61 protein-coding genes (1 of these 61 cut by a window edge) are annotated in these 53,508 nt (G+C 63.3%); 26 read left to right on the top strand and 35 right to left on the bottom strand.

Annotation, left to right across the window (positions count from 1 at the left end; all coding sequences use genetic code 11):
* From BGI01S_RS14510 to BGI01S_RS14485, 6 genes are all read left to right on the top strand, one after another.
* Window positions 1–1,204, top strand: partial view of a putative bifunctional diguanylate cyclase/phosphodiesterase gene (locus BGI01S_RS14510; RefSeq protein WP_042326454.1) — the 3' portion only. 725 nt of this gene lie to the left of the window's left edge; only the last 1,204 of its 1,929 coding nucleotides appear in the window; its start codon lies beyond the left edge, outside the window; its stop codon occupies window positions 1,202–1,204.
* 35 nt (window positions 1,205–1,239) lie between these two features.
* On the top strand, window positions 1,240–1,659 hold the full coding sequence (locus BGI01S_RS14505; protein ID WP_042326453.1) for a hypothetical protein: 420 nt from the start codon (window positions 1,240–1,242) through the stop codon (window positions 1,657–1,659).
* A gap of 115 nt (window positions 1,660–1,774) precedes the next feature.
* A complete protein-coding gene (locus BGI01S_RS14500; RefSeq protein WP_042326452.1) occupies window positions 1,775–1,999 on the top strand; it encodes a hypothetical protein in 225 nt (74 codons plus the stop codon).
* 384 nt (window positions 2,000–2,383) lie between these two features.
* Window positions 2,384–4,081, top strand: coding sequence for a purple acid phosphatase family protein (locus tag BGI01S_RS14495; protein WP_042326451.1), 1,698 nt, complete (start codon window positions 2,384–2,386; stop codon window positions 4,079–4,081).
* A gap of 296 nt (window positions 4,082–4,377) precedes the next feature.
* Window positions 4,378–4,818, top strand: coding sequence for a hypothetical protein (locus tag BGI01S_RS14490; RefSeq protein WP_042326450.1), 441 nt, complete (start codon window positions 4,378–4,380; stop codon window positions 4,816–4,818).
* A 147-nt stretch (window positions 4,819–4,965) separates the two neighbouring features.
* Complete coding sequence (locus BGI01S_RS14485) at window positions 4,966–6,462, top strand: argininosuccinate lyase (RefSeq protein WP_042326449.1); 1,497 nt, start codon at window positions 4,966–4,968, stop codon at window positions 6,460–6,462.
* An 88-nt stretch (window positions 6,463–6,550) separates the two neighbouring features.
* On the opposite strand, the gene BGI01S_RS14480 is transcribed toward BGI01S_RS14485, so the two are convergent.
* The 9 genes from BGI01S_RS14480 to BGI01S_RS14445 all read right to left on the bottom strand — a co-directional run bounded on the left by BGI01S_RS14480 (window position 6,551) and on the right by BGI01S_RS14445 (window position 15,218).
* Complete coding sequence (locus BGI01S_RS14480) at window positions 6,551–7,867, bottom strand: MFS transporter (RefSeq protein ID WP_042326448.1); 1,317 nt, start codon at window positions 7,865–7,867, stop codon at window positions 6,551–6,553.
* 26 nt (window positions 7,868–7,893) lie between these two features.
* Entirely contained in the window at window positions 7,894–8,655 is a 762-nt protein-coding gene (locus BGI01S_RS14475; protein WP_042326447.1) for an enoyl-CoA hydratase, read from the bottom strand.
* Complete coding sequence (locus tag BGI01S_RS14470; protein ID WP_042326446.1) at window positions 8,652–9,818, bottom strand: CaiB/BaiF CoA transferase family protein; 1,167 nt, start codon at window positions 9,816–9,818, stop codon at window positions 8,652–8,654. Before BGI01S_RS14470 ends, BGI01S_RS14475 begins: the two co-directional genes overlap by 4 nt.
* 377 nt (window positions 9,819–10,195) lie before the next feature.
* Window positions 10,196–11,086 (bottom strand): LysR family transcriptional regulator, encoded by an 891-nt coding sequence (locus BGI01S_RS14465; protein WP_042326445.1) that lies wholly within the window; start codon window positions 11,084–11,086, stop codon window positions 10,196–10,198.
* 53 nt (window positions 11,087–11,139) lie between these two features.
* Window positions 11,140–12,288, bottom strand: coding sequence for a peptidyl-alpha-hydroxyglycine alpha-amidating lyase family protein (locus BGI01S_RS14460; protein WP_042326444.1), 1,149 nt, complete (start codon window positions 12,286–12,288; stop codon window positions 11,140–11,142).
* Window positions 12,289–12,525: 237 nt separating this feature from the next.
* Window positions 12,526–13,314, bottom strand: coding sequence for an alpha/beta hydrolase (locus tag BGI01S_RS14455; protein WP_042326826.1), 789 nt, complete (start codon window positions 13,312–13,314; stop codon window positions 12,526–12,528).
* A gap of 91 nt (window positions 13,315–13,405) precedes the next feature.
* Window positions 13,406–13,756 carry a DUF4148 domain-containing protein gene (locus BGI01S_RS14450; protein WP_042326443.1) on the bottom strand — a complete coding sequence of 117 codons (351 nt, stop codon included), beginning with the start codon at window positions 13,754–13,756 and terminating at the stop codon, window positions 13,406–13,408.
* 66 nt (window positions 13,757–13,822) lie between these two features.
* A complete protein-coding gene (locus tag BGI01S_RS30190) occupies window positions 13,823–13,972 on the bottom strand; it encodes a hypothetical protein (RefSeq protein WP_157004175.1) in 150 nt (49 codons plus the stop codon).
* 349 nt (window positions 13,973–14,321) lie between these two features.
* A complete protein-coding gene (locus BGI01S_RS14445; RefSeq protein ID WP_042326442.1) occupies window positions 14,322–15,218 on the bottom strand; it encodes a LysR family transcriptional regulator in 897 nt (298 codons plus the stop codon).
* A 113-nt stretch (window positions 15,219–15,331) separates the two neighbouring features.
* On the opposite strand from BGI01S_RS14445, the gene BGI01S_RS14440 reads away from it, so the two are divergent.
* Together BGI01S_RS14440 and BGI01S_RS14435 are read left to right on the top strand one after the other, a co-directional pair.
* Complete coding sequence (locus BGI01S_RS14440; RefSeq protein WP_042326441.1) at window positions 15,332–16,378, top strand: nitrilase-related carbon-nitrogen hydrolase; 1,047 nt, start codon at window positions 15,332–15,334, stop codon at window positions 16,376–16,378.
* Between the two features lie 114 nt (window positions 16,379–16,492).
* A complete protein-coding gene (locus tag BGI01S_RS14435) occupies window positions 16,493–16,786 on the top strand; it encodes a DUF1330 domain-containing protein (protein WP_042326440.1) in 294 nt (97 codons plus the stop codon).
* A gap of 71 nt (window positions 16,787–16,857) precedes the next feature.
* Here BGI01S_RS14435 and BGI01S_RS14430 read toward each other — a convergent pair whose 3' ends face one another.
* The 3 genes from BGI01S_RS14430 to BGI01S_RS14420 form a co-directional block, all read right to left on the bottom strand.
* Entirely contained in the window at window positions 16,858–17,709 is an 852-nt protein-coding gene (locus tag BGI01S_RS14430) for a carbohydrate ABC transporter permease (protein WP_042326439.1), read from the bottom strand.
* Window positions 17,706–18,596: a carbohydrate ABC transporter permease gene (locus BGI01S_RS14425; protein WP_042326438.1), complete on the bottom strand. Its 891-nt coding sequence runs from the start codon at window positions 18,594–18,596 to the stop codon at window positions 17,706–17,708. Before BGI01S_RS14425 ends, BGI01S_RS14430 begins: the two co-directional genes overlap by 4 nt.
* Before the next feature lie 166 nt (window positions 18,597–18,762).
* The gene (locus BGI01S_RS14420; protein WP_042326437.1) at window positions 18,763–19,995 is read right to left on the bottom strand and encodes an ABC transporter substrate-binding protein; all 1,233 of its coding nucleotides are present in this window, start codon (window positions 19,993–19,995) and stop codon (window positions 18,763–18,765) included.
* Window positions 19,996–20,273: 278 nt separating this feature from the next.
* Here BGI01S_RS14420 and BGI01S_RS14415 point away from each other — a divergent pair, with 278 nt between their 5' ends.
* The 3 genes from BGI01S_RS14415 (at window position 20,274) to BGI01S_RS14405 (ending at window position 23,148) form a co-directional block, all read left to right on the top strand.
* Window positions 20,274–21,047: an SDR family oxidoreductase gene (locus BGI01S_RS14415; protein ID WP_042326436.1), complete on the top strand. Its 774-nt coding sequence runs from the start codon at window positions 20,274–20,276 to the stop codon at window positions 21,045–21,047.
* A gap of 63 nt (window positions 21,048–21,110) precedes the next feature.
* A complete protein-coding gene (locus BGI01S_RS14410; RefSeq protein ID WP_042326435.1) occupies window positions 21,111–22,193 on the top strand; it encodes an ABC transporter ATP-binding protein in 1,083 nt (360 codons plus the stop codon).
* Between the two features lie 91 nt (window positions 22,194–22,284).
* On the top strand, window positions 22,285–23,148 hold the full coding sequence (locus BGI01S_RS14405; RefSeq protein ID WP_042326434.1) for a MurR/RpiR family transcriptional regulator: 864 nt from the start codon (window positions 22,285–22,287) through the stop codon (window positions 23,146–23,148).
* Window positions 23,149–23,171: 23 nt separating this feature from the next.
* Here the strand turns inward: BGI01S_RS14405 and BGI01S_RS14400 are convergent, their stop codons facing one another.
* On the bottom strand, window positions 23,172–24,071 hold the full coding sequence (locus BGI01S_RS14400; RefSeq protein ID WP_042326433.1) for an IclR family transcriptional regulator: 900 nt from the start codon (window positions 24,069–24,071) through the stop codon (window positions 23,172–23,174).
* Entirely contained in the window at window positions 24,068–24,925 is an 858-nt protein-coding gene (locus BGI01S_RS14395; protein WP_084585371.1) for an IclR family transcriptional regulator, read from the bottom strand. The genes BGI01S_RS14400 and BGI01S_RS14395 overlap by 4 nt, the downstream gene beginning before the upstream one ends.
* 284 nt (window positions 24,926–25,209) lie before the next feature.
* Here BGI01S_RS14395 and BGI01S_RS14390 point away from each other — a divergent pair, with 284 nt between their 5' ends.
* The 3 genes from BGI01S_RS14390 (at window position 25,210) to BGI01S_RS14380 (ending at window position 28,235) form a co-directional block, all read left to right on the top strand.
* Window positions 25,210–26,169 (top strand): MBL fold metallo-hydrolase, encoded by a 960-nt coding sequence (locus BGI01S_RS14390; RefSeq protein WP_042326431.1) that lies wholly within the window; start codon window positions 25,210–25,212, stop codon window positions 26,167–26,169.
* Between the two features lie 46 nt (window positions 26,170–26,215).
* Window positions 26,216–27,934 (top strand): FAD-dependent oxidoreductase, encoded by a 1,719-nt coding sequence (locus BGI01S_RS14385; RefSeq protein ID WP_042326430.1) that lies wholly within the window; start codon window positions 26,216–26,218, stop codon window positions 27,932–27,934.
* A 64-nt stretch (window positions 27,935–27,998) separates the two neighbouring features.
* The gene (locus BGI01S_RS14380; RefSeq protein WP_042326429.1) at window positions 27,999–28,235 is read left to right on the top strand and encodes a DUF2783 domain-containing protein; all 237 of its coding nucleotides are present in this window, start codon (window positions 27,999–28,001) and stop codon (window positions 28,233–28,235) included.
* A 24-nt stretch (window positions 28,236–28,259) separates the two neighbouring features.
* Here BGI01S_RS14380 and BGI01S_RS14375 read toward each other — a convergent pair whose 3' ends face one another.
* From BGI01S_RS14375 to BGI01S_RS14365, 3 genes are all read right to left on the bottom strand, one after another.
* On the bottom strand, window positions 28,260–29,099 hold the full coding sequence (locus BGI01S_RS14375; RefSeq protein WP_042326428.1) for a 4'-phosphopantetheinyl transferase family protein: 840 nt from the start codon (window positions 29,097–29,099) through the stop codon (window positions 28,260–28,262).
* A gap of 12 nt (window positions 29,100–29,111) precedes the next feature.
* On the bottom strand, window positions 29,112–29,591 hold the full coding sequence (locus tag BGI01S_RS14370; protein ID WP_042326427.1) for a hypothetical protein: 480 nt from the start codon (window positions 29,589–29,591) through the stop codon (window positions 29,112–29,114).
* 189 nt (window positions 29,592–29,780) lie between these two features.
* Window positions 29,781–30,440 carry a nitroreductase family protein gene (locus BGI01S_RS14365; RefSeq protein WP_084585383.1) on the bottom strand — a complete coding sequence of 220 codons (660 nt, stop codon included), beginning with the start codon at window positions 30,438–30,440 and terminating at the stop codon, window positions 29,781–29,783.
* A gap of 318 nt (window positions 30,441–30,758) precedes the next feature.
* Here BGI01S_RS14365 and BGI01S_RS14360 point away from each other — a divergent pair, with 318 nt between their 5' ends.
* Window positions 30,759–31,994, top strand: a complete 1,236-nt coding sequence (locus BGI01S_RS14360; RefSeq protein WP_042326426.1) for a YbfB/YjiJ family MFS transporter — start codon at window positions 30,759–30,761, stop codon at window positions 31,992–31,994.
* A gap of 61 nt (window positions 31,995–32,055) precedes the next feature.
* On the opposite strand, the gene BGI01S_RS29580 is transcribed toward BGI01S_RS14360, so the two are convergent.
* Complete coding sequence (locus tag BGI01S_RS29580) at window positions 32,056–32,310, bottom strand: hypothetical protein (RefSeq protein ID WP_232624424.1); 255 nt, start codon at window positions 32,308–32,310, stop codon at window positions 32,056–32,058.
* Window positions 32,311–32,578: 268 nt separating this feature from the next.
* On the opposite strand from BGI01S_RS29580, the gene BGI01S_RS14355 reads away from it, so the two are divergent.
* From BGI01S_RS14355 to BGI01S_RS14345, 3 genes are all read left to right on the top strand, one after another.
* Window positions 32,579–32,893 carry a DUF4148 domain-containing protein gene (locus BGI01S_RS14355; protein WP_042326823.1) on the top strand — a complete coding sequence of 105 codons (315 nt, stop codon included), beginning with the start codon at window positions 32,579–32,581 and terminating at the stop codon, window positions 32,891–32,893.
* A 160-nt stretch (window positions 32,894–33,053) separates the two neighbouring features.
* Window positions 33,054–34,097 carry an alpha/beta fold hydrolase gene (locus tag BGI01S_RS14350; RefSeq protein WP_042326425.1) on the top strand — a complete coding sequence of 348 codons (1,044 nt, stop codon included), beginning with the start codon at window positions 33,054–33,056 and terminating at the stop codon, window positions 34,095–34,097.
* 59 nt (window positions 34,098–34,156) lie between these two features.
* The gene (locus tag BGI01S_RS14345) at window positions 34,157–34,666 is read left to right on the top strand and encodes a cytochrome P460 family protein (RefSeq protein WP_042326424.1); all 510 of its coding nucleotides are present in this window, start codon (window positions 34,157–34,159) and stop codon (window positions 34,664–34,666) included.
* Window positions 34,667–34,746: 80 nt separating this feature from the next.
* Here BGI01S_RS14345 and BGI01S_RS14340 read toward each other — a convergent pair whose 3' ends face one another.
* From BGI01S_RS14340 to BGI01S_RS14310, 7 genes are all read right to left on the bottom strand, one after another.
* Window positions 34,747–35,196 (bottom strand): MEKHLA domain-containing protein, encoded by a 450-nt coding sequence (locus BGI01S_RS14340; protein WP_042326423.1) that lies wholly within the window; start codon window positions 35,194–35,196, stop codon window positions 34,747–34,749.
* Between the two features lie 270 nt (window positions 35,197–35,466).
* A complete protein-coding gene (locus BGI01S_RS14335) occupies window positions 35,467–35,883 on the bottom strand; it encodes an organic hydroperoxide resistance protein (protein ID WP_042326422.1) in 417 nt (138 codons plus the stop codon).
* Between the two features lie 25 nt (window positions 35,884–35,908).
* Window positions 35,909–36,196 (bottom strand): hypothetical protein, encoded by a 288-nt coding sequence (locus tag BGI01S_RS14330; protein ID WP_042326421.1) that lies wholly within the window; start codon window positions 36,194–36,196, stop codon window positions 35,909–35,911.
* A gap of 51 nt (window positions 36,197–36,247) precedes the next feature.
* The gene (locus BGI01S_RS14325) at window positions 36,248–36,484 is read right to left on the bottom strand and encodes a DUF4148 domain-containing protein (RefSeq protein WP_042326420.1); all 237 of its coding nucleotides are present in this window, start codon (window positions 36,482–36,484) and stop codon (window positions 36,248–36,250) included.
* Window positions 36,485–36,832: 348 nt separating this feature from the next.
* Window positions 36,833–37,366 carry a thioredoxin family protein gene (locus tag BGI01S_RS14320; protein ID WP_042326419.1) on the bottom strand — a complete coding sequence of 178 codons (534 nt, stop codon included), beginning with the start codon at window positions 37,364–37,366 and terminating at the stop codon, window positions 36,833–36,835.
* A gap of 1 nt (window position 37,367) precedes the next feature.
* The gene (locus BGI01S_RS14315; protein WP_042326418.1) at window positions 37,368–38,084 is read right to left on the bottom strand and encodes a cytochrome c biogenesis CcdA family protein; all 717 of its coding nucleotides are present in this window, start codon (window positions 38,082–38,084) and stop codon (window positions 37,368–37,370) included.
* 143 nt (window positions 38,085–38,227) lie between these two features.
* Entirely contained in the window at window positions 38,228–38,575 is a 348-nt protein-coding gene (locus BGI01S_RS14310; protein WP_167335649.1) for a hypothetical protein, read from the bottom strand.
* A 343-nt stretch (window positions 38,576–38,918) separates the two neighbouring features.
* Here BGI01S_RS14310 and BGI01S_RS14305 point away from each other — a divergent pair, with 343 nt between their 5' ends.
* Together BGI01S_RS14305 and BGI01S_RS14300 are read left to right on the top strand one after the other, a co-directional pair.
* The gene (locus BGI01S_RS14305; RefSeq protein WP_042326416.1) at window positions 38,919–39,257 is read left to right on the top strand and encodes a DUF4148 domain-containing protein; all 339 of its coding nucleotides are present in this window, start codon (window positions 38,919–38,921) and stop codon (window positions 39,255–39,257) included.
* A 91-nt stretch (window positions 39,258–39,348) separates the two neighbouring features.
* Window positions 39,349–40,128, top strand: coding sequence for an alpha/beta fold hydrolase (locus BGI01S_RS14300; protein WP_042326415.1), 780 nt, complete (start codon window positions 39,349–39,351; stop codon window positions 40,126–40,128).
* A gap of 62 nt (window positions 40,129–40,190) precedes the next feature.
* On the opposite strand, the gene BGI01S_RS14295 is transcribed toward BGI01S_RS14300, so the two are convergent.
* Window positions 40,191–40,664, bottom strand: coding sequence for an Lrp/AsnC family transcriptional regulator (locus tag BGI01S_RS14295; RefSeq protein ID WP_042326414.1), 474 nt, complete (start codon window positions 40,662–40,664; stop codon window positions 40,191–40,193).
* Window positions 40,665–40,956: 292 nt separating this feature from the next.
* Complete coding sequence (locus BGI01S_RS31065) at window positions 40,957–41,082, bottom strand: hypothetical protein (protein ID WP_255219745.1); 126 nt, start codon at window positions 41,080–41,082, stop codon at window positions 40,957–40,959.
* Between BGI01S_RS31065 and BGI01S_RS14290 the strand changes: the two genes are divergently transcribed.
* Window positions 41,058–41,678: a LysE family translocator gene (locus BGI01S_RS14290; protein WP_042326413.1), complete on the top strand. Its 621-nt coding sequence runs from the start codon at window positions 41,058–41,060 to the stop codon at window positions 41,676–41,678. The genes BGI01S_RS31065 and BGI01S_RS14290 overlap by 25 nt on opposite strands.
* A gap of 48 nt (window positions 41,679–41,726) precedes the next feature.
* On the opposite strand, the gene BGI01S_RS14285 is transcribed toward BGI01S_RS14290, so the two are convergent.
* From BGI01S_RS14285 to BGI01S_RS14280, 3 genes are all read right to left on the bottom strand, one after another.
* On the bottom strand, window positions 41,727–42,110 hold the full coding sequence (locus BGI01S_RS14285) for a hypothetical protein (RefSeq protein ID WP_042326412.1): 384 nt from the start codon (window positions 42,108–42,110) through the stop codon (window positions 41,727–41,729).
* Window positions 42,111–42,365: 255 nt separating this feature from the next.
* The gene (locus BGI01S_RS30185) at window positions 42,366–42,623 is read right to left on the bottom strand and encodes a hypothetical protein (RefSeq protein ID WP_198488136.1); all 258 of its coding nucleotides are present in this window, start codon (window positions 42,621–42,623) and stop codon (window positions 42,366–42,368) included.
* A 133-nt stretch (window positions 42,624–42,756) separates the two neighbouring features.
* Window positions 42,757–43,812 (bottom strand): LacI family DNA-binding transcriptional regulator, encoded by a 1,056-nt coding sequence (locus BGI01S_RS14280; RefSeq protein WP_042326411.1) that lies wholly within the window; start codon window positions 43,810–43,812, stop codon window positions 42,757–42,759.
* 197 nt (window positions 43,813–44,009) lie between these two features.
* Here BGI01S_RS14280 and BGI01S_RS14275 point away from each other — a divergent pair, with 197 nt between their 5' ends.
* The 5 genes from BGI01S_RS14275 (at window position 44,010) to BGI01S_RS14255 (ending at window position 50,400) form a co-directional block, all read left to right on the top strand.
* Window positions 44,010–45,035, top strand: a complete 1,026-nt coding sequence (locus BGI01S_RS14275) for a TRAP transporter substrate-binding protein (RefSeq protein ID WP_042326409.1) — start codon at window positions 44,010–44,012, stop codon at window positions 45,033–45,035.
* 62 nt (window positions 45,036–45,097) lie between these two features.
* Entirely contained in the window at window positions 45,098–46,987 is a 1,890-nt protein-coding gene (locus tag BGI01S_RS14270) for a TRAP transporter large permease (RefSeq protein WP_042326408.1), read from the top strand.
* Window positions 46,988–47,078: 91 nt separating this feature from the next.
* Window positions 47,079–47,618, top strand: coding sequence for a VOC family protein (locus BGI01S_RS14265; RefSeq protein WP_042326407.1), 540 nt, complete (start codon window positions 47,079–47,081; stop codon window positions 47,616–47,618).
* On the top strand, window positions 47,615–48,913 hold the full coding sequence (locus BGI01S_RS14260; protein ID WP_042326406.1) for a ribulose-bisphosphate carboxylase large subunit family protein: 1,299 nt from the start codon (window positions 47,615–47,617) through the stop codon (window positions 48,911–48,913). The genes BGI01S_RS14265 and BGI01S_RS14260 overlap by 4 nt, the downstream gene beginning before the upstream one ends.
* A gap of 23 nt (window positions 48,914–48,936) precedes the next feature.
* A complete protein-coding gene (locus tag BGI01S_RS14255; protein ID WP_042326405.1) occupies window positions 48,937–50,400 on the top strand; it encodes a four-carbon acid sugar kinase family protein in 1,464 nt (487 codons plus the stop codon).
* A 233-nt stretch (window positions 50,401–50,633) separates the two neighbouring features.
* On the opposite strand, the gene BGI01S_RS14250 is transcribed toward BGI01S_RS14255, so the two are convergent.
* From BGI01S_RS14250 to BGI01S_RS14230, 5 genes are all read right to left on the bottom strand, one after another.
* Window positions 50,634–50,789, bottom strand: coding sequence for a DUF3309 family protein (locus tag BGI01S_RS14250; protein ID WP_042326821.1), 156 nt, complete (start codon window positions 50,787–50,789; stop codon window positions 50,634–50,636).
* 382 nt (window positions 50,790–51,171) lie between these two features.
* Window positions 51,172–51,456, bottom strand: coding sequence for a DUF3303 domain-containing protein (locus tag BGI01S_RS14245; RefSeq protein WP_042326404.1), 285 nt, complete (start codon window positions 51,454–51,456; stop codon window positions 51,172–51,174).
* Window positions 51,457–52,325: 869 nt separating this feature from the next.
* The gene (locus BGI01S_RS14240) at window positions 52,326–52,544 is read right to left on the bottom strand and encodes a hypothetical protein (protein ID WP_042326403.1); all 219 of its coding nucleotides are present in this window, start codon (window positions 52,542–52,544) and stop codon (window positions 52,326–52,328) included.
* A gap of 180 nt (window positions 52,545–52,724) precedes the next feature.
* Window positions 52,725–53,018, bottom strand: coding sequence for a hypothetical protein (locus BGI01S_RS14235; protein ID WP_042326402.1), 294 nt, complete (start codon window positions 53,016–53,018; stop codon window positions 52,725–52,727).
* 88 nt (window positions 53,019–53,106) lie between these two features.
* Window positions 53,107–53,379: a hypothetical protein gene (locus tag BGI01S_RS14230; RefSeq protein WP_042326401.1), complete on the bottom strand. Its 273-nt coding sequence runs from the start codon at window positions 53,377–53,379 to the stop codon at window positions 53,107–53,109.
* Window positions 53,380–53,508 lie beyond the last annotated feature (129 nt).

The following is a 53,508-nucleotide window of genomic DNA, read 5'->3' as shown; positions in this document are numbered from 1 at the left end:
GAATCCATCGTTCGCCGTTCTGTTGATCGATCTCGACGGTTTCAAGGCGATCAACGACAGCCTCGGCCATGCCGCCGGCGATCAGATTCTTCAGGAAGCGGCGATCCGTTTGCGTGAAATCCTGCCGGGCGGCGGTCTGGTCGGGCGCCTCGCGGGCGACGAGTTCGTCGCCATCTCCGACGGCACGGTGCAGGTCCGCGATGTTCGCGTGCTGGCCGACCGCATCGTCAAAACGCTCGCGCGGCCGTTCGTGTTGACCGAGGCGCTGGTGCATATCGGCGCGAGTGTGGGCGTGTCGCTTTATCCGGAGCACGCGAAGACGGGGCCGCAATTGCTGATTTGCGCGGACCGCGCGTTGTATGCGGTTAAACGCAGCGGTAAAAGCGCGTTTGCAATCTTCGATACCGACAAGCACGTTTCCGACGAAAGCCTGAGCCTGCTTCGCAGCGACCTCGAAGGGGCGCTGCAGTCGTTCGACGGATTGCGCATGGAGTATCAGCCGATCGTCGATCTGAGCGACGGCGCGATTTCCGGCCGCGAAGCGCTGATGCGCTGGACGCATCCGACTCGGGGCGAACTCTCGCCGTCCGCGTTTATTCCGACCGCCGAACGCACCGGCCTGATCCTCGCGCTGGGCGAATGGGCGCTGCTGCAGTCGTGCACCGAAGCCGCGACGTGGCGCGACCCGGTGGCTGTCGCAGTCAACGTATCGCCGGTGCAATTGCGTGAGGAATCATTTGCTTCGACGGTCGCGGCGATTCTGCGTAAAACACGGCTGCCGCCCGCTCGCCTGAATATCGAGGTTACGGAAACGGTGCTGTTGAACGACGATGCGGTCACGCAGCGCAACGTGGCGCGGTTACGCGCGTTGGGTATCGGACTCGCGCTCGACGATTTCGGCACCGGCTTCTCGACCATGTCGACGCTCGTGCGTTTCTCGTTCGACAAGCTGAAGATCGACAGTTCGTTCGTCAAGGAGTCCGTGCACGGGCGCGAATCCGCCGCGGTGGTGCGGGGCATCGTCGCGCTGGCTCGCGAAATCGGCATGCCGACCACGGCGGAAGGGATCGAAACGCAGGAGCAACTGGATTTCGTGCGCGTGTGCGGATGCACGCACGCTCAAGGCTTTCTGTTGGGCAGGCCGCTGCGGAGCAGTGAAATCGCGCAGATCGATGGGCAACTCGCCGCGACCGCGCGTTCCTGAAAGTCCGGCATTGGCTCTCCGGTATCGAGGTGGAGATGAATTCGACATTGCAATTCCAGCTCAGGATTACGGTCTCGCCCGAGTTGGCGGATGCGTTGCGCACCGACGCGTCCTATGCGGCGCATCCCGCGTTGCGTGACATTCTGCACGCGCACCACGCGACGTTGAAGTGCCAGTTCGATGCGTTCGCCGATTACGTCAGCGAGGCGGAAAGACTCGGGACGGAGAACTTTCCACTCTATCAATGGACGCGCGACACCATAGAGAACCCGGAGAAGAAAGCGAAGTATCTGCGGTCATTCACGATCTATGTGAACGGCGATGCCGTCTATGGCAGGGACATCACTGACGCTATGGAAACCCAATTACTGAATCTGGTCGACGCGAATGGAATTAGCCGCGTTTCACGGTTCGATACCAATCCGGCGAATAATCCGCAGCCGCCCGCGCGTTAAGAATCTTTCAGTTTCATTCAACGCGACAGCTAATTGTTATTGCCGTTTGACATTGAACGACACGCCATCGAGTTCGTGAGACGATGCAACCTCACTTTTTTTCGCGGAGCGCGATATGGGACTGTTGGACGAACTTGGGAAGGTTGCGGGGGCGGTTGCCGCCGTTGAAGCAGCAGAAAAAGTGGACCCGGAAGCCGGTCTACTGACGAAAGGTATCGCCGCGATCGCCGGTTTTGAAGGTGCCGGCAAACTGGAATCGATGATGGAAAAGAAGGACGACGACCAGCAGGCCGACACCGACAACACGCAAGGCACCGACGATACAAGCTCGCAGACTTGAGCGAACGCGAGGTTGCCGGCCGCAAGCGCGAGATGTTGGACACGCGATGCGCCGGCAACTTTGCAGCCGCTAGTCGCTGATCTATCCGCCGCCGTTCGACGCGGCCATCCCTTCACTGACCTTTACGCACTGGCGTTCCTAAGACACTCCTCCGCCACGCGCCCCACGCGCTGCATTTTCCCCGCGTCATCCCTTCCTGAGTCCAGCCGGCCGCCGTTCGCCGTCGTGCTCATCCAATCCTTTCATCCGGTTGTCACAGCTTCGCGCCTAGCATCACTGGTCGCATCGTCATGCACGTCTGCGGCAGCGCACACTTCAGCGTAGGCAGCATCGTGTTCCGCATAAGCGCTGACATTCTTCCATCCCCATAGAACACCACCGGACATGTCGAACAGAAAAATCGTCAAGGCCCCACCGCCCGATGATCAGGGCGCTTCCATCGTCTCACGTCGTGGTTTTCTGAAGTTTGCCGGCGCGTCGAGCCTCGCGAGCGCGGCGGGCACGCTGGCATCGGCGGCGCGGGCCGCCAATGGCGCTGCGCCGGACGGCACGCCGGAACAGATCCACCTGACCTGGGGCAACGATCCGACGGACGAGGTCACGGTGTCGTGGGCGTCGCTCGCGCCGGCGGTGAATCCGCAGGTGCGCTTCAGCGGCGCGGACTCGAAGCGGCACACGGTTCACGCGGTGCAAAGCACGTACACCGACGGCATCAACGGCGAGGTCGTGTTCACCTATCACGCGCGTCTGCGCGATCTGAAGGCCGACACGAATTACCAGTACGAGGTGACGGCCGAGAACGACAGCAATGCGGCTCAACCCTTCAGCGCGAGTTTTCGCACGGCGCCGCATGGCCGCGCGCCGTTTCGCTGGACGAGCTACGGCGATCTCGCGACGCCGAACACCGGCTGGGTGCTGTCGTCGCCGCAGAGCCGCTTCGCGGTGCAGGGAGTCGAGCGTTTCCAGCCGCTGTTTCACCTGCTCAACGGCGATCTTTGCTACGCCAATCTGAACCCGACGCAACAGCCGGCGGTATGGCGCGACTTCGGCAATAACGCGCAGACGTCGGCATCGAACCGGCCGTGGATGCCCTGTCCCGGCAATCACGAACTCGAATTTCACAACGGCGAGCAGGGGCTCGCGTCATATCTCGCGCGTTATACGCTGCCGGATAATCATTCGCGCTTCCAGGGCCGCTGGTATAGCTTCCGCGTGAGTTCGGTGCTGTTCATCTCGCTCGATGCGGACGACGTCGTCTATCAGGACGCGGCCGCATTCGTGGCCGGTCCGGCGCCGCTGGTGCCGGTCGCCAGCACCGGCAATCCGCCGGTTCAAGCGGGCACCTCGCTATACGTGCGCGGATATAGCAACGGCGAGCAGACGCGCTGGCTCGAGAAAGTCTTGCACCACGCGTCGCAGGACGACGACGTGGACTGGATCGTCGTCCAGATGCATCAGGACGCGCTGAGTTCGTCGCAGACCGGCAACGGTTCGGACAAGGGCATCCGTGAAACGTGGCTGCCGCTGTTCGACCGCTACGGTGTCGACCTGGTGCTGTGCGGCCACGATCACGACTACGAGCGCAGTTATCCCGTGCGCGGCTGCAATCATCACAAGGGCACCGACATCGCGACGGGCCGCCCGGTCGATACGTTGCAGCCGAAGCCGGTGATGTCCGCGGTGTCGTCGGGTGCGTCGACGTTCGACACGAGTCATGGCACGATCCACCTGATTCTCGGCGGCGGCGGCACGAGCGCGCCGCTCGATGTGTATGGCGTGGATATCGGCACGGGGTTGCCGCAGGCGCGCATTTTCACGCGACCGAACCGGCCGGTGGCGGCCGCCACGACGGGTACGTTCACGCGGGCCGGCGCGGATGCGGTCGAAGACGCGATCTGGTCCGCGCAACGCGATACGGGCACGGGCTACGGCATTGCGGTGTTCGATCATGATCCGGGACATCGCGGCGGCGAAACGACGATCACGATGAACTACTATCACGCGCCCGGCGCGGATCAGACGCCGACGCCGAACTACGAGTTGTTCGAGACGATCGAGTTGAGGAAGAAGCGCCGAGGATGAGTGTGGAATGATGACGGATCGGCGAGGCGTCGTCGCATTGCGATGGCTCTCCGGTCCGCTGCTGGTTTGGAAAGTAATTGTTCAGTAATCCGGATCACTTGCATGGATCGCACGCGGCGTAGCGTTGCCGCACGCACCGCCGAGATCGATCTCCCTCTTTATCCCCGCCAGAATCGGCCCAAACCTCCGTCGATCATTTTGTTACACGTCTTACTGAGGCTCATCAGAGCGGTTACAGAAGGCTTTCGAAAGGCCGGTTATACTCGGCGCCGTCTCAAGAAAACAAAAGACCTGTTATGTCGAAGAAATTCATCCGGATGGTTGCCGTTGCTGCATTGACCGCTGCGGCCTCGTTGTCGGCAGTGGCCGGCGATATGAACAACATGCTGGGCGGCGCGCTCGGCGGTGTGGCCGGCGCGGCGCTGGGTGGCGCGGTGGGCGGCAGCACGGGCGCCGTCATCGGCGGCGCGGTTGGTGGCGGCGCCGGCGGCGCGGTCACGTCGAATCGCCGCGAGCGTACGGGCGCGATCATCGGCGGCGCGTTGGGCGGCGGTGCGGGCACCGCGGCCGGCAATGCAATGGGCGGCCGCAGCGGCGGCCTCGTCGGCGCGGCGCTGGGCGGCGGCGCGGGTTCGGCGCTCGGCGGCAACGTCTCGCGCTCGAACTCCTACGCGGACGACTACTCGCGCGGCTACCGTTCCGGCAAGCGCCATTACAAGCATCGTCATTACGATTGAGCGCTCCGCGCTCGCGCCCGTATGCAAGCGGGCGTGAGCATGAACGTTATCGCGTGCAAAGGCGTTCGTCGGAAGCGGCTCTGACGACGAACGTCGAACCAACGGCGAACATATAATCAGGCGCATTCGAACTCACGCGCGCCCGACATGAGATTACTCGCCTGGACTTTCCCCGCAGTCGTTCTCCTCTCCGCTTCTCCCTCCTTTGCCCAGCAAACGCCGCCTCGCGACGAATTCTTCTGGCTCGGCGAAATCAACAAGGCCACGGTGGTCATCAACACCGACGAAGGCCTGCTCGACAGGACGATGGCCCCGCGCCTCGCCGCGGGCGTCGCGAAGGTGATCGCCGACGGCAATCAGCCCGGCGCGAAACGTCCGGCCACGGTCATCACGTTCGAACCGCTGCTGATCAAGGCGGCGGGCGAGGACGTCACGCTGCTGCACGCTGGGCGCTCCAGCCAGGACATGCACGCCACGTATCGCTCGGCGATTCTGCGTGACGACCTGCTGAACCTCGCCGATCAACTGAACCGCACGACCGCGACGCTAGTGCGTCTCGCGGGTCAATACGCGGCAACTGTCGTCCCGAACTACACGAACGGCGTGGCGGCGCAGCCGAACAGCTACGGTCATTACTTGCTGGGCTTCGCCGCGGGACTGGATCGCGACGCGCAGCGCATTCGTGAAGCGTATAAGCGTGTCGATCGGTCGTCGATGGGCACGACAGTGCTCAACGGCACGAGCTGGCCGTTGAATCGCGAACGCATGGCGCACTATCTCGGCTTCAATGCGATCGTCGACAACGCGTACGACGCATCGCAAATCTCGTCGGTCGACGAACCGGTCGAAGCCGGTGCAATCGTCACGAGCGTGGCGCTGCATACCGGCAGCTTCATTCAGGACGTGATGACGCAATATGCCGAGTCGCGTCCCTGGATTCTGTTGCAGGAAGGCGGCGTCAATACATATGTGTCGAGCGCGATGCCGCAAAAGCGCAACCCCGGGCTGCTGATCCGCACGCGCACGGACGCGTCCACCGCGTTGGCGCAGGCCGAGGGCGTCGTCATGGAGGCGCACAATCTGCCGCCCGGCATGAGCGATCCGAAGGACGTGAAGGCCAACAGCGAGATGATCGACAGCGGCATCGCTGCGCTCAAAGGCTGGCAAACGGTGATGAACGCGCTTGTGATCAACCCTGAACGTGCGCTCGAAGAACTGAATAGCGATTGGACCGCGTCGCAGGAAATCGCGGACGTCCTGATGCGCAAATACAAGCTGCCGTTCCGGGTCGGCCATCATTTCGCGTCGAATGTAGTCGAGTATGCGCGGCAGAAGGACATCAAGCCGCTCGACTTTCCGTACGCCGACGCGCAACGCATCTATCGGGAGACGGTAGCCGGCACGCAGTATGCCGGCGATCTGCCGATGAGCGAAGCCGAGTTCCGCGCGACGCTGAATCCGGTGGCGATCGTGAACAATCGCGCGACGACGGGCGGTCCGCAACCCGCCGAAATGGCACGCATGCTGAAAGAGGCGAACGCGCGCGTCGCGCAGCAGGATCAGTGGATCAAGGACAACCGCGCGCATATCGCGGGTTCGCTGGCGAAGCTGGATACCGACTTCGACAAGGTACTCGGCCGCTAGCGCGCTGATGCAGTGAACCGTTCCACACAGTCGCTTCGCGAGCACGGCGTCGAATCGGCCGCGCTCGCGAAGTTCTCGTCGCGCGCTTTCAACGCTTGTCGGCGAGCGGAAAAGCAGCCTCGCGACCCGCACGCGGCGCAGGCGTCGCGGGCTTCGGACCGGCGACGAACGGCGCATCCGGCTTCATGACGAAAGTCAGCAGCACCCCGCAAGCCATCACGCCGATCGACAAGAGGAAGGTGACGTTCCAGTTGCCGAGTCGATCGATCAGATAGCCGGCCACCACCGGACTGACGATCGCCGCCGTGAAGCCCGTGCCGCTCATGATGCCGCTTGCGGTGCCCGAGCGGTCGTACGCGATGTCCATTGGAATGGCCCACATCGGGCCGATGTTCATTTCGTTGAAGAACATCGCGGCGGCGAGGAAGATCAGCGAATACATCGGATCGTGGATCAGCACGACGGGGATCAGCGAGAGGCCGGTCATCGTCATGCAGAACGCGACCAGAAGACTGCGCGCGAGTTTCAGATTGCCGGTACGGCGCAACAGGCGGTCGCTGATCAGTCCGCCGACCAGATCGCCGAACACGCCCGCAATGAACACGCCCGACGTGAAGATGACCGCCTTCTTGATGTTCAGATGGAAGCTGTGCATGAAGTAGAGCGGCATCCAGTCGAGCATCAGCCACAGAATCCAGTTGTAGCAGAAGTACACGGCCGAGACCGGCAGAAGACGCCGATAAAGCCGCGCCCATGTGCCCGGCGCTTCGACCGGCCGCACTCGCGGCGGCGGCAGACTGTGAATTTCCTCGGCCGTGATGCGTGGATGATCCGCGGGCTTCTCGGTGTACGTGATGTACCACAGCACGAGCCAGCCGAAACTCAGCGCGCCTAGCAGGTAGAACGCAAAGCGCCAGTCGAACGCGGTCATCAACGCGAGCACGAGCATCGGCGCGACGGCGTTGCCGAGCCGCGCCGACGAATGCGTGATGCCTTGCGCGAGGCCACGCCGGTCTTTCTTCACCCATGACGCCATCGCGCTGGTCGACGCGGGGAAGGTCGCGCCCTCGCCGAGCCCGAGCAGCAAACGCGCCGCGACGAGCGTCGCGAAGCCGCCCGCTAGTCCCGTCAGCGTGGTCGCCACCGCCCAGATGAACGCGCAGGCGATCAGCGTGCGCTTCGCGCCGAAGCGGTCGCTGACCCAGCCGCCGATGAACTGGAACACCACGTACGGATACGCGAACGCCGAGAAAATGAAGCCGAGCTGGGTGTTGCTCAGTCCGAGTTCGGTTTTGAATTGGCCGGCCGCGGTGCTGATGTTCACGCGATCGACGTAAGTGATGAAGTACATCAGGCACAACATCAGCAGGACGGTGGTGGTCGCCTTGAGCTGCAATCGTTTCATGTCTCACTCCACGTTGTGCATTCTTGTTATTTCGACGAACCCGAGGTGAAGGCGAGCACGGCGTCCCTGAAGCGGGGACTGCCGTACACCTCTTCGATCAGATCATCGTCGTCGAGCCGCTGTTCGACGACGATGCGGCGCAGGCTCTCCTTCACCGCCTTCTGCGTGACCGGCGACAGCGCGATCAACCGTTGCGCGAGCGCATGAGCGGCGTCCTGCAATGCGTCCGGCGAGCAAACGTGGTGGACGTACCCGCATTCCAGCATTTCAGCGGCGCTCAGATACTCCGCGAGCAGCAGCATCTTCTTCACACGCGGCACGCCGAGCGCCGCGTGAAGCCGCGCGAGATTGCGCGACGACAGCGTGTTCGACAGCGTCTTCGCGATCGGTGCGCCGAAGCGCGATGCGTCGCTGCACAGCCTGAAGTCGCAAGCCGTCGCGAGCGCGAGACCGCCGCCCACGGCCCAGCCGTCGATGACGGCGACGGTGGGCAGCGCAATGCGTTCGACCGTATCGATCACGCGTTCGACGAAGGCTTCATACGCGACGCCGTCGCTTCCCGCGCGGAAGTCCTTGAAGTATGCGATGTCGGTGCCGGCAATGAACGACTTGCCACCCGCGCCGCGAAACAGGATGCAGCGAACGTCGGCGTTGCGTTCACACTGGGCGATCAGCGCGAGCAACGACTCGTACATGGCGAGCGTCATCGCGTTGTGCCGCTCGGGGCGATCGATCACGATCTCCGCCGCGCTCGAAGCATGAAGCGTGAGTGTGATGGGCTCGCTCATGATGCGGTCCCGTTGATTTCGGCGAAGATTTCGTCGTTATGCTCGCCGAGCAGCGGCGGATGGCGCCTCACCGTCTGCGGCGTGCCGAGCATCTTGACCGGAAAGCCGATGTTCTTCACCTTGCCTTCGTGCGGATGGTCGATCTCCATGCACATGCGGCGATGCGTTGCATGTTCGCTTTCGAATGCCTCCGGATAGCTCAGGATCGGGCCGGCGGGAATGCCGGCGGCGAGCATGGCGTCGACCCATTCAGCGCTGTCGCGCTTCGCGAATTCTTGTTCCAGGACTTCGATCATCGCCTCGCGATTTTTCAGGCGCAGCGACACGCTGGCATAGTCGGCGTGCTCGACGAGGTCGGGCCGTTGCAGCAATTCGCACAGCCGGGCCCACAGCTTCTGGTTCGTCGCGCCCATCACGAAGTAGCCGTCGCGCGCTTTCACTGCCTGATAAGGCGCGCTCATCTTGTTGCTGGTGCCGAGCGGGGTCGGCGGCACACCCGTGCCCCAGTACTCCGACATGTCCCAGATCGAAAACGCCATTACCGAATCGAATAGCGAGGCATCGATGTGCTGACCCTCGCCGGTCTTCTGCGCGCCGATGTAGGCGGACAGCAGGCCGTACACCGCGAACAACGCGCAACCGATGTCGGCCACCGGTACGCCCGCCTTCACGGGCTTGCCGCCCTTGTACCCGGTCACGCTCATCACGCCGGACATCGCCTGCGCCATCAGATCGAAGCCCGGCCGGGAGGCCCACGGTCCGCTCTGCCCGAAGCCGGAGATGCTCACGTAGACGATCTTCGGATTGATCTTCCTGATCGACTCGTAGTCGATGGCCAGACGCTGCACGACACCGGGCCGGTAGTTTTCGACGATCACGTCGGCGGTCTCCGCCAGCTTGTAGAAGAACTCGCGTCCTTCGTCGCTCTTGAGATCGAGTGTCAGCGAGCGCTTGTTGCGGTTCATGTTCAGGAAGCCCATGCTGTCGGGGCCTTTCATCTTGAAGCCCATCGCACCGCGAGTCTGGTCGCCTTCCGGCGGCTCGACCTTGATGACGTCCGCGCCCAGGTCGGCCAGCAGCATGCAGGCGAACGGGCCCGCCATCACCTGGCTCACGTCCAGCACGCGGATGCCTTGCAGCGGCAGATGTTTCGATTCGGTCATATCGAGGTTCCTTTTGGGGAGGGACTGGGTCAACCGTCCGCGTGCGTCGTCGAGGAGCGGGCGGTTGGCGTGTCGAGGCATGCGGAGATTGCGGCCGGGCTTGACGAGCGTGACGTAGCGTCAAGCAACAGGACGTGCAAGCGCTGCCCGGGCCATGCAACGGTCTATGAGAGTGATCTGGAAGGTCGCGACGCAGCGCGGGGCGCTCAGGGCGGCCGGGACAGGACCGAAGTCGCGGCGGGCGCGTCAAGGTCGTGGGGCATGGTTCGTCTCCGGCTAATCGTTATGCCCCACTGTCGCCGACTCGACAGGCCGCCGCAAGAATGGTCCGGTCATGTCTGGTTTCGCGAGCCGCGAAACCGGACCGCGCCGCCCGATTAACCCGTGGCGCCGAGCAACTCGGCCACCACGTTGCGCAGCGTCTGTTCTTGCGCATGTCCTTCGACGCACGACAGCACGTAGCTGCGCTGATGCCAGTCACCTTGCAACTCGGCCGACGCGAGCGCTTTCTCGGGATGAAAACTGAGCAGCACGTCGGGCGGCATCAGGCCGACCCCGAGGCCGTGGCGCACCATGGTGAGCATCGTGTCGAAACCGCTGGCGGTGAAGTTATTGGCAAACAGCCGTCCCCGGCTGCGATACGCGCGCTGCACTGCCGACAATACCGCCGAGCCCTTGCCGAGACTCACGATCGGCAGATCGAGAATGTCGTCGATGCCGAGCGGCCCGTCGCGAAACTGGAAATGCGCGCGGCTATAGACGAGCACGAGCCGGTCGTCCCGATACGGCGACTTCGCGAGATCGAGAAAGCCGCTTTTCTTCTCGTAGATGCCCACGTCGATCACTTTGTCGCGCAGCAGTTGCTGCACGATCTTGCTGTTCTCCTCGACGATCTTCAGCGTAATGCCGGGATACTTGCGCTGGATTACGGAGATCTCGCGAGCAAGGAACTGGATCACGACGGCCTTCGGCGCGCCGATGATAATGCGGCCGTCGAGACCGTGATTGAGTGCCTGCGCGTCGCCTTCGAGCCGGTCGATCAGGTTGTCGATCTGCCGTACATACTCCAGCAGCTTGACCCCCGATTCGGTGATCTCGACGCCGTGCGGCACGCGTTTGAACAGCTTCGCGCCGAGTTGCTCTTCGAAATCCGACACGCGCCGTGACGCGGCGGCCACGGCGAGACTGAGCTTGTCGGCGGCGCGCGAGATGCTGCCTTCCTCGACGATCGCGAGGACCAGCCGAACAGTTGTCGTGTCGAATTTCAAAGGGACTTCAGCCTTTATCGATTGATGAGTGATGGGGCAGGCGAGTGCCGCGCTCACGCATGCAGAATCAGCTTCTGCACGCGCCAGTTCAGCAGTTCCGCGACGAACAGCACGTTCTCCGACGGGCAGGCCATTTGATGAATCCAGCCGAACTGTTTCGGCTGCTTGCCTGCTTTGCCGAGCACGCCCAGTACTTTACCGTCGAGCGTCATCTTGTAGATGCGCCCCGGAAACGCGTCGGCGCTATAAAGCACCTGATTCGGTCCCGGCGAAATGCAGATCGCCCACGGCGAGCCGGGCGCGAACGTGCCGGCTGCGATCGCCGCTTCGTCCGGCATGTTGCCGATAGCCGGGCGCGCATCGGGCGGCACGGGAACGTCGATGGTGAATTGGCGCAGAAACGTGCCTTCGGTGTCGAACACCTGAATGCGCCGGTTGCTGCGGTCCGCGACGTAGACGTTGTCGTGCGCATCGACGGCGATGCTGTGCGGCGTATGAAACTGACCCGGGCCCGTGCCACGGTCGCCCCATGATTTCAGCCAGTTGCCGTCGCGATCGACTTTCGCGACGCGCGAGTTGATATAGCCGTCGCTGATGTACGTGTTGCCAGCGGCGTCCCACGCGACGTCGGTCACCTGACGGAAGCGGCCGGGCTCGGAGGGTAGTGGCGGATTGGGATGCTTGAGCGGGCCGGTTTCCTCGTCGGCGGCTTCCTGCTTGCGGCCGAACACCATAGCGACGCGGCCGTCCGGCGTGAACTTGATGACCATGTCGGAGCCCTTGTCGGTCACCCAGACGTTGTCCTGGCGGTCCACCTTGACCGTATGGGCGAACGACCACGCGTACAGATTGTGGCCTATTTCACGGACGAAACGTCCATCGGGCGCGAACTCCAGGAGTTGCGCGGCGGCCGCCCCATAGGCGGGTCCGTTGGTGTTGCCGCGCGACAGAACGAAGATGTGTCCGCGCGAGTTGAGGGCCACGCCGGAGCATTCGCCGAAGTAGGTATCTTTGGGCAAATGAACGGGATCGGCAACCGAATCGTAAGCAATCGACGGTACCGCTTGTGTGTCTGCAAAAGCCGCGGGCATTGCGAGTCCGGCGGCAGTGCCGGCGATAAGACTCATGAAAGTTCGACGACTCATTGCACGATGCTCCGCGCTGCCGCAGCACGGACAAAACAACCCATAGTGCTCGCTCATTCGATTATCTCCTTTGTGATTCGCTTGGGCGTCACGTAGTCAAGCTCGAAACGTGCAAAGGCAATCGTAGTGCACAAAGCGCTTAATAGCTAAGGCGTCTTGATGGGCGAGGAAAGAGGTGCGGTATTGGGATTGGGGTTGCGGGTCGGGGGACGGGCGTTTCATGTCGTCACTGGCAATTGAGGCGGCGTGCTGTATCCGCACGCATCGCCCGTTCTCGCATTCGATACCGGCATGTCACTGTTCGGCATGCTTCGCCGCGTCCTCGATCACCGCGACGACTTCCTTCGGCCGCGATTCATAGACCGAATGGCTCGCGCCGGCTAACTCGATTGTGTGGCTATGCGCCCGTGCGTAGTACCAACGTTCGAGGTCCGGACTGATGATCTTGTCGTCCGCCGCGACGATGCCCCAGCTCGGCTTGCTGGTCCACGCAGCGGCCGTGAGCGGCGTCGAGAAGACCTTTGCCGCCGTCAGAATCTGCGCGTGCGATTCGAACTTAGCCTGCTTGAGCGGCAAGTCGGCCGCAAAATCTTTCGGGAAGTCCGCGGGATTCAAAGAGGTATAGCCGTCGGCGGTCTTCATGATCGCGCCCTGCTGCTTCGACGTATAACTCGGCATGCCTTTGCCGAGATCGCTTTCGTCTTCGCCGACTGCCGGCGCGTGCGCGGCCACATACACGAGGCCCACAACATCCGGGTGCACACCGGCCTCGCTAATGACGGACCCGCCGTAACTGTGCGCGACGAGGATCGTTGGTCCGCTTTGCTGATCGAGAACGCGCCGGGTCGCGGCGACGTCGTCTTCGAGAGAGCTCAACGGCTCCTGCACGATGGTGACGTGGTAGCCGTCGTGGGTCAGCCGGTTATAGACCGGCTGCCAGCCCGATCCATCCACCCATGCGCCATGAACGAGGACGATGTTGCGGACCGGCGTGTTGTGCGACGGGGCGTCTTGCGCCATCACGGCAGTCGACGCAAAAAGAACCGCCGACAATGACAAGGCGACGAGAGGCAAAAGCTTCATGACAAACTCCGATAGGCGGTTAGGAAATACTTTGAACAGATCTGGCTGGTCGACCATGAACGGAATGGGCGGCATTCCGCTCGTGCACGGCCTAGCTGCCGAAGAAAGGATTGCAGAAGCTGACCGGACCGACGCAGTCGGAGCTCGTCGACTTGCGTGCGTGCGAGCCGGATGCGCTACTGCCGTTTTGCGGCATGCCGCCATACGCCGATTGCGTCGATTGCGGAGCGGCTTGTGCGGCGACTTTCGCTTCGGCAGCCTGGATGTCGGCGGGATAGGTGGCGTTGTCGCCGAGCCCGACGGTGTAGCCCGCTTGTTCGACGCGCACCAGGTCTGCACGTACTTCGGCGCGAGTCAACGGATCATTCGATTGAGCGAAGCTAAGGGCAGGAGCGGCCAATGTGCCGATAGCGAGAACGAAACCAACAAGAGCGTTTTTCATGATGAAATTCCTTTTGATAAGCGTGATGAACCAGGAGGTCGACGTTGCGATTGAGGCCGCGCTTCCTTAACTGCCGAAGTACGGCGTGCAGTAGCCGGCGGGACCGACACACTGCTGGGTTTTCGTGTGCATGCTTTCTTTGGCGGAGGCCTGGGTAACGGCGCCCGCCGACGCAAGAACGATGAGCGAAAGCGCGATCAGGAGTTTCGATTTCATTTGGATGCCTAAATAGTTGGTGAGTAAAGGTGTCCGACTCAAGATGATGAAAGATACGTCGATGTCCACCTGCCGCGACTTACCGTTTGCAATTGCGACGGCACATGCGTACTTGTTTTGGCATCCGCGGTGCAGGTGTCCGCGGCCGTTTATGTAGAGGCGAACACGTCGAGCTTCCGCTTATTCCAACTTTTTTTACGGTCGATGCAGTGGCGGTGAGTCTTACATTCCACTGAAATGAGGGACACGCGAGAGGATGACGCTCAGGATGGCGCGGGCCATAGCGGCCGGCGTTGAAGTCCGAGTAATGGATGTGAAAGAAATAGAAAAAGCTCTCTCGCCAACCCGGTCACTTTCCCGCAGCCGTGCGTCCCGTCGACCGCACCGCCTCTCGCACGAATTCAACGAAGCGCGCAGTCACCGGATCATCGCGCGTGGATTGCCATGCAAGACCAACTCGCCACCGGGCGGCCGCATCGCGCAATGGCATCACTCTCGCATCGCGCAGCAGGTACTGCACACGCGACGGCAGGAAGGCCGCGCCAACGCCGGCGGCGACCGCCGCGAGGACCGACTGGATGTCGTCGGTGTGCTGTATCACGCGCGGCACGAAGCCATGCGCGCCGCACCAGCGATCGATTTGCGCGGCCAGCCCCGGGCCGCGCCCGCGCGCAAGCGCAATGAAGCCCGGCTCGTTGAGGTCATCCAGCCTGGCAGGGATGCGCTTCCAGCGCGACTGTTGGGGCACCGCCAGCGCGAGTTGCTCGTCGAGCACGGCCAACGTGGACAGTCCGGGGTCGGCAAGCAGGCGCAGAAAGCCGACGTCGAGCTTGCCGGCAAGCAAGCGCCGGGTTTGCTCGGCGGAAGACAGATCGTTGAGCGTGACGCTGACGTTTGGATAGAGCTTGCGGAATTCGGCGATCAGCGGCGGCGCGAAGTTTAGGGTGGAGAGTCCGAGCCCGACGCGCAGATAGCCGCGCTTTCCACCGCTTGCCTCGCGTGCGCGCGCGAGGATTTCATCCGCATCCCGGACGAGGGCCGTCGCGTCGGCGAGAAATGCCTCGCCGAAGGTCGTGAGTTCGGCGCCATGTCGGCCGCGCTCGAACAGGCGTGCGCCGAGGCTCGATTCCAGCGCCACGATCTGCTTGCTGAGTGCGGGTTGGCTGACGCACAGGTCATCGGCAGCGCGGCCGAAGTGACGCAGTTCGGCGACGCTCAGGAAGGCGCGTAGCAGTTTCAGTTCCATTCCGTCAGCCTATCGAACGCATCGAAACATTCATTTTACGTATTGAACCGCAAGGGGTCCAATGGAGCCGTTCCAACGATTTACGCCATGAGGGTTTCATCGTGTCCGCTCCAATGCTGCGTGTTGCAACTATCCCGCTGGTTTCGCTGCGTGACGAGATATCGCGTAACGTCACGCTTGTGACGGACTGGCTCGCGCTTGCCGCTCGCGAGCAGATCGGTCTCGCGGTTTTTCCTGAATGCTGTCTAGTCGGAGGGGCGGACCTTGCGACGCTCACTCGTCGCGAGCTTGAAGCGCTCGCCGAACAGCGCGATGGGCCAGCAATCAGCGCGGTCGCCGATGCGGTCGCACGCACCGGAGTGGCTGCGGGTGTCGGTTTGATCGAGCGGGCGCAGGATGGGCGGCTCTTCAACAGTTACGTGATTTGCATGCCCGACGGGCAGCGTCATTGCCATCGCAAGCTGTATGCGTTCGAGCATCCGCGTATCGGATGCGGAGATCGGTTCACCGTGTTCGATACGGCGTGGGGCGTTCGTATCGGCATCCTGATCGGCGCCGATAACTATCTGATCGAGAATGTCCGCATGATCGCGCTGATGGGCGCCACGCTGCTCGTCGCGCCGCATCGACGATATGGTATGAGCCGCGCGAACAATGGCCGGCTTCAGGCGGTTTCGACGAAGCGCGGACTTCGAGGTGACCCAGCGCGCCGTGCTGCGAGCGCAAATAGAAGCGCAACCACAAGCGCACCCACAAGCGCAGGCGTCGGCGGACAATGCGACTCTGCGGGCTGGCTGCGTCGATGGCTACCGGCTCGCGCCGGAGATAACGGAATGTTCGTCGCGTTCAGCGACGGCGTCGAGTTCGACAACGATCTGGAACATCCTGCCGAGACCGCGATGATCCTGGACCCGTCTGGACGCATCCTGGCTCGAAACATCGCTGGATCAAGCGCGATCGTTTCAGCAGAGGTGGATGCCGCACTCACCGACCAAAGCATCGGACGGCAATGGTTAAGAGGCCGCCGCCCGGACCTTTACGGGCCGACGACCCAAGCGTCCAATCAGGCATCGAAAATCGCCGGAACCCCGAGCGTGGTACGCGCAGGCTCGGTTGCGCTCAGTTTCGCGGTGGTCGGACGCGAGCGACTGATGCGTTAGCGGCAATCGCGAAACGCTAACAGTCAGCTGCGCGACGCACACCAACGTTCCAGTCTCTCTTTGCTACTATGTAAGCCCTCGAGCGCTTTTGAACCGTAGAACAAGGAGATGAAAATGAGCAAAGGATATTGGGTAAGCAGCTACCGCAAGACGAACGACGCGTCGAAGCTGGCCGCTTACGCGCAACTCGCCGCGCCGGCGGTTGCCGCTGCCGGCGGCAAGTTCATCGTGCGTGGCGTGGCCGACGAGGTTCGCGAGCAGGGCTTGAAGGAACGCACGGTCGTCATCGAGTTTGCGAGCTACGAACAGGCGGTCGCCGCTTACGAAAGCGAGGCCTACAAGAAAGCGCTCGAAGCGCTGGGCGACGGCGTCGAACGCGATTTGCGCATTGTTCGCGGCACCGAGTAATGCTTTAGATGCGGCAGGCCGTCAATATCGGGTTGAATTGACGGCTCGCCGTATGCACACATTGCTCCCACTCACTTCACCGCCCCCAACGCCAGTCCCTTCACCAGATACCGCTGCAACCACGCGAACACGATCGAAACCGGCAGCGTCGCACAGAGCGTGGCGGCCATCACCAGGTGCCATTGCACGACGTACTTCCCGGCGACCATATCCGTCACCTGGACGGTGAGCGTCTTGTTCTCCGGCGAGCGAATCAACGTATAGACGACAGCGAACTCGTTCCACGCATTGATGAACGTGAAAATCGCGGTCACGACGATCGCCGGCACCGCGAGCGGCAGGAACACCTTGAACACCGCCTTGGTGCGTCCACATCCCTCCAGCCATGCCGACTCTTCCAGATCGCGCGGCACCGTCTGAAAGTACGACGACAGCATCCACACCGCAAACGCGATATTGAACGCCGCGTACGAAACGATCACGCCAATCTTCGAGTCGACCAGGTTGCCATCGCCGAAAGGGATCATCGCGGCCAGCCGGAACAGGCCGACCACCAGCAGAATCGGCGACAGCATCTGCGTGACGAGCAGAAACTGTCGATATAAGCCGCGTCCGCGAAACGGAAAACGGGCCAGCGCATACGCGGCCGGCAAGCTCACCGCGAGCGCGAGCATCGTCGAGAGCAAACTGATGATCGTGCTATTGCGCAATGCCACGCCGAAATTGGCCGCTTCCCACATGTCGATGAAATTGCGCCACTGCCATTGCACCGGCAGCCAGCGCGCCGGATAAACGAAGATCTCGGAAGCCGGCTTCAACGCGGTGAACAGCATCACCGCGAACGGAAACAGCACGACCACCACCAGCGGCGACAGCGCGAGCCAGCACCACAGCGAGCGCTTCATCTTCGCGTCGAGACTCATGACGGATCTCCTTCTTTCGCGGGCTGCAGGCGCAGATAGGCGATCGAGAAAACGAACAGCATGACGAGCATGATCAGCGAGACGGCAGCGGCCTCGCCGGGACGGCCGAGACGGAAGCCCAACTCGTAGAGATAGGTCACGAGAATGTGCGTGCTGTTGTCGGGGCCGCCCTGCGTCATCACCCAGATGATCGGAAACGAGTTGAACACGTAGATCACGTTCAACAGAATCGTCATGTTGATGAACGGACGCAGCAGCGGCATCGTCAGCTTGCGAAACTGCTGCCACGCGCTCGCGCCGTCGATGCGCGCGGCTTCGTAGATGTCGCCCGGCACCGACGACAAACCGCCGAGCAGGATCGTCACGGTGAAAGGAATGGACACCAGAATGCCGACCGCGATCTCGACGGGAAACGCGAGCTCCGGTGTCGCGAGCCAATGGATCGGACCGCCGATCAGGCCGAGCCGCTGCAGCGTGACGTTGACCATGCCGTAGTCGTCGTTGAAGGCCCAGCGCCAGACGACGGCGGTCATCGTCAGCGAGACGGACCACGGCAGCATCACGATGGTGCGCGCGACGCCGCGTCCATGGAAGTCCTGGTTCAGCACCAGCGCGACGGGCACCGAAATCAGCACCGTGCCGCCGACCACGCAGACGGTCCAGACGATCGTACGCCGGGCCGATGCAATGAACACCGGGTCGTTGAAGATCGTGTAGAAATTCTGCAGGCCGGTGAAGTCGCGAATCGCGCCGAAACGCGACACTTCATGCAGCGACTGCCACACGATGTTGAAAATTGGATAGCTGATGATGAAGAGCGCCAGGACTAAACTCGGCGCAATCAGCAACCAGGGCGCTTGCAAGCGCGAAGAAGCGGAACGGCTCATGCGTGCTCGATCGTAAGACGCGCCCACGAAATTCGGCGGGCGCGACGGGATGGGCCGGATAGTGCAGCAGGTACAACCAGGTGCATGACAACCGCAACGCGCGCCGCCCTGGGCAACGGCGGCGCGCGTTCCGTGTTCAGCAAATCACCACGGGACTACAACGCGATCAATGACCGAGCGACTTGTTCGCTTGCGCGGCCGCCGCATTCAACGCCGCGGCCGGCTGTGCCTTGCCGAGGTAGATCGATTGCATCGAGTCGGTCACGGCCTTCGCGGTGTCTTCCCAACCGGTCACGGTCGGCGCGAAGTGTGCGGTCGGCAGCAACGCAACGAATGCTTTGGTGTCCGGATCGTTGAACGCCGGATCGGTCGCCTCGGCCTTGGTGGTCGGCAGGAAGCCTTCGGTCGTGGTGAACTCGACGCGCGGTTCCTTCGTGAACAGATAGTCGAGGAACTTCCACGCCGACTTCTTCACCTTCGAGTTCTTGAACATCACGATCGAGTCCGTGACCGCATACGTGGCGTGCGTCGTGCCCATCGGGATCGGATCGATGCCGTACTTCAGATTCGGCGCTTCCTTCTTGATCTGCTTCGCGAGGAACGGCGCGGAAATCATCATCGCGACGCGGCCCTGCTTGAACAGGTTCTGCACGTCTTCACGGCTGTAGCCGGTCACGCCCGGTTGCGTCAGACCCTGGTCGATCATCGACTTGTACAGCGTGGCCGCCTTGATGCCCGCCGGCGAATTGAACGCCGCCTTGCCGTCCTTGCCGACCACGTCGCCGCCGTTGGTCCACAGCGCGTAGTAATAGTAGACGTCGGTTTCGATTTCCTTGCCTTGCAGGCCGAAGCCGGCAATGCCTTGCGCCTTCAGCTTCTTCGATGCGTCGATCACGTCGTCCCAGGTCTTCGGGCCGTCGGGGTAGCCGACCTTCGCGAGCAGATCCTTGTTGTAGTACAGCGCGCGCGCGGAAGCGGCGATCGGCAGGCCATACGTCTTGCCGTTGATCTGACCCGGCGCCAGGAACGGACCGATGAAGCGGCCCTTGAAGTTCGCATCCATATAGCCGTCGAGCGGCTCGGCTACGTCGTCCTTCACGAAGTCGAGCAGCCAGCGCGTGCCGACGATCGCGAGGTCGGCGTTCGCGTTGCCCGAAATGTCCGTTTGCAGCTTCTGTTGCAGCGTGTCCCAGTTCACGTCTTCGATCTTGATGGTCGTGCCGGGGTTGGCCTTCTCGAAGTTGCGGGCCATTTTTTCGAAGTACGGCGCGGTCGCATCGCTGTAGTGAGCGACGGTGACGCGGACCGTGTCGGCGTGAGCCGCGACGGCGATACCTGCAAACGCGAGCGCCACGGCAACTTTGCCGAGCGCGAGGGAAGCACGGGCATGCAACGACATTTCTCTCTCCTTGGTGGTCTGCTGCCGTCGCCGGCTGCTTGGGGTTGATTGTTTGAAAAAATCCTACATGACGCAAAATTGCTTGTCACGTAGGGTCTGCGATATTTCTTCCCGGCCAATTTTGTGCATAAGATGCTGTAAAACAGGGGTGATCCTTATCCGGTGATGTGACGGATACCCAATCTTCGGGATGGCGTAGAAATCAGCCGCCGTCAGGTTTGTAGGAAATTTACACGGCCGGCGGGGCGTCGGCGGCGAGCTTCAGGAGCGAGGCGGACATGAATCGTGTGGTGTTGGTAACGGGCGCGTGCGGCGGTATCGGCAGTGTGCTGTGCAAGCGCTTCGTGGAGCAGGGCGATACGGTGCTGGCGCTCGACGTCGACGCGGCCGCGCTCAGCGCGTTGACCGCGCAACTCGGCGTGGCGCAGGTTACGCCGATCGCCGTCGATCTCGGCGACGCCGCCGCGGTGCAGCAAGCGGTGGCCGCTGCGGTCGCGACGCGCGGTCCGGTTGACGTGCTGGTCGCGAACGCGGGCGCCGCGTTCGGCGCCACGCTCGCCACCACCGATGCCGCTAGTTGGCAGCGCGACATCCATCTGAATCTGAACGGCACGTATCACACGGTGGAGGCGGTGCGCGCGTCGATGATCGAACGGCAGCGCGGCGCACTGGTGCTGATCGGTTCGGTGAACGGACTCGCCGCGCTCGGTCATCCGGCGTATAGCGCGGCGAAGGCCGGGCTCATCAGCTACACGAAGGCGCTCGCGATCGAGCTGGGTCGTTATGGGATTCGCGCCAACATCGTCTGTCCTGGCACCGTGAAGACGCAGGCATGGCAGGCGCGCGTCGACAAGAACCCGCAGGTCTTCGAGGATCTGAAAAAGTGGTACCCGTTGCGCGACTTCGCGACGCCCGACGATATCGCCGACGCGGTGCTATTTCTCGCATCGCCGATGGCGCGTGTGATTACCGGCGTTGCGTTGCCGGTCGACGGCGGGCTGATGGCCGGCAATCGTCTGATGGCGGAAGAACTGACCCTCGAATCGCTCTGAACCGCTTCACGTAACCACGAGCCACGCACACCCGGCTCAACGCAGCAAGACAAAGAGGACAGCATGGCAGCAGTGCAACTGAGCGGCATCTTCAAGCGCTATGGCGACACGCAAGTCGTGCACGGCATCGATCTCGACATCGACGACGGCGAGTTCGTCGTGCTGGTCGGGCCGTCGGGCTGCGGCAAGAGCACGCTGATGCGGATGGTGGCCGGACTCGAAGAGATCAGCGGCGGCGATCTGATGATCGGCGGCACGCGGGCGAACAGCCTCGCGCCGCAGCAACGCAATATCTCGATGGTGTTCCAGAGCTACGCGCTCTATCCGCATCTGTCCGTGTACGAGAACATTGCGTTCGGCCCGCGTATTCGTAAGGAATCCTCGGCAAGTTTCAAGCCGCGCATCGAAGCCGCCGCGAAGATGCTGAACCTCGGCGGCTATCTGGATCGCTTGCCGCGCGCGCTGTCGGGCGGGCAGCGGCAACGCGTGGCGATGGGCCGCGCGGTGGTGCGCGAGCCGTCGCTGTTCCTGTTCGACGAACCGCTGTCGAATCTCGACGCCAAGCTGCGCGTGCAGATGCGCACGGAAATCAAGGCGCTGCATCAGCGGCTGAAGAATACGGTGATCTACGTCACGCACGATCAGATCGAAGCGATGACGATGGCCGACCGCATTGTCGTGATGAACGCCGGGCGCATCGAACAGATTGGCCGTCCGCTGGAGCTATACGATCATCCGGCGAATCTGTTCGTCGCGAGCTTCCTCGGCTCGCCGTCGATGAATTTCGCCGAAGGTGTGATCGTGAATCGCGTGCAGGGACCAGGCCTTGCGTTGCAACTCGCGGACGGCGCGCAGATCGCGCTGGAGAGCGAGCCTGACTCGGCGACGCCCGGCGCGAAGGTCACGCTTGGCGTGCGGCCGGAGCACATCGAAACCGTCACGCCAACGCCGGATGCCACGCTCGAAGTCGAAGTGGTCGAGCCGACTGGCGCGGAGACGCATTTGTACGGGAAAATAGGCGGCAACACGTGGTGCGTGACGACTCGGCAGCGCTCGAAAGTCGAGCCCGGTCAGCGCGTGACGCTGCGCTTGCCGGCCGAGCATATTCACCTGTTCGACACGGAGAGTGGACGCAGGCTCGTCTGAACCGCGTGTTGCCGCTTGGGATCGTTCAAGCGATTCAAGCCGATCGAAACTGCGAGCGACGCGGATTCATTTAACCCTCAAGGAACACCGGGTGTCCGCACCGAATCTGATTCCCCACATCCGCAGCGCACTTGCTGGCTTGCGGCCCGCCGAGCGCAAGGTCGCCGACATGGTGCTGAGCGACGTCGACTTCGCGATGCGCGCAAGCATCACTGAACTCGCGCAGCGCGCTGATGTGTCCGAGCCTTCCGTCACGCGCTTTTGCCGCGCGATCGGCGCGCATGGGCTACGCGACTTCAAGATGCAACTGGCGCAGAGCGTGGCGGGCGGCCTGCCGTATGCGTCGACGGCGGTGGCGCGCGACGACGACGTGCAGACCTTGATGGACAAAGTCGGCGAGGCGGCGATCGACGGCATCACGCATGCGCGTGGCGCACTCGACCCGGCGGTGGTCGAGAGTGCGATTGCGGCGTTGTCGAGCGCGGGGCGGGTGTTTTTCTTCGGCGTCGGTTCCGGCTCGGGGCTCGTCGCGCAAGATGCGGCATTACGATTCCTGCGGATCGACATTGCGTCCACCGCGTTTACCGACGGGCACTTGCAGCGCCTGTACGCTGGTCTGATGGAACCCGGCGACGTCGCGTTTGCGATTTCGCATTCGGGCCGCAGCGTCGAAGTGAACGAGAGCATTCAGATCGCGAAGGAACGCGGCGCGACGACGATTGCGCTGACCAATGTCGGCTCGCGGCTCGCGTGGCTCGTCGATATTCCGCTGCTGCTGCGCGTGCCGAGTCCGATCGATCCGAATACGCCGGGCGTGTCGCGGCTCGTGCATCTGTGCATCATGGACGCGCTCGCCATCGGCGTTGGGCTCAAGGCCGGTCCGAAGACGCTCGAAAAAATGCGGCATGCGAAGGCGCGCCTGGCCTCACATGAGCCGGAGGGTTCGGGAGACTGAGTCGCGCGGGTTTGCGTTGAAGTCTACACATCGGCTTTCTCGACAGCCGCCGCCATCCACCCGAATCTTCGCGACAACCTCGAGGTCGCCGCGCGTAACGTCTGCGCCGGGCCGCCTGCCAGTTCGCTATCGAAGCTGCCGCTCGGGCCCATCAATGCGAGCACGAGACAGATGCTGCCGGTATGGTCGAGCACCGGCGCAGCCAATGTGCTGATGCCGGGCACGGGCCGACTCAACGCGGTGTCGATACCGTTCGCGCGGATTTGCGCGAGACGCTGCGCGTAGGCTTTGCCGTGTGGTGCAAATCCGGGCGTTTCGTTTGCCTCGCCACTGGTCTCATGTTGCGCCGCCTGCGCGCTTTTCCCTGCCAGCACGTCCGCCCCACCGGCACCCGCCAACCGCAAATGATCCTGCGCAAGCAGGCCGACGCGCACGTCGTCGGCGACGTACGCCGCGAATACGCGGCCAATCGCGGTGTTCACCAGCGACATCACCGTGCCGACCCGCAAGCTCACATGCAGCGGCCGCGCCGATTCCTCCAGCCGCACGACGGTCGGCCCGAGCGGCCCGAGCACCGCCATCGCGACGCTCATGCCGGTGGACGCCGCCAGCTCGACCACTTCGGGCTCGGCTTCACGCGTCGGCGACAAACGCTGCAAGCCGATCAAACCCAACTCCAGCGCGAGCGGCCCCGCTGCGAAACAGCCTGCCGCATCACGATCGAGCAAGCCGATTTTCAGCAGACTCACCAGATGCGGAAACGCCTTCGCCGGCGGCATGCCGGCTGCGGCCGCGAGGTCACGCAAGCTCAACGGCCGCGCCGCCGTGACGAGGGCGGTCAGCAACTCGCCGGTGCTATCGAGCGACTGGATGCCGCGCTGCGGTTTCGCGTCGGCGGATGAAGAGAGAGAAAGGTCGGTCACGATGCGAAGGAACGGGAGAGGGAAGGCACGGCCGTCAGTTCGGTGCCGATCTCGTGCGCGGCGGTGAGCAGCGCGCGAGCGATCGGGCCGTCGGCGGAGACGTCGATCGCGCCGGTCGAGCCGATCACCGTCAGCGCGAGCAGCAGGCGGCCGTCGCCGTCCAGCACCGGCGCGCTCAGGCTGCTGATGCCGGGGCTCGGTGCATCGACGCTCGATTCGAGGCCGCGCGTGCGGATCGCGTTCAACGCCGCTTCGAAGGCAGCGCTTTCGCTGGGCGGTGTCATCGCGGCATGCGTTGAGCCCGACTGATTCGCCCACATCGAGCCCAGCGCATCGCTCGGTAGGAACGCACAAAACACGCGTCCTGTCGACGTCGCCGGCAGCGACATCACCGTGCCGACATGCAGATTGACGTGCAGCGGAAACCCCGCGTGCTCATAGCGGACGATGGTCGGCCCCTGCGGTCCGGCAATGCAGATCGCGACGCTGAAGCCGATCGCTTCGGCCAGCGCCGCGACGCGCGGCACGGCGGCGCGAAACGCCGGCTGGTTTTCCAGGTGCAGCAGACCGAGCCGCAACGATAGCGGCCCCGGCTCATAGCGGCCCGACAGTTCATCGCGCTTGATGAGCCCAAGGCGGCTCAAGCTCACCAGGTACGCATGCGCCTGCCCCGGCGCGATCTGCGCGACGCTCGCGAGATCGGACAGCGCCAGCGGCGTGCGCGCCTGGGCGAGCGCCAGCAGCACGCGTCCGCCCACTTCGACGCTCTGAATGCCGCGCTGCGTCTTGCCGACTGGCGCCGGCTCGTCGCCGCGTGCGCGTTGGCCCGCGGCCAGTTTCGCTGCTTTGCTCACACCGCGCTCGTCCGTAAAAAGGGTCCATGTTAACCGAATGACTGCGACTGTCCTGCCGATGCCCGAGCTGTTCAGCCTTCATCTTAGGTGTTCTTCGATTTGCGTATAGCGATATATTTCGCTATTGACAAATAAACCGGCCCAACCCTAAGATGCCTTCACCCCGACATACCGGCGCAGTCACAGAGTCAAAACGGGGCGAGACAATCCTCCAGTACGTCAGCCCACGCTTGAGTGCGCGGCCGGCCGTCTCGCCTCACGTCCAACTTTTGAGGGAGACAAGCATGGCAAAGGCATTCGCATCCCAGGCCGACCTGGAAGTCAAGACGGTCACGTGGACCAAGCTGTCCGACAACGCCTACGCGTACACCGCCGAGGGCGATCCCAACTCGGGCGTGATCATCGGCGACGACGGCGTGTTGATCGTCGACACCACCGCGACGCCGGCCATGGCGCAAGACCTCATCGCAAAGATTCGCAGCGTCACCGACAAGCCGATCAAATACGTCGTGCTGTCGCATTACCACGCGGTGCGCGTGCTCGGCGCGTCAGCGTATTTCGACGAGGGTGCGCAGCAGGTGATCGCGAGCCGCGGCACGTACGAGATGATCGTCGAGCGCGGCGAGGCAGACATGAAGTCGGAGATCGAACGCTTTCCGCGTCTGTTCGCCGGCGTCGAAACGGTGCCGGGCCTCACGTGGCCGACGCTCGTGTTCGACAAGGAAATCACGCTGTTCCTCGGCAAGCTCGAAGTGCGCATCGCGCATCTCGGCGCGGGCCACACGAAGGGCGACACGGTCGTGTGGCTGCCGTCGCAGAAGGTGCTGTTCTCCGGCGATCTGGTCGAGTACGACGCGGCCTGCTATTGCGGCGACGCGCAACTCGAACAATGGCCGGCCACGCTCGAAGCATTGCGCGCGCTGAAAGCCGAGAAGCTCGTGCCGGGCCGCGGCCCCGCGTTGACCACGCCGGACGACGTGAACAAGGGCCTCGATTACACGAAAGACTTCGTAACCACGCTGCTGCAGCAGGGCCGCGAAGCCGTCGCGCAGAAGCTCGATCTGAAGGCCGCGATGGCGCTCACGCGCCAGGCGATGGACCCGAAGTTCGGCCACGTGTTCATCTACGAGCATTGCCTGCCGTTCGACGTGTCGCGCGCTTTCGACGAAGCGAGCGGCATCACGCATCCGCGCATCTGGACCGCGCAACGCGACAAGGAAATGTGGGACGCGCTGCAAGCCTGACAATAAAAAGCACAGCGATGCAGAGCGAAGAGGACGGAGACACGAGATGAGCATCAACTACCAGACGCTGTCGTTCGATTACCGGCCGTGCGCTGAACAGAGCGGACCTGACGTGGCGGAGCAGGCGGTCCATCCGGTGATCGTGGTCGGCGCGGGGCCGGTGGGCCTCGCCACCGCGATCGATCTCGCGCAGCAGGATGTGCCGGTCGTGCTGGTCGACGACGATTGTTCGTTATCCACAGGATCGCGGGCGATCTGCTTTTCGAAGCGCTCGCTCGATATCTTCGATCGGCTCGGCTGCGGGCAGCGTATGGTGGACAAGGGCATCAGCTGGAATGTCGGCAAGGTGTTCCTCAAAGACGAACTGGTGTACACATTCAATCTGCAACCGGAAGCGGGTCATCACCGGCCCGCGTTCATCAACTTGCAGCAGTACTATGTCGAAGGCTTCCTGCTCGAACGCGCGCAGCAGATGCCGAACCTGGAGATTCGCTGGAAGAGCAAGGTGGTCGGCGTGCAGCAGCACGGCACGCCAGGCACGTCGGGCGCATGTGAGGCCGGCGTGACGCTGACGGTCGAAACACCCGATGGGCAGTATCCGTTGCGCGGCCGTTATGTGGTTGCCGCCGACGGGTCGCGCAGTCCGATGCGCAAGCTGATGGGACTCGACAGCAAGGGCGTGACATTCAAGGATCGCTTCCTGATCGCCGACGTGAAGATGGAAGCGGACTTTCCGACCGAGCGCTGGTTCTGGTTCGATCCGCCGTTTCATCCGAACCAGTCGGTGCTGTTGCATCGTCAGCCGGACAACGTGTGGCGGATTGATTTCCAACTGGGATGGGACGCCGATCCCGTGCTGGAAAGAACGCCGGAGCGGGTGATTCCGCGCGTGCGCGCATTGCTCGGACCGGACGCGAAGTTCGAACTGGAATGGGTCAGCGTCTACACATTTTCGTGTTCGCGAATGGAGCGCTTCCGGCACGGCAACGTGCTATTCGCTGGCGACTCCGCGCATGGCGTGTCGCCGTTCGGCGCGCGCGGCGCGAATAGCGGTGTGCAGGACGCGGAGAACCTCGCGTGGAAGCTCGCGATGGTGCTCGACGGCCGGGCATCACACGTGTTGCTCGACACCTATGCGAGCGAGCGCGAATTTGCCGCCGACGAAAACATCCGCAACTCGACCCGCTCCACCGATTTCATCACGCCGAAGAGTCCCGTGAGCCGCGTGTTTCGCGATGCGGTGCTGAAGCTGTCGCGACAACATCCGTTTGCGCGTCAGTTGGCCAATAGCGGGCGGCTGTCGGTGCCGGCGGTGTTGCGCGACTCCCCGCTGAATACGGCGGACCGCGAGCGCTTCGACGGCGCGATGGTGCCGGGCGCGTCGTGTGTCGATGCGCCGGTGCAGTTGGCCGGGCAATCCGCGTGGCTGTTGCAGCAACTCGGCCAGCAATTCACCGGCGTGTTGTTCTGCGACGAGCAGGGTGTCAATCCGGCGATGCGGGCGGCGTTGGAGGCCCTGCGGGCAGGGCCGATTCCGTTGAAGCTCGTCGTGGTGGCGCGTGGCAATGTGCAGGTCGCGGCAGTCGACGACATGCGCGTGGTTCACGATACCGAAGGCCTCGCGCGCCAGCGCTACGACGCGACGCACGGCACCTTCTATCTGGTTCGTCCCGACCAGCATGTGTGCGCGCGTTGGCGGCAACTCGATGCGGGCGCCGTCGGGCAGGCGCTCAAGCGCGCGTTGTGCGTCGAAGGCACGGCCTGAAGACAGGCTCCGGCGCGAAGTAGCACGCACACGGCGCAGCAGCAAAAAATAGCAGGAGACAGACATGGCCCTAAACACGCAACCGAATCTCGCTCGCCCAGACGATTTCTACGAGGCGCTAATCGACATGCACCGCGATCTCGATGACGCGCAGAGCCAATCGGCCAATGCGCAATTGATCCTGCTGCTCGCCAATCACATCGGCGATCACGCGACGCTGATCGAAGCGCTGCGGCATGCGCGCGAAGGTGTCGCCGATGCGCCGGCGCGCAGTGCGGGTGCGCATTCACTGGCCGCTTGAAACTGCGTTGGATTGACGGAAGCGCTAAGCGTCCAATCCACCCAGCGCCAAACCTTTCGGCCATCCAAACGTGTGCACCACCGTAAGCGGCTGCGCGAGCGCGACCGCCGCGCGAATCTTGCCGCTCATCGGCAGATCGAGCATATGCCAGTAGCCGTGATCCGCGAGATCGAAAGCACAATTCGCCGGGCCAGCCGACAACAGCTCGCCGTCGATATCCACCGGCGCATAACGCAACGCGTTGCACAGGCTGCGGTAGCGGACGTGGCGGCGCGATTTCTCCGCCGTCTCGTCAGGCGCGGCGCCGGGCGACGGTACGACCACGCTCAGGCCCAGCGTCGCCGACGCAATTCCGATCACGATCCAGATGCCGCCGTACGCGATATCGATCGTGATGCCGCGACCGTCGCGAGGATGCCGCGCGCGCAGTTTCTCGTTGCCATCGTCTTGCAGATCGACGCCGCGCGGCTCGCAGTCGAACAGCTGGCCGACGATCCAGCGCACCACCACGCGCGCGCTGATAAAACGTTTGCGCAACGCAGCGTTCGGATGCAGCCGCGCGCGTTCGCGTTCGGACTTCGCGAGCCAGCTATCGCCTTCCTGCACCGGCACCGGCAGCCATTCGCAACGGAATCGCCAGAGATGCAGCTCGCCGGCACGCGGCGCGGTGACGCTGCGCGGATAGTGGCGCGTCAGCGGATGCGACAGGAGGGCGGGCACGGCTGCGTCGACGATCGCATGCGCGACGCCGGCGGGCTGCCGGACGTGTCCGGCGGGCACGTATCCAGCGTCGCGCGAGCCGTCGCTGTCACGCGCCGATGTCGTTGCCGACGCCGGCACGGCCAGATCCAGTTCCAATGACATGGGCTTCGGTCCTCAATGCATGTACGTGACGCGGCGCGCTTGCACGTCGAGTTCCATACCGGCGTCGAGCAGATCGATTGCGAACCAGCGAATCAGTTTCAGCACGCCGCTCACGGCAGGCGCGGGCAGCCATTCGCTCAACATGCGCAGCGCCGCGCCGCTATGGGTTTTCTGTAGGAGTGCGATAGTTTGCAGAATCACCGCTTCGTCCTTGCCGAGATCGCTGGCGCAGCGGCAACGCATGTCGAGCGGTCGATAGGACACGTGCATCAGCGAGCGCATCAGCAGATCGAAATGCTCGATGCCGTCCTGCCGCAAGCCGACGCCGCCCAGGATGTCGCGCCAGTTGACGCCGCCGCGCGCGCTCTCGCAGGCGGGCCGCAGCCATGTGCGAACGGCGCTCAGCACCGTGCGCTCGGGGGCGTCGGTGGTGTCGGGCTGATGATCGTCGATCAGTTCGGGACGGCTGCTGTATTGAGAGCGGAAGTTCATCGATGCTCCTGAATGGACACGGTCCAAAGAGTCGCGCCGGCCGGATGGGACGGTTGCCGCGTCACAGGCCAGCGCATGTCGCGTGCGACGGATCGGCGATGACGCAAGCCTGCGTCGGATCGGATGTCTGGCGGCGTGCGCAAGGATCGGCGTACTCGTATTGCCGATGCAGGCGGCCGCGCGTTTCACTCAGGCCGGCTGCGGCGGCCGCCATTCACGCACGTGCTGGTTGCGCGACGGACGCGCTGGAGCCTGCCCCGGCGTTTTCGGTGTGCCGACGAACAGGAAGCCGAGCATTCGCTCGTTCGGCGCGAAGCCGAGCGCGTCGTGCAGGTACGCTTCGTAGCAGTCCGGTCCGGTGGACCAGAAACCGCCATAACCGAGCGCGTGGATTGCATTCAGCATGTTCATCGCCGCCGCGCCCGCGGCGAGCAACTGCTCGACCTCGGGCACTTTCGGATGCGCCGTGAGCGCCGCGCCGAGCGCGATCACCAGCGGCGCGGCAAACGCCTTCTGCCGACGATGCGCGTGCGCGGAGCGCGGCTCGTCAGGCGCACGGGCGCAGGCGAGATCGACCAGCAGGTCGCCGAGACGACCGCGCGCGTCGCCGCGAATCGTCACGAATCGCCAGGGCCGCAGATTGCCGTGATCGGGCGCGCGCAACGCTGCGTCGACGATCAGCTCGAGTTCGGTATCGAGCGGTCCAGGTTCGGTCAGAGGCCAGTGGGATTGGCGCGACAGCAGCACGTCGAGGGCGGCGGCCGCAGCGGGCGTTGCCGTCCTCGACGTCGGATGAGCGGTTTTGGTATCGGTTTTAGTATCGGCGAGGCTCAGGTCTAGCATCGTCATGATTTCTTGTTCGGCTGATGGCATGGGGTGAATCATGGGCCAAATTTCGCCTAAATGCAAATCATTCGCATTTAGGCGAAGCAGAGCCCGGACAGACTTTTTGCAGCGGGCCAGCCGCCGCGACGGTCTGCCCGCCGCGCCCGGCTTCATAAGGACGAGTAGCAAACATAAGCAGCTTGAAGCCGCGCGCTCCGGTTCCAGAAAAAAAGGCAACTAACTGTCAGCCGCGCCAAGCGCCCCCAGATATGATGGCGAAGTGCCGCAACGAGCCTCATCGCCGAAACTGTCTTGCAGGATTTTGCCCACTCACGCCCGCCAATGCCGCCGACCTCACTCGACACCGCCCCGAACCCCACCTCCACCGAAGCCGCGCAACGCGTGCCCACCTTGATGCTCGCCGCAGCGCTGTCGCTAGGCAGCGCAATCGCGCTGGGGCTCGCGCGCTTTGCGTACGCGCTGCTCTTGCCGTCGATGAAGCTCGACCTCGGCTGGAGCTTCGCTCAAGCGGGCGCGATGAACACCGCCAATGCGCTCGGCTACCTGCTCGGCGCGCTGGCCTTCCCGCGACTCGCGCGCCGTTGGTCGGCCGGTGCGCTGTTCGGCGGCGGTTGCGCGGCCACCGCACTGTTAATGGCCGGCAGCGGTTTGCTCGCCGACACGAACTCGTTGCTCGCGTTGCGCGTGATCACCGGCGCGAGCAGCGCGGCGATCTTCATTAGCGGCGGCGTGCTGGCGGCGCGGCTCGCATCGGCGAGGCCGCACGACGCCGGGCTTGTCCTCGGCCTGTACTACGGCGGCACGGGATGGGGCATCGTGGCGTCGTCGGTGCTCGTGCCGTTGACCATCTTCGACGTTGCGCACGGCTGGCAATTCGCGTGGTTCGCGCTGGCGGCCGCGTGCGTCGTGTTCGCCGCGGTGGCGATCGGCGCGGCGCGCAAAATCGAAAGCGTGCATGCGAGTGCTGGATCGGCCGCACGCACGAGCGGCGCAACCGACGCGCCGCGCTGGCCGCGTTTCAGCGCTGCGTTGACGGGCTACGGTCTGTTCGGCGTCGGCTATATCGGCTACATGACGTTCATCGTCGCGCTGCTGCGCAATGCGGGCATGAGCGCGGCAGTCGTGACGGGTTTCTATCTGCTGCTGGGCGTCGCGACCGTGGTGTCGGCGCGCGTGTGGTCCGGGTTGCTCGATCGCATGCGCGGCGGTCAGGCGCTCGCAGTGCTCAACGCGCTGCTCGCGGTGGCGACGTTGCTGCCCGCGTTGTTCACGCAACCGTGGGTGGCGTTCGTGTCCGGGGTGCTGTTCGGCGCGACGTTTTTGTCGGCGGTCGCGTCGACCACGGCGTTCGTGCGCCACAATCTGCCCGCGAGTCACTGGGCCAAGGGCATTAGCGCGTTCACGATCGTGTTCGCGTTCGGGCAGATCGTTGGGCCGATGGTGATCGGCTGGGTATCGGATGGAGCGGGGCTTGCGCGCGGGTTGGTTTATTCCGCGTTGCTGCTGGCGGCCGGCGCGGTGTTGGCTGCTTGCCAGAAGCCGTTGCGCGATGGTTGAGCTCCTTGCCCGACATGCAAGGCATCGCTCACCGCGACACGACCGGCACAAGGACTACTGATTAGAGACAGTCGCTATTTTTCAGCGATTGCAAATATGTCTTGCCCATGCGCCGGTCGCGCAGCAACGCGTCGATGATCCCGAAGCAGCCGGCGACGCGCACGTTGGGGCCGACGGGAAGCAGCGCGCCGGCCTGACGCACCTTCTCATAGAGCGGATAAGGATCGGCGAAAAAGGCGGCAGAACAGAAGTCTGTGAAGACTATTATACAGTGATGTTCCGGCAAGCCGAATGACGGCGCTGCCTGGTGAGTCACTCATGACACCTGGCACACCATTTATTCGACTGTACGCGCGGCTCAAGCGCGGAGAAACCCCGTGCCACCGGCGGCGCGGGCACTTTTGTATCGCAATGTATCTGCGCGACCGGCTGGTACATAACGTTGCATAGCCGGTCTTTGCCGACACACACCTGATACGTCGGCGCGGTCTAATACTTCCAAGCCAGATGAGCTGGCAAGCAACGGAACGCAAACAGATGCTCGAGATGTTTGCGGCAATCAAATTCTCTTTCAGGTGAACATCATGAAACTCATTCAATCGCTCGTCGTCGCCGCTGTCGTCGCCGTCCCGGCATTGTCGTTCGCTCAGTCGAATCAGCCGCTGACGCGCGCCGAAGTCCGCGCGCAATTGGTCGAACTGCAAAGCGTCGGCTACAACCCCGCCAGCGATTCAACGCAATATCCGAAGAACATCGAAGTGGCCCAAGCGCGCCTGAATGCGCAGACGAGCCTGTCGGTGTCGTCGTACGGCGCTTCGACCGCCGGTACTTCGGCAGCCGGATCGCGTGCTGTGCAAACGGAGGTTATCGGCCTCGGTCCGGTTTACGCCAAACCATAAGTGATCAGCCGGCAGGGCGCGGATTTGCCCGCGCTCTGCCGTATCGAACTACATTGCGGCCACGGCCGCAATGCGCAATGCGGGCTTTCATTATTCAAGCCAGCTTCTCTTTCGTGAGAACCCAGTCATCGCGTGATCAAGAATACGGAGAACAACCACCATGTCGGAACAGATCAATACTCGCCGTCGCCGTTTGCTTGGTACAACCGTTGCCGGTATCAGTTTGCTGGAGTTGGGATTGAGCGGACTCGCGCACGCGCAGTCCAACGAAACGACCGGCGGCGCAAAGGCGGCCACGCGTGTGGCGTCGTTCGATAACCTTCGGCAGATCAACGCGGGCACGCTGAACATCGGCTACGCGGAAGCGGGCCCGAAGCACGGGCCGGTGGTGATTCTGCTGCACGGCTGGCCATACGACATTCACGCGTTCGCCGAAGTCACGCCGCTGCTCACGGCCGCGGGTTATCGCGTGATCGTGCCATATCTGCGCGGTTATGGCTCGACGCGCTTTCTCTCCACGGACACGCCGCGCAACGGTCAGCAGGCGGTGGTGGCGGTCGACATCATCGCGCTGATGGATGCGCTGAAGATCGACAAGGCGGTGCTCGGCGGCTTCGACTGGGGCGCGCGCACCGTGAACATCATCGCCGCGCTGTGGCCGGAGCGCTGCAAGGCGATGGTGTCGGTGAGCGGCTATCTGATCGGCAGTCAGGAAGCGAACCGCGCGCCGCTGCCGCCAAAGGCCGAGCTGACGTGGTGGTATCAGTTCTACTTCGCCACCGAGCGCGGCCAGGCGGGTTACGACGCGAACCGTCACGACTTCAACAAGCTGATCTGGCACACGGCCTCGCCGAAATGGGATTTCGACGACGCGACGTTCGAACGCTCGGCGCAATCGTTCAATAATCCGGACCATGTGGCGGTGGTGATCCACAACTACCGCTGGCGTCTGGGACTGGTGCAGGGCGAGCCGCAATACGACCAACTGGAAAAGCGCCTCGCGATGGCGCCGACTATTTCCGTGCCGACCATCACGCTCGAAGGCGACGCGAACGGCGCGGCGCATCCCGATCCGGCCGCGTACGCGAAGAAGTTCACGGGCAGGTATCAGCACCGGAACCTGACGGGCGGCATCGGGCACAACCTGCCGCAAGAGGCGCCGAAGGCATTCGCCGACGCGATCATCGATGTCGTGCATCTCTAGGCCGTCGTCTTGATGCAATGAGAAGGCCTCACCTATTCCACTGAGTCGAGGACATCTGGATGCGAACGATCTGGACAACCTGTGCGTTAGCTCAAACGGCATTCCTGCTTTTTGCGTTGCCCGGCCCGGCCATCGCGCAAGGCACCCAGGTGGCGCGCTCGCCGATTTATGGCGTGACGATTCCCGAGGGATACCGGAAGTGGGAAGCGATCGCGCCTGCTGAAGAGGGAGCGCCGCTCGACGAACTCCGCCTCGTGCTGGGCAATCCCGCGGCCGTGAAGGCGCTGGAGAACTCGACGTTTCCGTTGCCGGACGGAGCTGTTCTGGTCAAGCTCGCCTACAAGCGGATGCAGACCTCCGAATCCGGAACGGCCACCTTCCCCGGGCAGCCGACGACAGTGCAGGTGATGGTGAAAGACTCTCGCCGTTATGCGTCGACGGGCGGCTGGGGTTTTGGCCGCTTCGTCAACGGACAGCCTGCCGATCTGGCGCAGCATCAAACGTGCTTCGCATGTCACGAAGCCAATGTGAAGAACCGCGATTACGTGTTTACCCGCTTCGTGCCATAACTTTTCCGCGGATTGCAGCGTCGCGATGATCGAACGTGCCGATTATCGCGACGCTGTTTTGCGTGACGCGCGCCGCAACTTCACACACTCGACGTCGTCGGAATGAGTGCCGCCTGGCCATGATAAGCGCCGGCCTCGTCGTGCAATTGCCAGACCACCACGTTATCGATCCAGAAGCGCTTGCCCGACTTCGTCACACGCATGCCGCGATACGCGGCGACAAAACCATCGCGCTCCACCCGATCGAGGAAGGCTTGACGCTCATCGCGATCGGGCGCTTCTGCCGACAGTCGGGAAGGCAGCGCGGTCAGTTCATCCCAATCGTATTCGAACAGCTTCGGCGCGGTCAGGTTGCCGTACACGAAGACCGGCTCTGCGTTCGTGTCGTGCGCGAGCAGACCGAATGGCGCCTGTTCGTAAAGCCAGCGCGGCGCGTCTTCATTGCGCACGTGTTCGGGTACAAGCGGTTTGCCGAGCAGGCGCGAGTAGCTGGTCGACAGCAGTTTGAAAAAGTCGGGATCGATGCGCAAGGTCGTGTCCGTCCCCGCTTTGCGGCGTCCATCGGCGTGTTCTCCTGAAACGGTGAGAGCAGGAAGTGTGGCCTAAGCCGAGGCGAATGTCACTGTGATGGTGGCGCGTGGATAGCGAAGCCGCCACGCTTCCGGCGACGCGATGCACGCGTTTCACATCTTCTTCTTTTCGTCGCGGAACATGCGGCGCAAAAAAACGCTATTGCCCGAGCACATAACCCTTCAGTCATGCGTCGGGCAATAGCACAATGCTTTGCTATGCGTCGGAATTCAGACGACCGTAATCACGACATCGATATTGCCGCGCGTCGCCTTCGAGTACGGACACGTTTGATGCGCCATGTCCGCCAGGCGTTGCGCGACTTCCCGGTCTACGCCCGGCAGGCTGACGTTCAAACGCGCCTGCAGGAAATACGCATCGCCGGTCATGCCGAGATCGACCTCTGCGTCGACGGCGGTATCAGCGGGGAGCGCGACCTTCAATTGCTTCGCCGCGAGTCCCATGGCGCCGATGAAGCATGCGGACCAACCGGCGGCCAGCATCTGTTCCGGATTCGTCCCGGCCGCCGCGCTGCCCGGCGGGGACAGCTTGACGTCCAGGCGCGCGTCGGAACTGCGCGAGGCGCCGTCGCGGCCGCCGGTGGTGTGGGTCTTGCCGGTGTACAGCACTTTTTCGATTCGAGTCATGATCGATATCCTTTACGTGGTTGATTTAGTGATGCGAGTAGGTCGAGAGCGGCGCGTACGAAGCGACGCGAGCGCCCGACTGGGAAGACGTATCGCGCGCGCCGCCATACGACTGCGCCGATGTGTCGGCATTGGCGATTGCCTGCGCCTGTTCGGAGCGAACCGTCAGGGCGCTCTGGCCGCGTTGCGAAGCCGGTGCGCCCGCGAGCGGGTCATAGTGCGGCGCGGGACCGTAGCCGCTAGCGGCAAAAGCGGGCGATACGATCGCGGCGCTCGCGGAGAGGAGTGCGGCGACAACGAGATGCTTGATCATGATGGAGCCTCAAAAGAATAAGTGGAGAGAGACGGCTGTTTGCGAATCGAATCAGCTACCCTGGTAGAGCTTGTTGAGCGCCGCGAGCTGTCCATCCTTCTGCGCGCGCACGAGTTCCTGACGAACATCCCGACGGGTTTTAGCCGTCGTGTTGCCGTGCTCGGGTGTCCACTGGTGCGTTTGCTGGGCGTCGTACGGGGCGGTATTGGCGTCAACCGAAGTGACGGCATAAGCGGAAGCCGTCGTAGCGAATGCGGCGAAGGCCAAAGCGATCATCGATACTTTCATGTCGTTCTCCTGAAACTGGATGGAGTGAAGAGAATCCGTCGGTTTATCTGGGAAGCGCGCCGCATTCGGGTTGAGATCTGCGGTGGGTTTTCATCAGCGTCCGTCGTTGATGTATTAAAACCGGCGGAGGTATCTGGGTTGTGTCGGCAGAGGGGACTATTGCAATGCTGTGTATCAGCTCGATCGACATATACATTGCGATACAAAACGGGGGCGAGTGTTTGTCAATCGACGGTTGCCGTGCGAATGCGTTGGCGCACAAGACGTAAAGGCAGCCGTACAGCGGCAAGGCCGTGGCAATGTCGCGCATCGCCACGGCCCTTCCGGCATGCCACCGAGACGACGGCGTCAATCCTTCTGCGCGAGCAGCGCCTTGATCGCCGCTTCGGTCTGTGCGTAATCGCCTTCGCCGAAATGCGTGTAGACGACCTGCCCCTTCTTGTTGAGCAGATAGAACGCGGGCCAGTACTGATTGTTGTACGCGCTCCACGTCGAGTACTGGTTGTCCTGCGCGACGGGGTAAGTAATGCCAAAGCGTTTGATTGCGGTCTTCACGTTGTCGGTGTTGCGCTCGAACGGATATTCGGGCGTGTGTACGCCCACTACCGTCAGTCCCTGATCCTTGTACTTCTGGTTCCAGCTCTTCACGTACGGCAGCGTGTTGATGCAGTTGATACACGTGTAGGTCCAGAAATCGACCAGCACTACCTTGCCGCGCAATTGCTGAAGCGTGAGCGGATCGCTATTGAGCCACTGGCTGATGCCGGTGAATTCCGGCGCGGTCGGCCCGGTCTGCAACGGCGCGGCGAGAGCGGCGGTGCCGGTGGCGGCCGTGGCGGCGAAAGTGGCGGCAATGGCGAGTGTCTTGAGTTGGGAGAGCATGTCAAAGTCCTTTGAGTAAGGGGAAAAGCGTGGCGATTCGCGCATAGATAAGAACGTCGTATTGCAGATAGATGGCGAGCGCGGTCAGCATCACGAGGACGCCGAATATCTGTTGCAGCAGTTGGGCATGCCGCGCCACGACGCGCACGCGTTGCGTCACGTAATGTCCGCCGTAGATGATCGCGAGCATCGGAATGGCCGCGCCGATCGCGTACAGCGTGAGCAGCAGCGCCGACCATCCGAGGTCCTGCGCCTTGACCACCAGCACCAGGATCGACGCCAGTACCGGTCCTGCGCACGGCGTCCAGACCGCGCCCAGAGACATGCCGAGCACGAAGCCGCCGGCATTGCCGCTGCCGGGTTGCGTGCCCGGCGAAATCGCCGCGCCGACGCGTTCCAGCGGCGCCTGCAATTGCGCAACGAGCCAGTCGTAAGGACGCGGCCACAGCCGCAGAAGGCCCGACAGCGCGAGCAACGCGATGCCGGTATTGCGCAGCACCTGTTGAGCGACATGCACCGTGCTCGACACTGCGCCCAGCAGCATCGCGAAGGACGCGAAAGTCAGAATGAAGCCGGCGACGATGAACAGCGGACGCACGCGGCTCGGCCGCTCGACCGAGGTCCCGAGCAGAATCGGCATCACCGGCAGAATGCACGGCGACGCGATGGTCAGCAGCCCGGCCAGCAACGCGAGCGGCGTTTCGAAAGTACTGTGCATGGTGGACACTCCGTTAGCGACGATGGCTGTATTGGAGCGTCCCTACGTATCTGGCTTATGTCGGCAGGCGCGCGCGGTTGCAATGTTTTGTGTACGGCGACGGTCGGGATACACTGCGACACAAATTGCCGTAGGATGCCGGGCTATAGAGCGGGCGCTGTTAGAGCCGCGGTGCAGCCGCTGCGTGAATCGCTATTCATACGCGCCACGTGCGAATGAAAGCGGTGGCAACGGTTCGAAGGCGCACGCGCCTCGCGTGCATTCAACCTGACGCTAAGGAATCCAATACAATTGGCGCGCTGCTGCCCATTAAGCCGTGCCTCGCTGACGCGTTTGCGTTTGCACTTGCGCGCGCTGTTCACCTGGGCCGTCGAGAACATCGGCATGCGCTCCTGAAACCGTTTGAGCAATTCGAACGGGCCCGGCGCGAGCGGATACGCACGCAGATCGTCGATGCTCGCCGGTCCCTTCCTTCGCGCCAGCATTTCCATGCCGATGTCCAGTTTCGGATATTGGGCATGCGCCGACGCGATCATCAATGCATCGCGCTTGACATGACGCGTCCGCATCATCGGTCACAACCAGCTGCTCGGATTGCCCGAGCGGCTTTTTTGTATCGCAATGTATCTCCATCGTACGCAGACAAACAAGCTTGCATTAACGGGCTCAGCGAAAACATTCCAGATACGTCGGCGGGTTCAGATACCTACACGCAAGGTTGATTCACCAACAGTGCGTGAATCAGGCGGAACAGGACGGCGTGCATGCCGCAACGGCGTCGCGTTCCACCCAACCCTTGAACCTTGCAATGCCTTTGATATCCGGAGAAAACTCATGAAACTCGTTCGATCGCTCATCGTCGCCGCGTTGGTTGCCATCCCCGTCGCATCGTTCGCGCAATCGCAGCAAGCTCCGCTGACCCGTGCGGAAGTTCGCGCGGAACTGGTTCAGCTTCAGAAGGCCGGCTACAACCCGTCGAGCGACAACACGCAGTACCCGCGCAACATCGAGGCCGCGCTGGCGCACGTCCAGGCGGATAACGGTTCGGCCGCCACATCCTACGGCGGCGTCGCGCAAAACAACGTGGCCTCGGGTTCGCGTACGGCAAAGCACCCTGCACCGGCGACCCAGTCGGAAGTCATCGGTCTCGGCTCGATCTACGCGCATTCGTGATCGACTTCACGCTCTGACCGTCCGCGTGTTTTCACCCGGACGGTCGTCCCATCTTCGTTCTATCTTTTCCCATCCTGTCGGGACATAAACAATGATCACGTTTCTGAAGAAGTGCCTCGGGTCCGCATTGCTGCTTGGTGGGCTGTTTACGCTGCAGGCGTCGCACGCCGCGCCGCCGCAGGATCTCAAGGGCAAGAACGTCGTGCTCGTGCATGGCGCGTTCGCCGACGGCTCCAGTTGGGACAAGGTGATTCCGCTGCTCGAAGCACGCGGGCTTCATGTGGTGGCGGTGCAGAATCCACTGAGTTCGCTCGCCGACGATGTATCGGCGACAAAACGCGTGATCGATCAGCAGGACGGGCCTGTCATTCTGGTCGGTCATTCGTGGGGCGGTGTCGTGGTCAGCGAGGCGGGCAACGACGATAAGGTTAAAAGTCTCGTCTACGTGGCGGCTTTCGCGCCCGACAGCGGCCAGTCCATCGCCGACATGACGAAGGGCGCGCCGCCGCCGGTCTGGGCGAGCGAGTTGCGCAAGGACGCCGCCGGCTATCTGACGCTGTCGACGAAAGCGGTGCTCGAAGATTTCGCGCAGGACTTGCCGTTGCCGGAAAAACGGCAGATCGCGGCGACGCAGGGGCCGTGGGCGTCCGGTTGCCTCGACGAGAAGGTGACGAAGGCCGCGTGGCACGACAAACCGTCGTACTTCGTGATTGCCGGCAAGGACCGGATGATCGACCCGAACCTGCAGCAGACGATGGCCAAAGCCATCGACGCGAAAGTGACGCGCGTGAACGCGAGTCACGTTGCGATGGTGAGCCAGCCCAAGGCTGTGGCCGAGGCAATCATCGCGGCGTCGCGCGCCGTGCAGTAACGCCGCCGGGAACGATGGACCGGCCCGAGCCAGGCGGGTCGATCACCGCGCTCATCGCCCCATCAGATCGCAATCGACGGAATGCTCTTCATGCAGCGCAGCGCGAACATCGACCGGCTGTGACGAATGCCGGCGATCTTGTAGAGCTTCTCGCGCAGGAACCGTTCGTAACCCGCGGTGCCGTCGACCGCCACCTTCACGAGATAGTCGTAATCGCCGGACACCAGGTATGCTTCGAGCACTTCGGACAGCGTGGCCAGCTCGGCGCCGAAGCGCGCGAGCGCGTCGTCGTCGTGACGGTCGAGCGTGACTTCGAGAAGCACGACATCCGCGAAGCCGAGCTTCTGCTGATCGAGCAGCGCGACATAGCCGCGAATATAGCCTTCGGTTTCCAGCTGCCGCGTGCGATTCCAGCACGCGGTAGTCGACATGCCGACCAGGTCGGCGAGTTCGGCGTTGCTCAGCCGGGCGTTCTTCTGCAACTCGCGCATGATCTTGCGATCCTGGTTGTCGAGCGGACGGTTTCGGGCAGTCATCGAAGGGATCGGAAGTTTGTTCTTGGAAAAGAGATTTTAAAGGAATATCGTCCCGCTGCGGGCCGGCGGTGCGATGCGTTTAAGAAGCCTATCCAGCCTGCCTCCGGGTATATTTTCAGCGTGCATTCATGCCCGGGACAACCGTCCGGGCCGCGGGCTTCGCGCCTCGCGGTTCTGCGCGGCCACAAGCCGCGAACCGGTGTCTCGCCGTCTTCACAGGAAGGCGGCACGCGGGCGAATTCCGGCGTTACCCGCGCCGGAAGACGCGCTCGCCGGGCATGGACGCATGTTCCTAACCGATGCTTGCCCGCATGATCGTCCGCGTTGCCGGGTCCTGGACCCGCACGCGCAGCGACCCGATGCGCTGGCCATGCAGCAACCCCATGCCCGCCGATGTCGATCCAGCTGTACGTTTCATTTCTTCTTGCTTCGCTAGTCCTTGTTTATTCCCCCGGTCCGGTCAACGTGCTGACGATGAGCCAGGCGCTCAGCGCCGGCTGGCGTGCCGCGTTGCCATGCGTGTGGGGCGGCACCTGCGCTGTGCTGTTGCAACTGGCGTTCACCGCGCTCTGCCTGAACTCGCTGCTGCTGATCGACGAGCACGCGTTGATCGCGCTGCGTTGGGGCGGCGCGGTCTATCTGGTTTATCTCGGCGGCAAGCAATGGCGCAGCGGCACGCTTGCGACGCCCGACGGCAGTGCCCGGCAACGCGGCATGTTCTGGCGCGGCTTCGCCACCTCGGGACTCAATCCGAAAACGTTGCTGTTCTTCCCGTCGTTTTTCCCGCAGTTCATCAGCACGCCTTCGAACGAGGCGCACTGGTCCGCGAATCAGCAGTATCTGTTGCTGGCGGCTACGTTCGCGCTGGTGTTTGCGTTGGGCGTCGCGTCGACGGCGGTTTTCTCGCACCGTTTGCGCAGCGTGTTGCAACGGCCAAAGCGGCTGCGCGCGGTGAACCGGTTGATGGGTAGTTTGCTGGTCGGCATGGGCGCGGTGATGGCGGCGGTACGCTGAGGCGAGCCGGCGCCTGCCGCCGCCGTTGTGCGCAAGAGCGCGGCTTGCTCAGCCGGGTTTGGTCGGTGTTTTGATCCGGCTCTGCACGGCGATGTGGCGATACGCGTTGCGGCAAAATTGCATGCTTTGTTGTGGCGTATGCGAGTTATGCGAGCCGTCGACGGCGGCCGTGACGTGCACCGTTTCCTCGACTGGTTGCGGCTCAGGATTGACGAGCGCGGCGTCGACAGCGAACGGATCGGTCAACGCCGCGCGCATGATGCCGACGCCCTTGATCGTCACCGTCAGGCAAGGGTCGCGCACGCGCGGTGCGTGGCTGGCGGCGAAATCGAAGTTGATGAGCAGCGTCCAGAGACCCTCGTGAATAGCCTGATCGATGATGATGGCCTTCACCACATCCTGATGCGACAGTGTGTATTCATCGTGTGCCATGGGTCCCTCCTCGCTCGTGCGTGATCGTGAGCACGTGTGTGCAGATATGGCATTTCGCGGACTGGTGTATTTAGTTTTAACCGCTATTTTCTGCAGTGCAAGGAAGAAAAGGCGTGGCCCGACGCGTCGCCGTGCAGGCCCGCGTAGACGAGCGAAAGGCGACGCCCCAGCAGCGGGCGTCGCCTTTCGCGCAGCCATCGACCGGCCGCATTGCAACACGACGGTCGTTAGCTCAACCGTGTATGTCGCAAAGGGTTAATGGAAAATCAGGTACAGAATGACCAGCACGATCACCGGAACGCCAAGTAGCCAGCCGAGTAGGTAAGGCATGATGTGATCTCCTTTCGTATCGAGGTTGAGTACGATGATGACCGAGCATCCGGCGTGCCTGCCCTGTTCGCCATGGCTTGCAACGAAGGTTAATCGCGGTTCGCCGGGCAGGCGCGCCGCACAAAAGTCTCGTTCCGCATGGGGCTGAAGCGCCGCCACAGCGCGACTCGCGGGCTGGCGCATTGCGTTGCCCACCAACGCTGACGATTCGGGTCCACGTCTTATCGCAGGTGGGTCGGTCGCACGGTAAGCGGGTAGCGCGGTGTGCAATTCACGCAAGACGTCCGCGTAGTTGTTTCGATCGGGCGGCCTTCGTTCAAGGCAAATTCTCCCTTAACACGATGCTGAACTGCACCGGCTTCACATCGCTCATTGCGTCGCGCTTCTCGCGCACGTTGCGGAATATCCGCAGACAGTTGCCCACGATCGACTGCGGCGTTTGAGTGATCAACGCATCCATCGTCCCGTCGATCAGCAACGCGCGCGTATCGGGCGTCAAGCCGTGTCCGACGAACAGAATCTTCTGCTCGGAGCGCGCTTCGACAATCGCCCGCGCGACGCCATCCGATCCGCCGCCGCTGTTGTAAATTCCCGCGAGGTCGGGATGCTGTTCGAGCAGCTTGCGCGTCTGCATGTAGTTGCGCTCGCTGTCGTCGTGTCCTTCGCGCAGGCCGATCACCCGCACTTGCGGAAACGTCGATTCGATCAGATGCAGAAAGCCGATTTCGCGCTCCTCGTGACCTCGATAATTGAGGCTGCCCGCGAGCATCGCGATCTTGCCGCTCGGCCGTGGTCCCATGAAACGCCCCAGCAGCAGCGCCGCCGTACGACCGGCCGAACGATTGTCGATGCCGACATACGCGAGCCGCCGCGCGTTCGACAGGTCCGAAATCAGTGTGATGGCCGGCACGCCCTGGTCCGCCAGCGCGTTGACCGCGTCGCGCACCACGGGATGTTCGAGCGCCATGAAGACGACGCCGTCCGCGCGCTGTCCGTAGTGCAACAGACGGGCGGCGAGTTCTTTCGGGTTGAAGCTCTCGACATAGTGCACGCGGCACTTCATGTCCAACGCACTCCATTGATCGTGTGCGAAGTCGATGTAGTCGCCGAGCATGTGCAGATAGCGATTGGTGCCGGCCGGCAGCAGGAACGCGATGCGCATCGGCTTCGAAGCGGGCGCGGCGGGCGCGTCCGGCGTGAGCAGATAGCCGAGTTGCGCGGCCGCTTGCAGCACGCGTTGCGCGGTGACGGCGCGCACGCCTTCGCGGCCGTTGAGCACCCGATCCACCGTGGCGGTCGACACGCCGGCCACGCGAGCGATGTCCGGAATGCGTGCGCGCGCGGCGGCGCTGAGATGAAGCGGTTCGGACATGGCAGTCCTTCGCAAAGGGGAAGTCCATCAAAAAACATCAAGTCCGCGGTTTGACAGCGGTCACCGCGCACGCCTAGTCTTGCAGCTATCCCGCGAGCCTTCGACACTGATGACCGGAAATCAACGGGTTGAAGCGAGTGATGATGGATTTTGATGGATTCGACAGTCACATCAATTATAAGCAAGGAGACGCTCAAATGACCAACCTCGCGAGACGCACGTTGCTGCGTGCCGCGGCCGCCGTGCCGGTGGCCAGTGCGCTGGGCTTTCCGGCGATCGTGCGCGCGGCGTCCGGCCCGGAGTTCGTGTTCAAGTACGGCAACAACCTGCCGCTCACACATCCGCTGAACGTGCGCTCGCAGGAGGCGGCCAATCAGATTCGCGAGGCGTCGAAGGGGCGCATGGAGATCCGGATCTTCCCTAACAACCAGTTGGGCGGCGACACGGACATGCTCGCGCAGGTGCGCAGCGGCGGCATCGAAATGTTCACGCCGTCGGCGCTGGTAGTGTCGACGCTCGCGCCGTCGGTGGCGATCAACGCGGTCGGCTTCGCGTTCAGCGACTACAACCAGGTGTGGGGCGCGATGGACGGCAAGCTCGGCGCGTACGTGCGTGCGGCAATGCAGAAGGCCGGGCTCGAATCGTTCGAGAAGATGTGGGACAACGGTTTCCGTCAGACCACGACCAGCAACGGTCCGATCACGAGTGCGCAGAATATGCGCGGTCTGAAGATTCGCGTGCCGGTCAGTCCGCTCAGCATCGATATGTTCAAAGGACTCGGCGCCGCGCCGACGAGCCTGCAATTCAGCGAGGTTTATTCGTCGTTGCAAACGCATATCGTCGATGCGCAGGAAAACCCGCTGCCGATCGTGCAGGTCGCGAAACTCTACGAAGTGCAGAAGTACTGTTCGCTGACCAATCACATGTGGGACGGCTACTGGTTCGTGCTGAACCCGCGCGCGTGGCAGCGTCTGCCGAAGGACCTGCAGGCCATCGCGAGCGATGCGTTCAATCAGTCGGCGCTCAAGCAGCGCGAGGACGTGCGCAAGCTCAACGACGCGGCGGTCGCCGATCTGCAAAGCAAGGGGCTCACGATCAACCGTCCGGCGCCGGACACGTTCCGCACCGCGCTGCGTCAAGCGGGTTTCTATGCGGCCTGGAAGAGCAAGTTCGGCAACGAGGCGTGGGACCTGCTCGAACAATCGGTCGGCAAGCTGGCCTGAGCGTGCGGCAGCCCGGTGAGCATCAGACGACGCGCGGCCAGCAGCCGCCAGGAGAGCGCAGCATGTCGAATCACGCATTGAATCCGGCAGAGGCCGCGGCCGTGCCGTTGCACGCGACGAGCACGCCGCGCCGCTGGCTCGCCACGCTGGACCGCGGCCTGATCGCGCTGGTCGAAGTGTGCGCGGCTTCGCTGCTCGCGGTGGAGGTCGTCGTGATGCTGGCGGGCGTCGTGTCGCGCTACGTGTTGCATCAGCCGCTGGTGTGGTCGGATGAACTGGCGGGCATTCTGTTCCTGTGGCTCGCGATGCTCGGCGCGGTGCTCGCGCTGCGGCGCGGTGAACATATGCGGATGACGGCGCTCGTCAGCCGCTTGTCGCCGCAGCGGCGCGCGTTCGTCGATACGCTCGCGATCGCCGCGTCGATCGCGTTGCTGGCACTGCTGATCGCACCCGCGTACGACTACGCATCCGGCGAAGCCGCGATCGTCACGCCCGCGCTACAAATCAGCAACGCATGGCGCGCGCTCGCGTTGCCGATCGGCGCGGCGCTGATGCTGCTGGTCGGCCTGATCCGTCTCGCCCAGGTGAGCCGCGTGCGCGACGTCGTCATCGTGCTCGCGATCGCCGCGCTGTTCGGCGCGGTGGCCGTGTTCGCCGGACCGTGGTTCCAGACGCTCGGCAAGCTCAACCTCGTGATCTTCTTCGTCGGCGTGGTGGCGATCGGCATTTTTTCGGGCGTGCCCATCGGCTTCTCTTTTGCGCTCGCGACATTCGGCTATCTCGGCCTCTCCACTTTCACGCCGCTCGAAGTGGTGGTCGGCCGCATGGACGAGGGCATGTCGCATCTTGTGCTGCTCGCCGTGCCGCTGTTCGTTTTCCTCGGGCTACTGATCGAAATGACCGGCATGGCGCGCGCGATGATCGAGTTTCTCGCGAGCCTCGTTGGTCACGTGCATGGCGGGCTGTCGTTCGTGCTGATCGGCGCGATGTATCTGGTGTCCGGCATTTCCGGCTCGAAAGTCGCTGACATGGCCGCCATCGCGCCGGTGCTGTTTCCGGAGATGAAGAAACGCGGCGCGTCCGAAGGCGATCTGGTCGCGCTGCTCGCCACGACCGGCGCGCAAAGCGAAACCATTCCGCCGAGCATCGTGTTGATCACGATCGGCTCGGTCACGGGGCTGTCGATCTCCGCGCTCTTCACCGCCGGCATGTTGCCGGGCGCGGTGCTCGCGTTGATTTTGTGCGTCGTGGTGTGGTGGCGTTATCGCAAGGAAGATCTGAGCGGCGCGCAACGCTTTACACGGCGGCAGATCGGCCGGCTGTTCATCGTGTCGGTGCCCGCGCTCGCACTGCCGTTCGTGATTCGCATGGCGGTGGTCGAAGGCGTGGCGACGGCGACCGAAGTGTCGACCATCGGTATCGCCTATTCGATGCTGGTCGGACTGCTGATCTATCGGCGCTTCGAATGGCGGCGGCTCGGACGCATGCTGGTCGATGCGGCGACCCTGTCGGGCGCGATCCTGTTCATCATCGGTTGCGCGACCGCGATGGCCTGGGCGCTTACGCAATCCGGCTTTTCGCAGGACCTCGCGCAATGGATGGGCGCGATGCCCGGCGGCGCGTATGGCTTCCTCGCGGTGTCGATCGTCGTGTTCGTGATGCTAGGCAGCGTGCTCGAAGGCATTCCCGCAATCGTGCTGTTCGGGCCGCTGCTGTTTCCGATCGCGCGGCTCGCCGGTGTGCATGAAGTGCACTACGCGATCGTCGTGATCCTGTCGATGGGCGTTGGGCTGTTCTCGCCACCGTTCGGCGTCGGCTACTACTCGGCGTGCGCGATCAGCAAGGTCAACCCCGATGCGGGCATTGGCCCGATCGTCGGGTACATGGGCGCGTTGATCGTCGGCTTGCTGCTGGTCGCGGCGATTCCCTGGATTTCGATCGGCTTCCTCTAAGTTTTTCTTCACAGGTTCGACCTTCGGGCGCTGCATAACGGCTGCGCCGGGGGGCGCTCGTCTTCAAACCTCGCAGCATCGGGAGAGTTTCATGAGTCGTTTCTTTGGCGAAATACGGCAGGCAGGCTATGTGGTGCGCGACATCGAAGCCGCGATGGACTACTGGAGCCGCGTGCTCGGCGTGGGCCCGTGGTTCTACAACGAACGCGTGCCCATCGAAAACTACACGTATCGCGGGGAAAAATATGAAGTGCACAACTCGGTCGCGCTGGCGAACTCGGGGCCGCTGCAGGTCGAGTTGATCCAGACGCGCAACGACGCACCGTCGATGTATCGCGACTTCCTTGCCGCCGGCCACACCGGTTTGCAACACAACGCTTACTGGACCACCTCGTTCGACGCGGATCTCGCGCGCCTCAAGGAGCAGGGTTTCAAGGTGGCGATGAGCGGTGAGGTGGGGCGCAACGGGCGCTTTGTCTACTTCGATACGGAAACGCACCCGGGTACGGTGATCGAGCTGTCCGAGATCGCGGGGCCGAAGGGCAAGCTGTTCGACATGATCTACGCCGCGTCGCGCGACTGGGACGGCCGCGAGCCGGTGCGTCGCTTTCCGGATCTGGGCACGTTATGAACGCGACGAAAGAGGCGCAGCCGTCAGGCGAACACACGCTCGAAGCCGACTATCTGATCGAGACGCCGCTCGATCCCGCGCGCGTCGCCGAGATAATGGCCGGCGAGCAGTCGAGCGGCACCTTCGTGCGCGTCGCCAATGAATCCGACGCGTTGCGCGCGCGCAGCCGCGCGAGTGTGCTGCATATCGACGAACTCGAAGCCGCGCCGCAACCGAGCTTGCAGAGCGCGTGGCTGATCCGGCAACGCGCGGCGGGGCCGTGGCGGCGCGCGCGCGTCACGCTGTCGTTTCCGCTCGCCAACATCGGCGCGAATCTGCCGACGCTGGCCGCCACCGTCGCGGGCAACCTCTACGACCTCGGCGAAGTGACCGGCATGCGGCTGCTGTCGCTGCGTTTGCCGGCTTCGTATCGCGCGCAATTCGAATTGCCGCGTCATGGCGTGGCGGGTACGCGCGCGCTGACACAAGTGACGGACCGGCCGCTGATCGGCACCATCATCAAGCCGAACGTCGGCCTGAGCGCGGCGGAAACGGCGGCCCTCGCGCGCGAGCTGTGCGAAGCGGGCGTCGATTTCATCAAGGATGACGAAGTATGTGCGAATCCCGCACACGCGCCGCTTGCCGAACGCGTGCGGGCGGTGATGTCGGAAGTGCGCAGCTATCGCGAGCGCAGCGGCCGTCCGGTGATGGTCGCGTTTAATATCACCGACGACCTCGACGCGATGCGCCGTCATGCGGAGTTGGTCGAGCATGAAGGCGGCAGTTGCGTGATGGCGAGCATCAACTGGTGCGGCTTCTCCGCGATCCAGACGCTGCGCCGTTCGACCCCGCTCGTGCTGCACGCGCATCGCAACGGCTACGGGATGATGTCGCGCGATCCGGCGCTCGGCATGTCGTTCCAGGCGTATCAGACGCTCTGGCGTTTGACCGGCGTCGATCATATGCACGTGCACGGCCTCGCCGGCAAGTTCGCGCAAAGCGACGCGGAGGTGATCGAGTCGGCGCGCGATTGCGCGACGCCGCTCGCCTCCGGTTGCGACGATGTCGTGATGCCGGCGTTTTCGTCGGGACAGTGGGCCGGCACCGTGCAAGCGACGTTCGACGCAGTGCGCTCCACCGATCTGCTGTTCATGTCGGGCGGCGGCATACTCGCGCATCCGGACGGCCCGACCGCCGGCGTGACGAGCGTGCGTCAGGCGTGGGCGGCCGTGCAAGCCGGCACGCCGCTGCCGGTGTACGCGGAGCAGATGCCGGAGTTGCGGCGCGCGTTGGCGTTTTTCGGCGGCCGCGCCTGAGTGCGTAGCGGAACATGAGCGACATGGACGATTTCAGAGGCCACGCCACGGCTGAAAACACGAGCGACAGCACGACTGAAGCGCACCGCACGCGTCCCGCCTACGCGTTCTACGGCGACGACTTCACCGGCGCGACCGATACGCTCGCGCACCTCGCGCGCGCAGGCTTGCGCACGATGCTATTGTTCGCGCCACCGGATGCCGCGCGTTTGTCGGCACTCGGCCAACTCGACGCGCTCGGCGTCGCGGGCGCCGCACGCACGATGCAGCCGCATGCGCAGCGGCAGGAACTCGCGCGCGTCGGCGCTGCATTCGCCGCGCTCGGCGTGCGGGTGATGCACTACAAGGTGTGCTCGACTTTCGACAGCGCGCCGCAAACCGGCAGCATCGGCGTGGCGATTCGTACGTTGCGTGCTCACTGCGCGAACGAACTCGTCGCCGTGATTGGCGGCCAGCCGAATTTGCGGCGCTATTGCGTATTCGGCGAACTGTTCGCCGCGGCCGGGGCGGACGATCAGCGGCAGGCGATCTACCGGATCGATCGACATCCCACGATGAGCCGTCATCCGGTGACGCCGATGCACGAGGCGGACTTGCGCGTGCATCTGCAACGCCAGGGCGTCGAGCGGGTGCAGTCGATCGACTGGCGCTGCTATGCGGCAGGCGACGCCGCGCTGCAAGCCGAGGTGTCGCAACGGCTCGAATCGAAGCCGGATGCGTTGCTGTTCGACGTGCTCGACGACACGCATCTGCAAGCGATCGGCCGGGTGATCGCACGGCATGCGGCGAAGGCGACGTTGCTCGCGGTCGGCGCGAGCAGCGTCGCGCAGGCGTATGCGTCGACGTTCGCCGCGCGCGCGCAAATGTCGGCGGTGAAGACGGTCGTGCCGTTGGCTCGCGCGAGAGGACCGGTGTTCGTCCTGGCCGGCAGTCTGTCGCCGCTGACCGAGGTGCAGATTGACGCCGCGCATTCGTATCTGCGAGTGGAACTGGACCCGCAGCGGATGAGCGGCGGCGACGCTGCCGTCTATCTGGCGGAACGCGTGGCGGCGATTGTCGGGCCGCTGCGCGACGGCCGCAACGTGCTCGCTTTTACAACGCGCCGTGCAGCGAGCGGCGCAAAGAACATCGCAGGCACCGCGAACGCGACAGCCGCGACGGACACGCCGCACGCGGCCAACGCCGCGCTCCCGCCGCTCGCGCACGCTTGTGCGATGCTGTTGCGGGAAGTGCTCGACGCCGTGCGATTGCAGCGCATCGGTATAGCCGGCGGCGACACGTCGAGCTTCGCCGTGCGTGCGCTCGACGCGTGGGGGCTGTCCTATCTCGCGCCGCTATCGGCGGGCGTGACGGTGTGCCGGTTGCACGCCGACCGCGCGGAACTCGACGGCATGGAGATCATGCTCAAGGGCGGCCAGATGGGCGACGCGGAACTGTTCGAACAACTGGTCGACGGCTATGCGATGGATCGCGCCGTCATTCGATAGACGCGCACTCGAAGCGATTCAGAATTCTGATGAGCGAGTAACTTTTCCATCGCATGTTGCCGCGTGACACGCAGCGAGAGAGGGCGTCGTCCCTCTATGCGTTCGCGAGCGCCGGACATGAGAAGGCCGCCGGATATCGCTATCCGGCGGCCGCCTTCGTTCGAACCTCAGTGTGCAACTACCGCTTTCTCATCCCCGTGGATCGAGTCGGCTTGCGTCGAAAGACGCGTCGGCTATATCACGCCGACAACCAGCAGCACGATCACCACGATCAGCACCACGCCGAGTCCGCCACTAGGACCGTAGCCCCACGAACGGCTATGCGGCCACGACGGAAACGCGCCGATGAGAAGAAGGATCAGGACGATCAGAAGAATAGTTCCCAACATATGAATGACCTCCGCTGGTTGATAAAGACCCGTCTTCGCATGGCCTTCGCGCAACGTTGCGGCGGCCCGGCGAAAACAGCATCGATGTCCTTGGTGAGCAAACCGCATGCCTACTACGAGGAATTCGACGGGAGGAGCTTCAACCGTATTCAGATTCATCCATCCGATTACGCCGCCGCTTTGCGCGCCGAGCCGATTCGCGCAGCGACGATATCGGCGGCGAACGCAATGCCGAGCGCCGCCGCGTCGCAGATGAAGCGCGCGAACGCGGTCGGGGGACTAGTTCGAGGAAGCGAAAAGGGTGTGGGTCTGGAGGGCTACGGACAAGCTGGGCGTGCTCGCCCGCAGCGAACAGGCACGACGGCCTGGCATTCACGAAGACTTATTGACGTCCCGCCACATGCTTGCCGAGCGCCGCGCCCAGGTCTTCGTCGGTCAGCGCGGGGAAAATGTTCATCTTCAGCATGTCGCCCCATTCGAGCGCCATTGCCGTCATGCTCTGCGTGTCGTTCGCCTCGACGATCGCCACGCCATGCAGTCCGCCGATCGCGTGCCAGCGTCCCAGCAACGTGACGCCTTCCGGCGTACGGCCGCCCGTTTTCATGAAGCGTTCGATGACCGCGTTCTCGTTGGCCGGCTGACCATTCCATTGCACGATGAATTTCATGACGTGTCTCCAATCTGGATTGGCGATGCCGGCTCGTGGCGCGCCGCGATCGTCGCTGTGGGTGTGCGTCGCGCCGGCTGCCGCGCGCCGCGAACACCGCTGCGCCATCGAGCCGTCCGGATAGCGCGGGCTATCGGCGGGTGGCAGGCACAAAACCACGTGGCGTCCTAAGCATCATAGGTGAGCGCGCGCTGGCCTATGTCGCCGTGAGCGGACATTCACCAGGCGAATTGGACGGCTGCTGCTCTCGTGGCGACGACATCAAGGGATGCCGTTTTCCAATTGCGGACGGCTCGCGCGTCCTACTAATAGGTCCCGCCAAAACGGCCTTCGAAAGACAGCGTGTCGATCTCGCTGGCCGTCGACGCGGCGCACCGCGCCGACGTTCACGATCGCGACCATGGAACGGCTGCCGCGTGCCGCGTCTTCATCGGTTCGACGGCGAGCGTCCTTCGTCATGTACATGATCCGCGCGACGCGGCAGGTCCCCGACAATGACAGTGGATTTCGCGGCAATAGTCACTGAAGCAGGCGATCGGGCATCACGCGATGCCAGGTTCCGGCATTCCATCGGCTATGGCGATGTGCGCGGAATTCGCGCGGAAAATCTATGGGCGATCGCGACGTCGATGCCGGCAGAGCGCCGCGTCAGGCGCTGCCGTTGCAGCATGAGCGATCAAAGCAAGGTCGCATCCCTGTGCCCGGGCGAACCTCGCGCATTGCGCGCGAATGACTGGATGGCAACGCGGCGTCACGCGCCACGCGCCGTGTCGCGAGCAGCGGGGCTCACGGCGCATGAAAAACAAACGGCACGCGCTATTGACGCGTGCCGCTGCGGCGACGACTGCGATGCCCCTCTGCACTCTGCGCTACTTGCGTTGACGTTCGCGCTCCAGCGCGGCCTCGGCAATCGTCCGATGCGCAGCGGGAAAGCCGGGCGGATAGTCGACGACACGCGCCGCATCCGGCACGAGCGGCGCGGCCATACTCGATCGCGCGCCGACGCGTGCGCCGCCGACGACGGCGGCCATCGCCTGACGGTCGAGTTCGACGCTGTCGGCCAGATCCTTGATGATGAGCTTTGCCATGGCGGCTCCGGAAAAGAAATCGGGCGGCTGGTCCATGAGCTGGACCGGCCGCCGCTGGGTGTCGTTCTGTGTGTCGAGGTCTCGTCGCACTATGAGTATAGGAAATCCGTTTGCAGCTTGCCTGTCGATGACGACATTGCGGCAGTGAAGGAACCCCTGTCCCTGCGCTGCTGCCTGGCGTTAAACGGCGGCGTAGTTGCCGCCCCACAGCGACGGACTCACGTCCAGGTGCAGCGGCACCAGCCCCGCACCGACCACGCCGATGTTGTTGAGCGCGGCGACGTTCACGTATTGCGCCTGGTTGAGGTTCTGGTTGATCGAGACATTGACGTTGGCAATGCCGCCGAGGCCGGCGATCGACGGCAGGCCCGGCACGCTGCTGCCAGCGCCGGCGCTGCCGCCGGCTACTGCCGACATTGCGCGGCGATCGAGCTCCCGGGTGCGGGACAGATCGCGAATCATGAGGGATGACATGGTGATTCTCCAAAGGTGCGCGGAAGACGGGCGTGATCGGCGTGAGGCGAAGCGTCCCGCGAGCGCGGGCGCTTCGCCTCGTCACGCTTTACACGTGGATGTTGTTGGTCGACGTGACGTGCGGATCGAACGTCGAGCTGAGGCCGGCGGCGAACGCGACGTTGTTGGCGTTGGCGTTCTGGATGTCCATCTGTGTGCTGATCAGTTGCTGGGCATCGACCTTCTTGCTGTTGTTCGGCGCGTAGACCGGGCTGAAGTTGTAGTACGAGACCGACGGGCCGAAGCCGCCGCGCACGGCGCTCATCGCCTTGCTGTCGAGTTGTTCGGTGATGGACAGGTCTTTGATCATCAGCGTGTTCATGGTAAGTCTCCTGGAAGAAAGTATCGCGGTCTTGCGATTGGGTTCGAGCAATTTGTCTGCTCGGGTGTCACTAATGCAGGGGCCATGCCAGTTTCATTCAAGGCTCCTAATAAATCTGGCGGAGCCTAT

Source organism: Paraburkholderia ginsengisoli NBRC 100965, from assembly GCF_000739735.1.
In the GTDB taxonomy this organism is placed as follows: Bacteria; Pseudomonadota; Gammaproteobacteria; order Burkholderiales; family Burkholderiaceae; genus Paraburkholderia; species Paraburkholderia ginsengisoli.
This window is presented reverse-complemented; position numbering and strand designations above follow the sequence as displayed.

Excerpts from the sequence above, each read along its gene's own strand:
- BGI01S_RS14505 (WP_042326453.1), top strand. The coding sequence starts at position 1,240 with ATGAATTCGACATTGCAATTCCAGCTCAGGATTACGGTCTCGCCCGAG.
- BGI01S_RS14500 (WP_042326452.1), top strand. The coding sequence starts at position 1,775 with ATGGGACTGTTGGACGAACTTGGGAAGGTTGCGGGGGCGGTTGCCGCC.
- BGI01S_RS14495 (WP_042326451.1), top strand. The coding sequence starts at position 2,384 with ATGTCGAACAGAAAAATCGTCAAGGCCCCACCGCCCGATGATCAGGGC.
- BGI01S_RS14490 (WP_042326450.1), top strand. The coding sequence starts at position 4,378 with ATGTCGAAGAAATTCATCCGGATGGTTGCCGTTGCTGCATTGACCGCT.
- BGI01S_RS14485 (WP_042326449.1), top strand. The coding sequence starts at position 4,966 with ATGAGATTACTCGCCTGGACTTTCCCCGCAGTCGTTCTCCTCTCCGCT.
- BGI01S_RS14480 (WP_042326448.1), bottom strand. The coding sequence starts at position 7,867 with ATGAAACGATTGCAGCTCAAGGCGACCACCACCGTCCTGCTGATGTTG.
- BGI01S_RS14475 (WP_042326447.1), bottom strand. The coding sequence starts at position 8,655 with ATGAGCGAGCCCATCACACTCACGCTTCATGCTTCGAGCGCGGCGGAG.
- BGI01S_RS14470 (WP_042326446.1), bottom strand. The coding sequence starts at position 9,818 with ATGACCGAATCGAAACATCTGCCGCTGCAAGGCATCCGCGTGCTGGAC.
- BGI01S_RS14460 (WP_042326444.1), bottom strand. The coding sequence starts at position 12,288 with ATGAGCGAGCACTATGGGTTGTTTTGTCCGTGCTGCGGCAGCGCGGAG.
- BGI01S_RS14455 (WP_042326826.1), bottom strand. The coding sequence starts at position 13,314 with ATGAAGCTTTTGCCTCTCGTCGCCTTGTCATTGTCGGCGGTTCTTTTT.
- BGI01S_RS14450 (WP_042326443.1), bottom strand. The coding sequence starts at position 13,756 with ATGAAAAACGCTCTTGTTGGTTTCGTTCTCGCTATCGGCACATTGGCC.
- BGI01S_RS30190 (WP_157004175.1), bottom strand. The coding sequence starts at position 13,972 with ATGAAATCGAAACTCCTGATCGCGCTTTCGCTCATCGTTCTTGCGTCG.
- BGI01S_RS14445 (WP_042326442.1), bottom strand. The coding sequence starts at position 15,218 with ATGGAACTGAAACTGCTACGCGCCTTCCTGAGCGTCGCCGAACTGCGT.
- BGI01S_RS14440 (WP_042326441.1), top strand. The coding sequence starts at position 15,332 with ATGCTGCGTGTTGCAACTATCCCGCTGGTTTCGCTGCGTGACGAGATA.
- BGI01S_RS14435 (WP_042326440.1), top strand. The coding sequence starts at position 16,493 with ATGAGCAAAGGATATTGGGTAAGCAGCTACCGCAAGACGAACGACGCG.
- BGI01S_RS14430 (WP_042326439.1), bottom strand. The coding sequence starts at position 17,709 with ATGAGTCTCGACGCGAAGATGAAGCGCTCGCTGTGGTGCTGGCTCGCG.
- BGI01S_RS14425 (WP_042326438.1), bottom strand. The coding sequence starts at position 18,596 with ATGAGCCGTTCCGCTTCTTCGCGCTTGCAAGCGCCCTGGTTGCTGATT.
- BGI01S_RS14420 (WP_042326437.1), bottom strand. The coding sequence starts at position 19,995 with ATGTCGTTGCATGCCCGTGCTTCCCTCGCGCTCGGCAAAGTTGCCGTG.
- BGI01S_RS14415 (WP_042326436.1), top strand. The coding sequence starts at position 20,274 with ATGAATCGTGTGGTGTTGGTAACGGGCGCGTGCGGCGGTATCGGCAGT.
- BGI01S_RS14410 (WP_042326435.1), top strand. The coding sequence starts at position 21,111 with ATGGCAGCAGTGCAACTGAGCGGCATCTTCAAGCGCTATGGCGACACG.
- BGI01S_RS14390 (WP_042326431.1), top strand. The coding sequence starts at position 25,210 with ATGGCAAAGGCATTCGCATCCCAGGCCGACCTGGAAGTCAAGACGGTC.
- BGI01S_RS14385 (WP_042326430.1), top strand. The coding sequence starts at position 26,216 with ATGAGCATCAACTACCAGACGCTGTCGTTCGATTACCGGCCGTGCGCT.
- BGI01S_RS14380 (WP_042326429.1), top strand. The coding sequence starts at position 27,999 with ATGGCCCTAAACACGCAACCGAATCTCGCTCGCCCAGACGATTTCTAC.
- BGI01S_RS14375 (WP_042326428.1), bottom strand. The coding sequence starts at position 29,099 with ATGTCATTGGAACTGGATCTGGCCGTGCCGGCGTCGGCAACGACATCG.
- BGI01S_RS14370 (WP_042326427.1), bottom strand. The coding sequence starts at position 29,591 with ATGAACTTCCGCTCTCAATACAGCAGCCGTCCCGAACTGATCGACGAT.
- BGI01S_RS14365 (WP_084585383.1), bottom strand. The coding sequence starts at position 30,440 with ATGACGATGCTAGACCTGAGCCTCGCCGATACTAAAACCGATACCAAA.
- BGI01S_RS14360 (WP_042326426.1), top strand. The coding sequence starts at position 30,759 with ATGCCGCCGACCTCACTCGACACCGCCCCGAACCCCACCTCCACCGAA.
- BGI01S_RS14355 (WP_042326823.1), top strand. The coding sequence starts at position 32,579 with ATGAAACTCATTCAATCGCTCGTCGTCGCCGCTGTCGTCGCCGTCCCG.
- BGI01S_RS14350 (WP_042326425.1), top strand. The coding sequence starts at position 33,054 with ATGTCGGAACAGATCAATACTCGCCGTCGCCGTTTGCTTGGTACAACC.
- BGI01S_RS14345 (WP_042326424.1), top strand. The coding sequence starts at position 34,157 with ATGCGAACGATCTGGACAACCTGTGCGTTAGCTCAAACGGCATTCCTG.
- BGI01S_RS14335 (WP_042326422.1), bottom strand. The coding sequence starts at position 35,883 with ATGACTCGAATCGAAAAAGTGCTGTACACCGGCAAGACCCACACCACC.
- BGI01S_RS14330 (WP_042326421.1), bottom strand. The coding sequence starts at position 36,196 with ATGATCAAGCATCTCGTTGTCGCCGCACTCCTCTCCGCGAGCGCCGCG.
- BGI01S_RS14325 (WP_042326420.1), bottom strand. The coding sequence starts at position 36,484 with ATGAAAGTATCGATGATCGCTTTGGCCTTCGCCGCATTCGCTACGACG.
- BGI01S_RS14320 (WP_042326419.1), bottom strand. The coding sequence starts at position 37,366 with ATGCTCTCCCAACTCAAGACACTCGCCATTGCCGCCACTTTCGCCGCC.
- BGI01S_RS14315 (WP_042326418.1), bottom strand. The coding sequence starts at position 38,084 with ATGCACAGTACTTTCGAAACGCCGCTCGCGTTGCTGGCCGGGCTGCTG.
- BGI01S_RS14310 (WP_167335649.1), bottom strand. The coding sequence starts at position 38,575 with ATGGAAATGCTGGCGCGAAGGAAGGGACCGGCGAGCATCGACGATCTG.
- BGI01S_RS14305 (WP_042326416.1), top strand. The coding sequence starts at position 38,919 with ATGAAACTCGTTCGATCGCTCATCGTCGCCGCGTTGGTTGCCATCCCC.
- BGI01S_RS14300 (WP_042326415.1), top strand. The coding sequence starts at position 39,349 with ATGATCACGTTTCTGAAGAAGTGCCTCGGGTCCGCATTGCTGCTTGGT.
- BGI01S_RS14295 (WP_042326414.1), bottom strand. The coding sequence starts at position 40,664 with ATGACTGCCCGAAACCGTCCGCTCGACAACCAGGATCGCAAGATCATG.
- BGI01S_RS14290 (WP_042326413.1), top strand. The coding sequence starts at position 41,058 with ATGTCGATCCAGCTGTACGTTTCATTTCTTCTTGCTTCGCTAGTCCTT.
- BGI01S_RS31065 (WP_255219745.1), bottom strand. The coding sequence starts at position 41,082 with ATGAAACGTACAGCTGGATCGACATCGGCGGGCATGGGGTTGCTGCAT.
- BGI01S_RS14285 (WP_042326412.1), bottom strand. The coding sequence starts at position 42,110 with ATGGCACACGATGAATACACACTGTCGCATCAGGATGTGGTGAAGGCC.
- BGI01S_RS30185 (WP_198488136.1), bottom strand. The coding sequence starts at position 42,623 with ATGCGCCAGCCCGCGAGTCGCGCTGTGGCGGCGCTTCAGCCCCATGCG.
- BGI01S_RS14280 (WP_042326411.1), bottom strand. The coding sequence starts at position 43,812 with ATGTCCGAACCGCTTCATCTCAGCGCCGCCGCGCGCGCACGCATTCCG.
- BGI01S_RS14275 (WP_042326409.1), top strand. The coding sequence starts at position 44,010 with ATGACCAACCTCGCGAGACGCACGTTGCTGCGTGCCGCGGCCGCCGTG.
- BGI01S_RS14270 (WP_042326408.1), top strand. The coding sequence starts at position 45,098 with ATGTCGAATCACGCATTGAATCCGGCAGAGGCCGCGGCCGTGCCGTTG.
- BGI01S_RS14265 (WP_042326407.1), top strand. The coding sequence starts at position 47,079 with ATGAGTCGTTTCTTTGGCGAAATACGGCAGGCAGGCTATGTGGTGCGC.
- BGI01S_RS14260 (WP_042326406.1), top strand. The coding sequence starts at position 47,615 with ATGAACGCGACGAAAGAGGCGCAGCCGTCAGGCGAACACACGCTCGAA.
- BGI01S_RS14255 (WP_042326405.1), top strand. The coding sequence starts at position 48,937 with ATGGACGATTTCAGAGGCCACGCCACGGCTGAAAACACGAGCGACAGC.
- BGI01S_RS14250 (WP_042326821.1), bottom strand. The coding sequence starts at position 50,789 with ATGTTGGGAACTATTCTTCTGATCGTCCTGATCCTTCTTCTCATCGGC.
- BGI01S_RS14245 (WP_042326404.1), bottom strand. The coding sequence starts at position 51,456 with ATGAAATTCATCGTGCAATGGAATGGTCAGCCGGCCAACGAGAACGCG.
- BGI01S_RS14240 (WP_042326403.1), bottom strand. The coding sequence starts at position 52,544 with ATGGCAAAGCTCATCATCAAGGATCTGGCCGACAGCGTCGAACTCGAC.
- BGI01S_RS14235 (WP_042326402.1), bottom strand. The coding sequence starts at position 53,018 with ATGTCATCCCTCATGATTCGCGATCTGTCCCGCACCCGGGAGCTCGAT.
- BGI01S_RS14230 (WP_042326401.1), bottom strand. The coding sequence starts at position 53,379 with ATGAACACGCTGATGATCAAAGACCTGTCCATCACCGAACAACTCGAC.